46 protein-coding genes and 2 tRNA genes (1 of these 48 running past the window's edge) are annotated in these 57671 nt (G+C 41.6%); 16 read left to right on the top strand and 32 right to left on the bottom strand.

Going from position 1 to position 57671, the window contains the following annotated elements; all coding sequences use genetic code 11:
- Together WJR50_RS24635 and WJR50_RS24630 are read right to left on the bottom strand one after the other, a co-directional pair.
- Positions 1-723, bottom strand: the 5' end (the start) of a protein-coding gene (locus WJR50_RS24635; RefSeq protein ID WP_341295966.1) for an SLC13 family permease. Its footprint begins 1074 nt before the window's first position; the window shows 723 of its 1797 coding nt (coding positions 1-723); its start codon is at positions 721-723; its stop codon lies off the left edge, out of view.
- A 45-nt stretch (positions 724-768) separates the two neighbouring features.
- The gene (locus tag WJR50_RS24630) at positions 769-1539 is read right to left on the bottom strand and encodes an AMP nucleosidase (protein ID WP_341295965.1); all 771 of its coding nucleotides are present in this window, start codon (positions 1537-1539) and stop codon (positions 769-771) included.
- 42 nt (positions 1540-1581) lie between these two features.
- Here WJR50_RS24630 and WJR50_RS24625 point away from each other — a divergent pair, with 42 nt between their 5' ends.
- Positions 1582-2040: a type I restriction enzyme HsdR N-terminal domain-containing protein gene (locus tag WJR50_RS24625; RefSeq protein ID WP_341295964.1), complete on the top strand. Its 459-nt coding sequence runs from the start codon at positions 1582-1584 to the stop codon at positions 2038-2040.
- 56 nt (positions 2041-2096) lie between these two features.
- Here WJR50_RS24625 and ald read toward each other — a convergent pair whose 3' ends face one another.
- From ald to WJR50_RS24570, 11 genes are all read right to left on the bottom strand, one after another.
- The gene (gene ald, locus WJR50_RS24620) at positions 2097-3224 is read right to left on the bottom strand and encodes an alanine dehydrogenase (RefSeq protein ID WP_341295963.1); all 1128 of its coding nucleotides are present in this window, start codon (positions 3222-3224) and stop codon (positions 2097-2099) included.
- A gap of 168 nt (positions 3225-3392) precedes the next feature.
- Positions 3393-3851 (bottom strand): DUF4920 domain-containing protein, encoded by a 459-nt coding sequence (locus tag WJR50_RS24615; RefSeq protein WP_341295962.1) that lies wholly within the window; start codon positions 3849-3851, stop codon positions 3393-3395.
- A gap of 43 nt (positions 3852-3894) precedes the next feature.
- Positions 3895-4383, bottom strand: coding sequence for a DUF427 domain-containing protein (locus WJR50_RS24610; protein WP_341295961.1), 489 nt, complete (start codon positions 4381-4383; stop codon positions 3895-3897).
- A 92-nt stretch (positions 4384-4475) separates the two neighbouring features.
- Positions 4476-6230 (bottom strand): aspartate--tRNA ligase, encoded by a 1755-nt coding sequence (gene aspS, locus WJR50_RS24605; RefSeq protein WP_341295960.1) that lies wholly within the window; start codon positions 6228-6230, stop codon positions 4476-4478.
- Between the two features lie 83 nt (positions 6231-6313).
- A complete protein-coding gene (locus tag WJR50_RS24600; protein WP_341295959.1) occupies positions 6314-8140 on the bottom strand; it encodes a glycosyltransferase family protein in 1827 nt (608 codons plus the stop codon).
- Between the two features lie 41 nt (positions 8141-8181).
- Positions 8182-9984 (bottom strand): glycosyltransferase family protein, encoded by a 1803-nt coding sequence (locus WJR50_RS24595; protein WP_341295958.1) that lies wholly within the window; start codon positions 9982-9984, stop codon positions 8182-8184.
- A 9-nt stretch (positions 9985-9993) separates the two neighbouring features.
- Positions 9994-11382 carry an FAD-dependent oxidoreductase gene (locus WJR50_RS24590; protein WP_341295993.1) on the bottom strand — a complete coding sequence of 463 codons (1389 nt, stop codon included), beginning with the start codon at positions 11380-11382 and terminating at the stop codon, positions 9994-9996.
- 85 nt (positions 11383-11467) lie between these two features.
- Positions 11468-12439, bottom strand: coding sequence for a GNAT family N-acetyltransferase (locus tag WJR50_RS24585; RefSeq protein WP_341295957.1), 972 nt, complete (start codon positions 12437-12439; stop codon positions 11468-11470).
- 5 nt (positions 12440-12444) lie between these two features.
- Positions 12445-13422 carry a GNAT family N-acetyltransferase gene (locus tag WJR50_RS24580; protein ID WP_341295956.1) on the bottom strand — a complete coding sequence of 326 codons (978 nt, stop codon included), beginning with the start codon at positions 13420-13422 and terminating at the stop codon, positions 12445-12447.
- A gap of 84 nt (positions 13423-13506) precedes the next feature.
- Positions 13507-15384, bottom strand: coding sequence for a 4Fe-4S binding protein (locus WJR50_RS24575; protein WP_445223485.1), 1878 nt, complete (start codon positions 15382-15384; stop codon positions 13507-13509).
- Between the two features lie 10 nt (positions 15385-15394).
- Positions 15395-16738 carry an NAD(P)/FAD-dependent oxidoreductase gene (locus tag WJR50_RS24570; protein WP_341295954.1) on the bottom strand — a complete coding sequence of 448 codons (1344 nt, stop codon included), beginning with the start codon at positions 16736-16738 and terminating at the stop codon, positions 15395-15397.
- A gap of 130 nt (positions 16739-16868) precedes the next feature.
- On the opposite strand from WJR50_RS24570, the gene WJR50_RS24565 reads away from it, so the two are divergent.
- A complete protein-coding gene (locus WJR50_RS24565) occupies positions 16869-17582 on the top strand; it encodes a DUF547 domain-containing protein (protein ID WP_341295953.1) in 714 nt (237 codons plus the stop codon).
- An 8-nt stretch (positions 17583-17590) separates the two neighbouring features.
- Here the strand turns inward: WJR50_RS24565 and WJR50_RS24560 are convergent, their stop codons facing one another.
- Complete coding sequence (locus WJR50_RS24560; protein ID WP_341295952.1) at positions 17591-18133, bottom strand: 3-hydroxyanthranilate 3,4-dioxygenase; 543 nt, start codon at positions 18131-18133, stop codon at positions 17591-17593.
- A gap of 220 nt (positions 18134-18353) precedes the next feature.
- On the opposite strand from WJR50_RS24560, the gene WJR50_RS24555 reads away from it, so the two are divergent.
- On the top strand, positions 18354-19610 hold the full coding sequence (locus WJR50_RS24555; protein WP_341295951.1) for a sensor histidine kinase: 1257 nt from the start codon (positions 18354-18356) through the stop codon (positions 19608-19610).
- A gap of 11 nt (positions 19611-19621) precedes the next feature.
- The gene (locus WJR50_RS24550) at positions 19622-20011 is read left to right on the top strand and encodes a response regulator (RefSeq protein ID WP_341295950.1); all 390 of its coding nucleotides are present in this window, start codon (positions 19622-19624) and stop codon (positions 20009-20011) included.
- 1 nt (position 20012) lies between these two features.
- Here WJR50_RS24550 and WJR50_RS24545 read toward each other — a convergent pair whose 3' ends face one another.
- The gene (locus WJR50_RS24545) at positions 20013-21155 is read right to left on the bottom strand and encodes an FAD-dependent monooxygenase (RefSeq protein WP_341295949.1); all 1143 of its coding nucleotides are present in this window, start codon (positions 21153-21155) and stop codon (positions 20013-20015) included.
- A gap of 84 nt (positions 21156-21239) precedes the next feature.
- On the opposite strand from WJR50_RS24545, the gene WJR50_RS24540 reads away from it, so the two are divergent.
- Positions 21240-21860 (top strand): TetR/AcrR family transcriptional regulator, encoded by a 621-nt coding sequence (locus WJR50_RS24540; protein ID WP_341295948.1) that lies wholly within the window; start codon positions 21240-21242, stop codon positions 21858-21860.
- 18 nt (positions 21861-21878) lie between these two features.
- Here the strand turns inward: WJR50_RS24540 and WJR50_RS24535 are convergent, their stop codons facing one another.
- From WJR50_RS24535 to WJR50_RS24525, 3 genes are all read right to left on the bottom strand, one after another.
- The gene (locus WJR50_RS24535) at positions 21879-22520 is read right to left on the bottom strand and encodes a DsbA family protein (RefSeq protein ID WP_341295947.1); all 642 of its coding nucleotides are present in this window, start codon (positions 22518-22520) and stop codon (positions 21879-21881) included.
- A 91-nt stretch (positions 22521-22611) separates the two neighbouring features.
- Positions 22612-22686, bottom strand: a tRNA-Glu gene (locus WJR50_RS24530).
- Positions 22687-22758: 72 nt separating this feature from the next.
- Positions 22759-22830: transfer RNA gene (locus WJR50_RS24525), tRNA-Glu, on the bottom strand.
- Positions 22831-23100: 270 nt separating this feature from the next.
- On the opposite strand from WJR50_RS24525, the gene gap reads away from it, so the two are divergent.
- On the top strand, positions 23101-24090 hold the full coding sequence (gene gap / locus WJR50_RS24520) for a type I glyceraldehyde-3-phosphate dehydrogenase (protein ID WP_341295946.1): 990 nt from the start codon (positions 23101-23103) through the stop codon (positions 24088-24090).
- Between the two features lie 69 nt (positions 24091-24159).
- Here the strand turns inward: gap and pncA are convergent, their stop codons facing one another.
- Entirely contained in the window at positions 24160-24786 is a 627-nt protein-coding gene (gene pncA / locus WJR50_RS24515) for a bifunctional nicotinamidase/pyrazinamidase (protein WP_341295945.1), read from the bottom strand.
- Between the two features lie 206 nt (positions 24787-24992).
- Between pncA and WJR50_RS24510 the strand changes: the two genes are divergently transcribed.
- The 3 genes from WJR50_RS24510 to WJR50_RS24500 all read left to right on the top strand — a co-directional run bounded on the left by WJR50_RS24510 (position 24993) and on the right by WJR50_RS24500 (position 30093).
- On the top strand, positions 24993-28208 hold the full coding sequence (locus WJR50_RS24510; protein ID WP_341295944.1) for an FG-GAP-like repeat-containing protein: 3216 nt from the start codon (positions 24993-24995) through the stop codon (positions 28206-28208).
- Positions 28209-28317: 109 nt separating this feature from the next.
- The gene (locus tag WJR50_RS24505) at positions 28318-29220 is read left to right on the top strand and encodes a histone deacetylase family protein (RefSeq protein ID WP_341295943.1); all 903 of its coding nucleotides are present in this window, start codon (positions 28318-28320) and stop codon (positions 29218-29220) included.
- A 99-nt stretch (positions 29221-29319) separates the two neighbouring features.
- Positions 29320-30093 carry a rhomboid family intramembrane serine protease gene (locus WJR50_RS24500; RefSeq protein ID WP_341295942.1) on the top strand — a complete coding sequence of 258 codons (774 nt, stop codon included), beginning with the start codon at positions 29320-29322 and terminating at the stop codon, positions 30091-30093.
- Here WJR50_RS24500 and WJR50_RS24495 read toward each other — a convergent pair.
- From WJR50_RS24495 to WJR50_RS24465, 7 genes are all read right to left on the bottom strand, one after another.
- Entirely contained in the window at positions 30074-30481 is a 408-nt protein-coding gene (locus WJR50_RS24495; protein ID WP_341295941.1) for a T9SS type A sorting domain-containing protein, read from the bottom strand. The genes WJR50_RS24500 and WJR50_RS24495 overlap by 20 nt on opposite strands.
- A 208-nt stretch (positions 30482-30689) precedes the next feature.
- Positions 30690-31166: a DUF2852 domain-containing protein gene (locus WJR50_RS24490; protein WP_341295940.1), complete on the bottom strand. Its 477-nt coding sequence runs from the start codon at positions 31164-31166 to the stop codon at positions 30690-30692.
- A 119-nt stretch (positions 31167-31285) separates the two neighbouring features.
- Complete coding sequence (locus WJR50_RS24485; RefSeq protein WP_341295939.1) at positions 31286-32584, bottom strand: ADP-ribosylglycohydrolase family protein; 1299 nt, start codon at positions 32582-32584, stop codon at positions 31286-31288.
- A gap of 1 nt (position 32585) precedes the next feature.
- Positions 32586-33626 (bottom strand): phosphotransferase, encoded by a 1041-nt coding sequence (locus WJR50_RS24480; RefSeq protein WP_341295938.1) that lies wholly within the window; start codon positions 33624-33626, stop codon positions 32586-32588.
- A 204-nt stretch (positions 33627-33830) separates the two neighbouring features.
- Positions 33831-36083 (bottom strand): DUF748 domain-containing protein, encoded by a 2253-nt coding sequence (locus tag WJR50_RS24475; protein WP_341295937.1) that lies wholly within the window; start codon positions 36081-36083, stop codon positions 33831-33833.
- Between the two features lie 114 nt (positions 36084-36197).
- Positions 36198-37115 (bottom strand): DUF3078 domain-containing protein, encoded by a 918-nt coding sequence (locus tag WJR50_RS24470; protein WP_341295936.1) that lies wholly within the window; start codon positions 37113-37115, stop codon positions 36198-36200.
- A 57-nt stretch (positions 37116-37172) separates the two neighbouring features.
- The gene (locus WJR50_RS24465) at positions 37173-38015 is read right to left on the bottom strand and encodes a mechanosensitive ion channel family protein (protein WP_341295935.1); all 843 of its coding nucleotides are present in this window, start codon (positions 38013-38015) and stop codon (positions 37173-37175) included.
- A gap of 175 nt (positions 38016-38190) precedes the next feature.
- Here WJR50_RS24465 and WJR50_RS24460 point away from each other — a divergent pair, with 175 nt between their 5' ends.
- A complete protein-coding gene (locus tag WJR50_RS24460) occupies positions 38191-39678 on the top strand; it encodes an arylsulfatase (RefSeq protein ID WP_341295934.1) in 1488 nt (495 codons plus the stop codon).
- Positions 39679-39843: 165 nt separating this feature from the next.
- Entirely contained in the window at positions 39844-41010 is a 1167-nt protein-coding gene (locus tag WJR50_RS24455) for an aldose epimerase family protein (protein WP_445223486.1), read from the top strand.
- Between the two features lie 55 nt (positions 41011-41065).
- Here WJR50_RS24455 and araA read toward each other — a convergent pair whose 3' ends face one another.
- From araA to WJR50_RS24435, 4 genes are all read right to left on the bottom strand, one after another.
- Positions 41066-42559 carry an L-arabinose isomerase gene (araA, locus tag WJR50_RS24450; protein WP_341295932.1) on the bottom strand — a complete coding sequence of 498 codons (1494 nt, stop codon included), beginning with the start codon at positions 42557-42559 and terminating at the stop codon, positions 41066-41068.
- 6 nt (positions 42560-42565) lie between these two features.
- The gene (locus WJR50_RS24445; RefSeq protein WP_341295931.1) at positions 42566-44182 is read right to left on the bottom strand and encodes a sodium:solute symporter; all 1617 of its coding nucleotides are present in this window, start codon (positions 44180-44182) and stop codon (positions 42566-42568) included.
- Positions 44183-44380: 198 nt separating this feature from the next.
- Positions 44381-45082 (bottom strand): L-ribulose-5-phosphate 4-epimerase, encoded by a 702-nt coding sequence (locus tag WJR50_RS24440; RefSeq protein ID WP_341295930.1) that lies wholly within the window; start codon positions 45080-45082, stop codon positions 44381-44383.
- Entirely contained in the window at positions 45079-46743 is a 1665-nt protein-coding gene (locus tag WJR50_RS24435; protein ID WP_341295929.1) for a ribulokinase, read from the bottom strand. Before WJR50_RS24435 ends, WJR50_RS24440 begins: the two co-directional genes overlap by 4 nt.
- Positions 46744-46915: 172 nt before the next feature.
- Between WJR50_RS24435 and WJR50_RS24430 the strand changes: the two genes are divergently transcribed.
- Positions 46916-48112, top strand: a complete 1197-nt coding sequence (locus WJR50_RS24430; protein ID WP_341295928.1) for an alpha/beta hydrolase family protein — start codon at positions 46916-46918, stop codon at positions 48110-48112.
- A gap of 17 nt (positions 48113-48129) precedes the next feature.
- Here the strand turns inward: WJR50_RS24430 and WJR50_RS24425 are convergent, their stop codons facing one another.
- Positions 48130-52305, bottom strand: a complete 4176-nt coding sequence (locus tag WJR50_RS24425) for a two-component regulator propeller domain-containing protein (RefSeq protein ID WP_341295927.1) — start codon at positions 52303-52305, stop codon at positions 48130-48132.
- A 163-nt stretch (positions 52306-52468) separates the two neighbouring features.
- A complete protein-coding gene (locus tag WJR50_RS24420; RefSeq protein ID WP_341295926.1) occupies positions 52469-53902 on the bottom strand; it encodes a glycoside hydrolase family 28 protein in 1434 nt (477 codons plus the stop codon).
- A gap of 242 nt (positions 53903-54144) precedes the next feature.
- Between WJR50_RS24420 and kduI the strand changes: the two genes are divergently transcribed.
- The 4 genes from kduI to WJR50_RS24400 all read left to right on the top strand — a co-directional run.
- Positions 54145-54984 (top strand): 5-dehydro-4-deoxy-D-glucuronate isomerase, encoded by an 840-nt coding sequence (gene kduI, locus WJR50_RS24415; RefSeq protein ID WP_341295925.1) that lies wholly within the window; start codon positions 54145-54147, stop codon positions 54982-54984.
- 8 nt (positions 54985-54992) lie between these two features.
- Positions 54993-55781, top strand: coding sequence for a gluconate 5-dehydrogenase (locus WJR50_RS24410; RefSeq protein WP_341295924.1), 789 nt, complete (start codon positions 54993-54995; stop codon positions 55779-55781).
- A 46-nt stretch (positions 55782-55827) separates the two neighbouring features.
- Positions 55828-56859, top strand: a complete 1032-nt coding sequence (locus WJR50_RS24405; protein WP_341295923.1) for a LacI family DNA-binding transcriptional regulator — start codon at positions 55828-55830, stop codon at positions 56857-56859.
- Positions 56860-56979: 120 nt separating this feature from the next.
- Positions 56980-57671, top strand: a 692-nt coding sequence (locus tag WJR50_RS24400; RefSeq protein ID WP_341295922.1) for a PfkB family carbohydrate kinase, incomplete at its 3' end; no start/stop codon positions are given.

The following is a 57671-nucleotide window of genomic DNA, read 5'->3' as shown; positions in this document are numbered from 1 at the left end:
AGTTTTTCCACTGAGAGAAGAATTTTCCTCAAGAATTGTCTCTACCAAATACTCACGTTTGTTTTTACTAAAGCTCTCTAAAATATCTTTATTATCGGGCAATAGCCTGTAGCCAACTATTCCAATGAGCAAAATACCAGTGAAACAAACAGCGCCCCCAATGTAAAGCAGATCTACAGCATTTAAGGAGGCAATGTTATAATCCAGCATAAACCCGTTCAGCACAAGTGTAGTAGAGGTACCAATGATAGTAAGCATTCCCCCCATGATAGTAGCATATGATAGCGGAATGAGTAGTTTGGAAGGTGACACATTATTCCGTTTTCCCCAGTTGAACACATAAGGTGTCATAAGAGCGACGATAGGTGTATTATTGATAAAAGAGGAAAATATCGCTACCTGTATCATCATTCTAAAAAGAAAAGAGCGATAGCTAAGCACCACATGTCTTTTACCTAGTTTGTAAATACTCTCGATAACTGCTTCTATCTGAAAATTTTTACGCAGTGCTGCACTGATCAGTATCAATAATACAATACTACCAATAGACTGGTTGGAAAAGCCAGAGAGCATCTCTTCAGGAGAAATTATGCTAAGAATTACAAACCCCAGTACAGTCACCAGGAATCCCAGTGAGGGTCTAACCCATTCCCTGTAAATGCAGATAAATAAGGTGAGAATACTTGCTAAAACAATGAACTGCTGCCAGGCAATTGGTAACATAAATCTATAGCTAAACTAGACTAATGGGAAAATTATTATACTGAGTTATTCAAAACGAAGATGCTTGACAGATTCACCGGAATTAATAAGTTCCAGAAGTGCATCTATACCGATCTGCACATGTTTTGCAGCAAAACGACTGGTAACCTCAGCATCGCTTTTCTCCGTTTTTACTCCTTCCGCAATCATAGGTAAATCTGACACCAGGAGCAATGCTCCGTGCGGAATTTTATTAATAAATCCTACAATAAATATAGTTGCCGTCTCCATATCAATCCCCAGAGCTCGTATCTTCTTCAGGTATTTTTTAAAATCTTTATCATGCTCCCATACCCTACGGTTGGTTGTATAAATAGTGCCCGTCCAGTAATCCAGTTCATGTTTCTTAATCATGGAGGAAACAGCTCTTTGGAGGCGGAAGGACGGAAGAGCAGGAACCTCAGGAGGCATATAATCGTCGCTTGTCCCTTCCCCCCTGATTGCAGCAATAGGCAAAATCAGATCGCCAACCTGCGTCTTTTTGAGTCCTCCGCATTTGCCCAGAAAAAGTGCAGCTTTAGGTTTAATGGCTGACAATAAATCCATGACTGTGGCTGCATTGGCACTCCCCATTCCAAAATTAATCATAGTAATGTTATTAGCAGTAGCCGTTTGCATGGGTCTTCCTATACCTCTGATTTCTACGTCAAATTGGGTAGCAAACATCTCTACATAATTGAAGAAATTGGTAAGCAGGATATACTCCCCAAATGCGTCTAACGCGGTTCCGGTATACCGAGGAAGCCAGTCCTGGACAATTGATTTTTTATCTTTCATATCACACTTTTATGAAAAAAAATATATCCATAGATTTAGCCTATGGTGAACTTAAATTTACCTTCCTACGACTACAAAGTACAAAAAGTAGAAGGAAAAGCTGTAATCTACGATATTGTCAGGAGAAAATATGTGGCATTGACTCCCGAAGAGTGGGTACGACAACATCTTATCCATTTTTTAATTAGTCATTTATCTTTTCCCAAGGCTTTAATAAAAGTTGAGAGTGGGTTAAAGTACAATAAACTAGCCAAAAGAACGGACGTAGTTGTTTTTAACCGAAAAGGTGAGCCATTACTTATACTAGAATGTAAATCTTTCAAAGTACCAATTGACCAAAAGGTATTTGAACAGTCTTCTATATACAATGGTACATTGAAGGCTTCTTATTTGCTGGTATCCAATGGCTTAGAACATTATTGCTGCAAGATAAATCATCAGAGAAAATCTTTTACTTTTCTGGATACCCTTCCTGATTTTGAGGAAATCTGTGTGACATAAAAAAGGCAGAAAATTGAAAAATCTCCTGCCTCATTTTTTTCAAAATAAGCTTATCCTTAAGCTGTCACCTTATCAATATATTTTTCTACTGCTACAAAAGGCATATCAAAAGCTTCTGCTACGCTTTGGTATACCACATCTCCTTTTACGACATTCAGGCCTTTCTTAAGAGGCTCAATGGTAGCACAGGCTTTTTCCCAACCCAGATTAGCCAGTTGAATAGCGTAGGGAAGGGTAGCGTTGTTAAGTGCAATGGTAGAAGTATAGGGTACTGCTCCCGGCATGTTGGCTACACAATAATGAACGACATCATCAATGATAAAAGTCGGATTCTCGTGCGTAGTAGGCGTACAAGTTTCTATACATCCTCCTTGATCCACAGCCACATCAACCAACACAGCACCGGGCTGCATATCTTTAAGCATATCTCTGGTGATCAGTTTAGGTGCTTTAGCACCGGGGATGAGCACCGCTCCAACGATCAAATCTACCTGGCCAAGCATCGCTCTGATGTTGTATTCATTAGACATCATGGTAGAAACATTGGCAGGCAGAATATCAGAAAGATAGCGAAGGCGTGTCAGGTTGGTATCCATAATGGTAACATCTGCCCCCAGGCCAGCAGCCATCTTAGCGGCTTGTGTACCTACGATACCACCACCCAGAATAAGCACTTTGGCAGGCCTTACACCGGGTACGCCCCCTAGCAAAATACCACGACCTTTAAGGGGTTTCTCCAGATACTTAGCTCCCTGCTGAATGGCCATACGACCAGCTACTTCAGACATAGGAACCAACAGAGGCAAGCTACGGTCTGGTAACTCTACAGTTTCGTAAGCCAGGCAAATGGCTCCGGTCTCAATCATAGCTCGGGTCAGCTCCTCACTTGAAGCAAAGTGAAAATAAGTAAATACCAATTGATCTTGTTTGATCAATTGGTATTCCGGCTTGATAGGCTCCTTAACTTTGATGATCATTTCAGCCTCTGCATAAACCGCCTCAATATCCGGTAGCATACTTGCGCCAGCTTCTTCATAAAGGTCATCCGTAAAGCCACTACCCTCACCGGCAGTACGCTGTACTTTGACGGTATGCCCTAACTTTGTCAGTTCTTTCACGCCTGCAGGGGTTAAGCCCACACGGTTCTCATTATTTTTTATCTCCTTAGGAACTCCAACAATCATTACATTATAAGTTTAAGTATCTCACAAATACATTATAAATGACATCTTAAAATAAGGCTGCAAATATACGCTTTGCTTCGGTGTAAAGTATCATTACACTTGTAAAATCCTACCACTAAAAACGAAAAAGCCCGCACAGGGCGGGCTGGGAGATAATCTTTTTAATATTTATTCTTCTTTAATAATTACACCATCAGCCACAAAAGATAAGCGCATTTCCGGTTCAGTAATGGCATTGATCTCTTCCTGAGATTTGCCTGCATCTTCAGCGTAGTGACGCAAAGTTTCTACCGATACCTCATCATAATAAGCCCGACCTTCTACGATGGCTGTTTTACCGCCTGAATTTTTAGGAACAAAGAAAGCATAGTCTTTAAATCGGACCATCACTTCCTCACCATTCTCAAGGTCCAGGGTCATCCAGCAGCCTTTCATCGGACAAACCTCATTAACCTTTGCAGAAAGCTTGACTTCCTTTTCTATCTTGCCATCCATTTCCTGAATAAACTCAGTGGGTTGAAGGGCATTTTCGGCAGAAAACGCTTTACCAAAACTTTCGGCATCCTGGGCAGATGCTGTCCCTGCTGCCAACAGCCATAAGGTCAATGCAATCAGGTATCTGTGCATACTCATGAAATTTTTAATATGTAATCTGCTAATTTATAATTTATCACCACCCCCAGGTACCTGCTCCTCCTTTAAAAGGCCCTACGATCTCTTTCGTGATCCAACCTCCGTAGAAATCTCCTTCCTGCGCCTGTACTTTTTCATCTGCTACATAGCAGGCATCCATCTTAGAGGGATAAAAAGCCACATAATCCTTTAACGCTGCAAAGTGCTCAGTTGGTTCAGGATAAAACCAGGCAGCATTCTCTATTTTTTTATCATTCACCTCAAGCGAGTAGTACTTTGCCATACCTTTAAATTCACAAAAGCTGCTATGAGAGTTAGGCTTAAGAAATTCCATTTTGATATCCTGTGGCGGAATATAAAATACCGGAGGATGGCTGGTTTCCAGTACTCTTTTAGCCCGATTAGAATCCGCTATTACTTCTCCATTAAATACTACTCGCACATGCTTGTTGGTATCTTCCAGTCTCGGAGGGCGTGGGTAGTCCCAGACAGATTCCTGTCCGGGTTTGGGCTGTATTTTTTTCATGGCAGTTGACTTTATGCATCAACTGCCATTATAATCAATATGTTTATCTACTAATTAGATCACCTCACGATGACCGAGTCACGATGACCGGGTCACGATGACCGCTTCACCATGATTTCCAGCTCTCTTAACTGATCTTCGGAGATGGTAGAAGGCGTATCTATCATCACATCACGACCGGCATTATTTTTAGGGAAAGCGATATAATCACGAATAGAATCAGCTCCGTCAAAGAGGGCACACATACGGTCAAAGCCAAAGGCGATACCACCGTGAGGAGGCGCACCGTATTCAAAAGCGTCCATCAGAAAGCCAAACTGCTTCTGTGCTTCTTCCTGACTAAAGCCTAGTTTCCTAAACATAGTATTTTGTAGTTCCCGGTCGTGAATCCTGATAGAGCCACCACCAATTTCTACACCATTGATCACCAGGTCATAAGCGTTAGCCCTGACTGCCCCTGGATCACTATCTAGTTTTTCAATATCCTCAGGTTTGGGCGAAGTAAAAGGGTGGTGCATGGCATGGAAGCGCTCCAGTTCTTCATCCCACTCCAGCAATGGGAAGTCTACTACCCAAAGTGGCTTAAAAGTATTTTTATCTCTTAACCCAAGCTCACTACCCATATGCAGGCGCAATTCGTTGAGCGCTTTGCGGGTTTTATTGGCTTCGCCGGCAAGAATCAGCAATAAGTCACCGGGTTTACCTCCCATTTTTTCCATCCAGCCTTTGAGGTCATCGGCAGAGAAAAATTTATCTACTGAAGACTTAAAAGTACCATCCGCATTACACTTCACATACACTAGCCCTTTGGCACCAATTTGCGGACGAGTAACAAATTCAGTCAGCGCATCCAATTGTTTGCGGCTGTATTCGGCACAAGCTTCCGCACAGATACCCACTACCAGTTCGGCACTGTCAAACACTTTAAAACCTTTGTTCTGAGCTATTGCATTGAGTTCGGTAAACTTCATCTCAAAACGGGTATCCGGTTTGTCGGAGCCGTAGAGTTTCATGGCATCGGCATAGCTCATGCGCGGAAAATCGGTAATTTCCAGTCCCTTCACTTCTTTGAAAAGATATTTAGTCAGCCCTTCAAAGGTATTGAGAATGTCTTCCTGGGTAACAAAAGCCATTTCGCAATCAATTTGTGTAAACTCCGGCTGACGGTCGGCACGCAAATCTTCGTCGCGAAAACATTTCACAATCTGGAAGTAGCGATCAAAGCCGGAAACCATGAGCAACTGCTTGAAAGTCTGCGGAGACTGGGGCAGGGCATAAAACTCACCCGGATGCATACGGGAAGGCACCACAAAGTCGCGAGCCCCTTCCGGTGTAGACTTGATGAGCACCGGGGTTTCTACTTCTATAAAATGCTGCCCATCCAGATAGCGACGGGTATGCTGCATCATCTTATGACGCAATTGCAGTTTGCTACGCACTACACCACGACGTAAATCCAGATAACGGTACTTCATCCGCAGATCTTCTCCTCCGTCTGTATCGTCTTCAATAGTGAAGGGAGGCACTTTAGAGGAGTTAAGTATAGTCAGCGCATTTACTTCCAATTCCACATCGCCAGTAGCCATCTTAGGATTTTTGGATACTCTTTCTATCACCTTTCCTTTTGCCTGAAGGACAAATTCACGGCCCACCTCTCTGGCTTTAGCGATTAAAGTTTCGGCAGTCTCTCCTTCCTTAAAAATAAGCTGGGTAAGGCCGTAACGGTCACGCAGGTCAATCCAGATCACGCCTCCTTTATCTCTCACACGCTGGGTCCAGCCGGTAAGTGTCACTTCATTATTTACATCTTCAATCCGAAGTTCTCCGCAGGTATGCGTACGTAGCATATGTTAATATTTTATTTCCGGTAAAAAATTTGGGAGGCAATTTAGCCTATTTTTCATTGAGGGGAAAGTGGAGAATGTAGCTTCTACAATTTATCTTTTCTGTGAAAAACCATACGAGAAGTATTAGACCAAGCGGGGATGTTGGCAATACTATCAGTTCGAGTATAATTTTGCAAGTCGTATATCCCCCGTTCTACTCTAATTACATTTAGAATGAGTACGTCTGCTTCTTGATAATTATCTTGTTCTAAAGAAGGCAGACCAGATTTAGTAATCATATATTTATAATAAAGCATAGGGTAGGTTTGGAGAGAATCTCCATCCATAAATATTGTTTTGTGCTCTTTGACAACCTCATTAATGTTTTTATTGGTCTTAATGTAATACTCACATGGAAGCAAATGAGGCTCATATAAATTATACTGATATTGAAAGTAAGAACTATAAACAATCATAGCTGTCAGTATTGTCATTATACTCCAAATGAATCTTCTTGATTTGACCAAGCGCATTAGCCAGTATGCAATGGCTATGGCAAAAGAAGAGTAGATAAAAAAACTATTGTAGGAAGTACTTCTTTCCAGCACAAAACTTCTTCTGACGAGTGCATAAAAAAATAGTGCAGAAAGGATACTACCAGACAAATACCACCACAATTTGGTCTTAATATTTACCTTAAAAATGGCTAAGCCAATTAGTATTCCAAAAACCACAAAAAATATCCATCCTTTTGTTGAAGTTCCTACCAAGAAGCTTATTGTTTCTGCTGTAGCAATTGGAAAGTTATAAGTGTAAAAGTGAGGGACATGTAATGAAGCAACGGTTTCATTGGCAGCTACTGCTTTTATGCCATTGAATAAGAATATTGGTAAATAAGAAAGAAGCACACCCAGACCTACGCAAATTCCACTCATTATTATGCTGTTAAAAAGATTTTGTTTCCTTAACATTAGTGAATAAACAACACCAAAAATCATAAGCCCTAAAAATGGCACAAAGAATACCGGAATTGTAAATGCTGCAAGCACACTGGCTGGTATAAAAATATAGAAAGCTTCTTTTCTATTATTAAGTAAGGCAAGTAACAATGAAAATGCTGCTACCAATAAAAGTAAAGAGAGCAACATATATCCTCTGCCTTCAACTGCATATACACTAGAAGGTAAATAAAAAACGCAGATTATTAGGCTCAGAAAGGCGGCATAAACGTTTTTTGTGAGGCGCAAAATCCCTATAAATAATAACACAATCAATGCATGAAAAAATATCATGGAAGGGAGGCGTCCTGCTAAAATAGCATCATCTGTGAATAGGCTTGCAAGAAGGTAAACATGATTAAAAAAGACATGATTATTGGGATAAGGATAAAATACATTGATGAACAAAAAACCTTGATCTACAAATTGAAAATAAGTACCTAATTCATCAAAATGGGGAGGCAAGTAAAAGTACAAGTAGATACGCAAACCTACCGAAAAAAATAAGATAGATACTAATAAGGCTCTCTCATACTGCTGCAAGTTGCGATAGGCTTGCCTACTTTTCTTTATTTGTTCTATAATTAAAAGAAAGCACTTATGTAGTTCTATGAATACAGTCTTTTTACAGTAAAAAAATGCAACTGTTAAACTCAATACAATTCCCCACAGAATTATAGAGAGCAGACGAGCTAGCTGATAATTCTCATATCTGAACGGGATATCATATTTAATAGAATCACCTTGTAAAAAAGAACCTTTACTTACTTTCCAGTTTACAATCTCTTGAAAAGAGTATATCCAACTCAAGCTAACAATACTACTATAGGTAATTAACCAGATAAATACTCCTCCTAGCATGCAGTAAGCAAAAAGTTTTTCAGCAAAATTATGGGAGGGAAGAATGTTTTTTTTCAGGAAGTTAGTTTTCACCTTAATACTATTTTCAAAATTTCATAGAGGACAAATATTACTTACTTTCTTTCGTAAAATAGTAATGTGTTCAAAAAGGAAGCCAGTGAAGGAGAATAACCAGTTTGCCGAAAAGCAGATAATTCTTTTTTTGTAAACTTGCCAATTAAGCTTTCTTCAATAATAAGCATGTTCGCTTTATCTAAAGTATCTACAAACTGCATGTCTTTAGTTTCTTCTAGATATCTTCCATACAAATTAACGTAGCTATCTGACACAGCTAAGTATACCTTGTCTTCATTTTGGATGGCTTTACTAATGTGCTGCTCCAATACATTATAATATTTACTAGGCAAGAGATGTACTTCAAAAACATTAGCTTGATATTGTATATATGAAAGAAATGGAAGGCATATCAGTATGCATCCTACTATAACATTTCTAACAAGTTTTGACTTGATCGTGCTATTTGTAGCATATACCAAAATTGTTACTACAGCAGGATAAAGGAAATAAGTAGCATAAGTGACTGTTCGCTGAAACATAAATCTCCTGCCCACAAGTGCATAGAGAAATATCATTCCCAACATAAGCATAGAGAGCTGTATCCATCTTTGATATCTTTCTTCCCCCTTCCAATAAATTACTAAGGCCAAGGCTCCAAACAGTAAGAAAAAGACCCAGCCTTTAGTATCTATTCCGGCAAAAAAACTTAAGATTTCAGCTGAAGCTATAGGATATATATATGTAAAAAAATTTGAATCCTGAACTGGCACTACGGTCTTATTTGCTGCTACAGCACTTATACCGCTAAATAGAAATACAGGTAAATATGAGATAAATACACCAACTCCCACACAACATGTACTCACCATTATCCATTTGAAAAGAAGGCGGTTTCTATCAGTAATACTTCTCCACAACCCAAAAGACACAAGAGAAAGGAAAGGGATAAAAAAGACAGGGACAGTCCATGCTCCTATAACACAGGCAGGCACAAATAAAAATGTTGTTTCTTTCCGATTCTTTTCAATCATCAGCAGTAGAGAAAAGGCTGCCAATACCACCATCAAACTTAATACAGCATACCCTCGACCTTCTGCGGCATATACACTGGAAGGAAATAAGAAAACGCACATTGCTGTTGAAAGAAAAGCAATGCTATAATTTTTAAAATACCGAAGAAGGCCAAAAAATAACATCAACAACATTAAGTGAAAAGCAATGGCGGAAGGAATGCGTGCAGCCAGAATTGGATCATTGATAAACTTGCTGAATAAAATAAATATGTAATTAAAAAAAACATGGTTATTAGGAACAGGATAGTAAAGTGAAGTAAGTAAAAAACCTTCATTCACGAATGAATAATAAGTCATCAATTCATCCACATGAACCGGCAGATAAGAGAAATGATAAATGCGAAGCCCGATGGAGGTGATTAAGAGAAATATAAATGCTAATTTCTCTGACGTCTTTAACCTCAGAAACGCTCGTTTACAATCTAAGCGTTGTTCAATAGCAAAATCGTAAAATTGTTGCAAACAAAGCAATAGCTTCTTCCTTCTAAGGAAAATAAAGCAAGTAACACCTATAATTATACTCCACAACAAAATAGAAATGCTACGTGCTAGCAAGTAATTGTTATAAAGTAATGGTATATCGTGTTGTATTAATACATCCCGAAAATAGGGCGTTTTCTCAGCTTTCCAATTTACAATCTCTTCAAAAGAACAAAACCAACTCAAGCTAATAATACTACATATACTGAACACCCATGCAAAAAAGATAATACACACCACACATACGAAAAGGGGTAATCCTTTTTCCTTTTGGTTAGAGCTTGAATTACTTTTCAAATTAAGCATGTTGATCAACTAGCTTTTGCCAAAATCCTCTTCCTGATACTCCTGATCAGAATTAAGTTCCCATAAGCTTACATTTTGCTTACCCAATAAATTTTGTGCAGCCAATATTCCCATCAATATGGAGTGATCCTGATTATTGTATTTGAAAGCACCATACCTTCCTATTAAACTCAAACTTTCAAATTGATTCAAGTATGTTTTGATACGCTGTAAATGCTCCTTATAGCCTACTTCGTATACCGGGTAACATTTAGGAATTCTTAGAACTTCTGCCCCTAAAACATAAGTATCAGGCGGGAGTAACTTGGTTTGAAAAAGCTCTTTTTTAGCCAAGTTAATTAGGTTTTCTTCTTTTTCTTTCCACAACTCCTCTTCGGTAAATGTCCAAAACTCCATACATAGAATAGTAGTTTTTTTCTCACCATAGAGATAAGGGCTCCAGTTTCTGAAATTGGTAACTCTGCCATGTTTTACTTCAGGAGAGTGAACATATATCCAGTTATCTTCAAATAACTGATCACTATTTACTTCCAGATACACAAGAATAGTATTTCTGAAGAAGAGCTGATTAGCTGCATGCTTCACATTTTCAGGTAAACTCTCAATACTTTTAATGAGGGTAGTTAAAGGCATGGTAGATATTACATGTTCCGCACCAACTTCATTGCCATTTTTTAGCCTTACTCCTTTTATTGTATTTTCTTCAACCAGAAGAGAGTGTATGGGAGTATTCAGATGGATACGACCACCTCTTTTCAAAATCTCCTGTTTTGCCTTTTCATACAGCATACCACTTCCCAACTTAGGGTAATCAAACTGCTCAATCAAAGAGTGGTGTTTTTCATTTTTGTTTAAAGAAAGTACTTGTTTTGCTGCCTCCCAAAGTGATAATGACTTGATTCGTTGCGCTGCCCAATCAGCGTCTATACGGGAGCAGGGAATCCCCCATAATTTTTCAGAATAATTTTTGAAAAAGATGTTATAAAGTTCTTTCCCAAATTTGTTGGTCACCCAGGCTTCCAACGTATTGGGATTTTTTTGAGGAAATAGCTTTTGATAAGCATAAGCCCCAAGTATTTTGATTATCTCTGCTATACTGAGATGCTTAATGACATTGCTTAACTTCAATGGATAATCAAAAAACCTATCCCGATAATAGATACGGGTAAGCCTTCTTACTTTCACATAATCTTCTCCGATGATTTCTTCGAAATAGCCTTTTACCAAAGGATGCTTGGTAAAAAAACGATGAGGACCGCAGTCTACAATCTGCCCCAGTACTTCTATACTTCTGGCCATACCTCCTACATAAGCTGAAGCCTCATATATTTCTACCTGCACTCCATGCTTACTGAGTTCATAGCCAGCAGCCAAACCTGCAGGACCCGCACCTATAATGATTATCTTTTCGATAAAATGATATTTAGATTATGCTCAAAAACCATTTCTTTTTTTGAGGAAAAAGAATATTTAATAGCTAAAATCAACTTTTCAAATATTTTTTTCTGCTTTCCATCAGCCATCTTACTGGTAGTGGAAAGTTATTCTGCTGGTAAGTATAAATGACTTTTCTCTCTGCTCCAAAGCTACTGTAAAATTTACCTAATGAGGGTATACTACCTCCTTCAAAATCAAGTATGCATTCCGTTTCAGCATTTTCACGAATAACATGATCATGGAGAAACGTTGAACTTCCTATCCGAAAGCCTAACTTTGAATTTGCTCCAAAAAGAAAAGTTATTTTTTTGTTGAAGCAATTATAGAATGCCGCCGAAGTGATCTTATTCTGATAGAATACATAGTAAATTTTAAGCTCTCCCAACTTATGCAAGATGTCATAAAGATCTTTCATAAGATCTAACTGATACGCAAGTAATCCTTCAATTCTTGAGAAAGTAAAGTCCTTAAATAGCAAAAGTGCCTCATCCGGCTTTGAAGAAGACAGGATTTCAAGCCCTAATTTTTTTGCCTTTTTTAAATTTCTCTTTCTGTTCTGATTATAATGGCTATAAAGCTCACCATAAGGTCTATTTAAATCCAAATGGAATGTGGTGGTCTGAGAAAGTTTGTGCGATAAATGAAAATTACATGCATGTAGAAGCTTATAGTTATCAACATTAAAATGATAATTAGCTATATATCTGTATTTTTCAAAAGTAGTAGCTGCAAGGTTAACGCTATCTTCCTTACTGAATTTTTCAGTGGAAAAAATACCAAGTTCTCTCGCAAAGGGATCTTGATAAATATATTCAATACCATAAACTTTACGAATCTGAAAAGGCATAACAGCCCCATAGTTACCTTCCTCATCAAATAAAACGGCAGCCCTCCAAGCACGCTCACAATATTGCAAGTAGGTATAAGTAGCATAAATATTTCCCTCAAGCGACTGCTTAATAAAATTATCCCACTTTTCTTGCTTAATCTCCTCACTACGCAAGATTGAATACTTCATAGTGACTAGCGAACTAAATATTTTCTTATAAATTTCCTTCTTACAGCATTAGCTTCATTAATAAGCTTTGGAAACTTTGAAATCTGAACTTCATTAATAACCAATTCTTTAGCACCAAAGCCTTTCTTAAAATGAGCAACCCCTGGATGGTTGCCCCCTGTAAAATCAAGTATAGTATAGATTGAGTTTGCATACTTGTTTATGACATAATCCATAAGTAGAGTCCTACTGCTATATTTTTTGCCTTTGTCAGTAGTACTTCCATAAATTACTGTAATCCTATCCTTAAACTTAAGAAAGATTCCACCTGCCAATTTGTTACCTAAATTGTCTACCACTAGATACAATTCTGAAAAACCTAACTGGTCTGCTAACTCAAACAGCTTGAGATCAGTTTCAGGTAGAAACAATAAGTTGGATATTCTAGGAAGAGTATAAGTACCAAACATTTCTATAAGGGAAGTATAATCCTTGGAAGCGATGACGCGTTGCTCTTTCTTTTGGCTTCTCTTTAAATTTTTAACTCTGTCCTTAGAATACTCTTTTTTAAGTTCCTCATAAGGTTTATCAATGGCTAAGTGATGCGTCAAGCTTTTGGTTTGAAACTCGGACTCCAGAAAAAAACAATTGTTATCCGTATTGAAACGATACTTGGCAATGTAACGAAACTTACTAAAAGCAGTATTTACACATTGCCAAAAATCTTTTCTGCTAAAGCCCTCCTTCACTGAAAAGACTCCTAACACAAAAGTGTATAGATCTTGATGGATAAATGTAAAGTTGTATTTTTTCTTAAGCTGAATAGGCATTACAGTGAGATATTGCTCATCTTTTATTTCTACTACTGCTTCCCACTCACTATCACAAAAATCCAAATACCAGGATAAGGCATAAATTACTCCCTGTGGAGATTCCTCAATACACTTATCCCACTTTTCTCTATCAATTTCATGGTTTTTCAAATACAGTAATTGTCCCATCATTATCTAAAATAAACTCTGCACAAACGTAAAAAAGACTGCCTGAAAATCAGACAGACTTGGGAACACTTATCAAATATTATGTATTCAAGCTTCTACCCTTACACTATCATTTCCAATCAGGATAGGCTTGCCGAAGCGGCCTTCTTCTTTTCCATTCTCCAGTTTGAGTACGCCTCTCGGACATACAGAGGAGCAAACCCCGCAACCCACACAGGATGCCCGGATAATATTTTGCCCTCGTTGGGCATACCAGCGTACATCTATGCCCATCTCGCAATAGGTTGAGCAATTTCCGCAGGAGATGCACTGCCCTCCATTGGTCGTGATTCTGAAGCGTGACTTAAAACGCTGCACTATGCCCAGATAAGCTGCCAGCGGGCAACCGAAACGGCACCATACCCTATTGCCCATCAGCGGATAAAAGCCTGTTCCAATGACTCCGGCAAAGCCTGCTCCGATGAAAAAGCCATAAAATTCTGCCACCGAATAAGTCGGGATGCCGATCAGGCTGCCACTTCCGGTAAAGAAGGTATAAATCATACCGATGGTCATGAGGACGGCAAATACTAATACACCATGTACCATCCAGCGTTCAATCCGCCAGGCTTTGAGTGATTTGTCAGAGAGCTGGCGATAAGGGTCGCCCAGCGTTTCAGCCAGGCCACCACAGCCGCAAACCCAGGAGCAATACCAGCGCTTGCCGTAAAAATAGACGAGAACAGGTACGCCTACGACAATTAGAAGAATCCCCCAAAACAGCATAAAGGTACCTAAGCCACCTGCCTGTATCAGTTGGTCTAGGCTGCTGGGAAAGAAGAAATCATAGTCCAGCGGCCAGATGTTCTTGAAGTCGTAATAAGGATAATTGAGGCGAATCAAAATCTCAGGAATCAAAAAGGCGAAGGCCAGTTGGAAGAACATGACCGAAGCAGTCCTGATCAGGTGATAGTTGCTGTGGCGGTATTTCATAAACATACGCACACCCATCACCAGTATGGCTAAGGTGTACAAAAAACCGTACAGAAAAAACTCTCCTGCCGGGCTTCCTTTGAGCCAGTAACTGATCGGATCCGCTAAAATAATCCAGTTGGTCATGTAGTAGGGGTAAAAATACAGGACCACATAGAACAGGATGAGAAAAGTACCGAGCAGAATTCCTATCCAACCCCGGTTTTTCATTGCGCTAAAAAAAATACCATTATGCTTGATACCGGGCAGTTCTTTTGCCTGGGGCAAAATATACATCAATGCTCCTATTACTGACAAACCAATGGAAAGCAGCAGTACCCATACAGTATTTTCTTCAATAAAACCAACCGTAGAAGCTTTGACAACTGTGGTGTTCAGAGACTTTTTGCGGTAGCGACTGATTCCTTTTTGCCCGCTGATGTCGTTATTGACACTTGCTACAGTGGTTTGTAGTTGGGAACGAATCTCTTCCTCACTTCCATATTGCTTGCCTTCCATCCAGCCAGTGTAGGCCAAGAGCTTATCTCTCTTAAGGGTAGTAGCTTCATCTTCACCGCTCAGGGTGTTTTTCACCACTTCAGCAGAATACCTCAGCTCATTGGCTACTACTGCTGATACCAGCTGATCAACTTCTTCTTCGCTAATGCCATAAATTGCTTTGAGCCGGGCATTAGTTGCTGCCCAAACCTGGTTCAGATCATTGATGAAGGTAAAATTATATGCATACGTTTTGCCCAACATCTCATCAGCTTCCTGAAGCGCAATACGATAGACGCTACTTTCTGCCTCCGACATTTCTCCTTCCTTATCCTGTTGCTCAGTACTGGGTTGTGCTGCATTAGGAGTAGTAACCTCTTCATCGGTAGCCAGTTCCTGCCTCAGGGCTTCAGTATTTAGCTGGTAATCAGACATAAAGAAAATACCCACAAAGAAGCCGAAGCCGACTAAAAAAATGACAAGCCCTAGCAGGCGTATACTGTGTACTTTGTTCATAATTTGCATATTAAAAGCCAAAAAGTGAGGCGATCATTCCTTTCTTTTTCTTGCGAATAGCTCTATCCGGAAATTGCTGATTGAAGTGCTGTAAAATTTCTTCTTCGTAATGTTTGAAAAATTCAGGATCAAAATTGGCTTCTTCCAGATGCTGCATCACAAAACCGACATCCTGCTTTTCTTTGATCCAGCGGGCACAAACTTCATGGCGATAACGCATGCCCATCAGGTTAAAACCTTTGACTGCTCCGCTTTCTTTGTCAAAAGCTACTCTAAAGGCTACTTCTTTTTCTGGTTTTATCCAGTAAAACTGCTCTTCACTCTCTTTTGACTGGGCATTGATCTCTCCATACACCTGGTACTCAATGTCAAAAAACTTGGCCGAGTTGAAGAAAACGCCCGGCACGTATTTCATTTTCTTTCCACAAATGGTACTGGCTACGGTTTCGCCCTGCATGCGACCACTGTACCAGATTTGCTCTATATTTTTGCGCCCGGCAGGAGCTACCTTGTGCTGAGCACAATCTCCGGCAGCATATACGTCCGGCACATTGGTTTCCAAAAATTCATTGACTACTATGCCACGATCTGTCTCTATACCTGAACCTTGCAGAAAATCAATATTGGGCTTTACCCCTATGGTGACGCCTACAAACTGACAAGGAATATCTTCTTCATTCTCTAGCTCAACTGCTTTTACTCTTCCATTTTCATCTCCTTTAATTGCTTTAAAATTTACATTTTCTCTCAGCTCAACTCCATGTTTACGGATATGGCGGCTTACCATTTCTGCTTCCTGCTGCGGTAGCACATTGTTCCAGTAAGCACTTTCACGAATCAATAAGGTTACCGGAATGTGCCGCGAGTGCAGGCATTCGGCCATCTCAATGCCAATCAAGCCTCCACCAACAATCACCCCCCGTTCAATACCTTTGGTATTGATTTCCATCAGATCAATATCCTGCTTGCTGATCATCCCCTGCACGCCTTGCAGGTCTTCTCCCGGCCAGCCCGCCCTGTTGCCTTTGGAGCCGGTAGCTAATAAAAGTATGTCATAAGGCATATCGCCTCCTGACTTCAAACTCAGCTTTTTCTCTTTGGTATTTACCTGCTCCACATAGTCCTGTACCAATTGGATATCGTTTTTTCCCCAAAACCAATCCTCATAGGGTTTGGTATGTTCGTATAGCATATGTCCCATATAAATATACATGAGCGCGGTTCGGGAGAAAAAATATTGGGTCTCGGCAGAGATCACCGTGATGCTATATTCAGAGGCAGATTTCTGTTTGCGGATATGACGTGCGGCAGTAATACCTGCGATACCATTACCTACAATGCAAACTTTTTTCATGAAACAGAGGGTGAAAAATGAAAATAAAAAGCTAAAGCTAAGACGGTGGTAATATATAAAATGTCAAGCAGTTGACATCCCTTAAGCTTATCTAATCCGTTATTTACAAAAGCACTATAAATTCAAAAACATGAAATCCTTACTTATATTATTAATATACTTTGTCTCAACTGCTGCTCCTGCATTTACAATAACAGCCTTTACCCAGGAGGCAGATCAGTTTTTCGGCAGTTATGTAAAAGAGGGTCTAGTAGATTATCAGGCCGTAAAACAAAATATGAATGAGATAGAGGCACTATACCAACAAATTGGTGAGATGAAAGTGCAGGATTTGAACAATATGGAAAAGAAGGCTTTTTATATCAATGCTTATAACCTGATCGTCATTCGGCAGATTGCTAAAAACTATCCGGTAGAATCGCCCATGGATATTGCTGGCTTTTTTGATAAACAAAAGCATAAGGTTGCCGGAGAAATGCTTACCCTCAATGCGCTGGAAAAGCAAAAGTTGCTACAAACCTATCAGGATGCCCGTATCCATTTTGTGCTGGTATGCGCTGCCCAAAGCTGTCCCCCCCTTGCTTCTTATGCTTTTCAAGCCGATCAGTTAGATGAGCAGATGAACCAGCTTACCCGAGAAGCGCTGAATAATGATACCTTTATACAGTTAAAATCCAGTCAGAAGGAGGTAGCGATCTCCAAAATTTTTGAGTGGTACAATAACGATTTTACAAGAGAGGCAGCCTCCGCTTTGGCATACATCAACCAATATAGAGAGGAGAAAATCCCCTCTTCTTATAAAGTCAGCTATTATGCGTATGACTGGGCCCTAAATGAGCGGTAGTTTCACAATTATTCTACCTTCTCTGGCTTAGGTGCTGCCGGAATTTTCATATACGTGCCACACTGATTACAGGTACGCAACTCCTGCGAATTATGAAATTTGTTGATGATGGGCGGTAGCTGCTCCACAATATTTTTAAGTGGAAAATACTCCTCGTACATCTTATGCCCGCAATTTTCGCAATACCAGATCAGCCCGTCAGTATGGCTGGCATCGCGTTTTTTCTCTATCACCAGGCCGATAGTATTGGCAGGGCGCCGTGGACTGTGGTGCATTTTAGCAGGGCAGAGGAAAATATCTCCTTCCTTAATGACTACGTCTTTGATTTCGCCATCTTCACGTATTTTCACAGTGATTTCTCCTTCCAGTTGATAGAAAAACTCTTCCGTTTCATTGTAATGAAAGTCCTTGCGGGTATTAGGTCCTCCCACCACCATCACGATGAAGTCATCAGTATCTTCATAAACCTGAGCATTCCCGACCGGAGGTTTCAAAATATCACGGTGTTCATCTATCCATCTTCTCAGATTAAATGCTTTTTTAACAGCCATAGTTGCAATCAATTTTTGTAAGTCAAGTAATAATAATAAGGCTTTAGAGGAAAAGGGTAAAGTAAATCTGTACAAAAATCAGCTCATTTTGAAGTAAGGAAAAAACAAACCGCCTGATTTTTCATTATTCATTTAACGAGCTATTATTTTTTAGCGTTGCAAGCAGATTTTTTTACATTCCCGCTTGCCATTTTTTATACGATAGCCAATATTTTTTAGTATGAGTGATCCTTCCCCTCTACAAGGAAAGTCTTGGGAACAAGATAATCCCAGAGAAAAGCTTAGAAAAAAGATACTCAGCCTACGCAAAGACTTGCAGGAAGCAGAACAGGCATGGATAGCGGGTGGAGAAAAGGACGAAATCGCAGCTACTTCCGTAGCCAGACTTAGCATCACCTATATAGAAATGAGAAGGCTTAAGTTCATCACTGAACATATGGCACAGCTCATCTGGATTATTCGTTCCGACGGACAGCCGGAATATTTTAACAAACGTTTTTTTCGTTACACAGGCTATACCCTTAGAGAATTAAAAAGAAGTAAATGGCGGCAGACTATTCACCCGGATGACTTTGAAGAGAGCCTGAATTTGTGGCAGGAGGCCCTACATTCTGGAAAACCCTGTGAGATTGAATACAGATTAAAGAAAGCTACCGATCAGACCTACCGCTGGCATCTGGTCAGGAGTATACCTATGAAAAATGATGTAGGCGAAATCACCCATTGGGTTAGCTCTGCTACCGACATACATGAAAGGAAGCAGCAGTCCGAACAGATTGAAGAAAAAAACCACCAGCTCAGTCGTATTAACCAGTATCTGGACGATCTTGTACATGCTACTGCCCACGATCTACGGGTGCCAGTAGCCCGCTTACAGCTTTTGGTAGAGGCTTTCCAGGACCTTTCTTCAGAACAAAGAAAAAAGATACTCCCCAAAATTATCCGTAGTGTGCACAATCTTGATATCACTCTCAAGGGACTGATTCAGGTTATAGAGCTTCATAGCTATCCCGAAGAGTTGAAGCAAAATATTCCTCTTAAGGAAATCATAGAACATGTGCTGGAGCGTAAGCAGGATATCATCAGAGAAGCAGGGGCTATCATCCGAATAGAGGAAGAGGAAAGCTGCACCCTTAATTATGTAAAAAGCTATTTATACACTATTATTGACAATATGATCAGTAACGCGATTAAATACCGTAAGCCTGATCAGCCACTTGAATTAAACATTTGGCTAAAGCGGCAAAAAGAATATTGTCTCATAGCTTTTGAGGATAATGGTGTGGGCATCAATTTGATGAAATACCGCGAGCAGCTCTTCCTGCCTTTTCGCAGAATCAACAAACGTGTAGAAGGGATGGGCTTAGGGCTTTACATTATCCAAACAATTCTGGAAAAAAATGGTGGTTATATAGAAGTAAACAGCCAACCCGATAAAGGGTCGGTATTTAAAATATTCTTAAGAGAATATTCTTAAATTTGAGCAGTATGATATTCATGATTGATGATGATGATGATGCTCTGGAGATCTATGCTATGCTCATAGAGAAATCCGGCTATTCCGATCTTTTTGTTACCTATAATAGTGGCATAGAGGCACTGAAAACTTTACAGGAGCTTCATGCCAATGGACAGAAGTTTCCCCGCTATATTCTGCTTGATCTTAATATGCCAGAAATGGGTGGTGTTGATTTTGTAGAAAAATACGAGGAGCTTTACTACCCAAAGTATAAGCAGACTGAGATCATTATTCTCACCAGTTCTGTGCGGGAGAAAGACAATGAAGAAGCGCTACAGTACGACTCGGTCAGTCGCTTTATCAGTAAGCCCTTATCTAAAGAGAAACTTATAGGGATGCTTTCTGAAAGTGCCTCCTGAGCTACAGTTCTACATTATAAAGCTGCCTGATCTGCTTTTGATGTATTGATTCGGGGATCAAGCGAAAAGCCGTATTTCTTACTTTGGTGAGTACCTTATTTTCCCATTGCGCTACTCTTCCTAATTCATAAGATGACTTTACAATTGTATGTATCCTTTTTATACGTTGCTTTTCATATCCGCTGAAAGCTTCTTTTACTTCATATTTTTCCAGCAGATTGGCCAGCACAATCGCGTCTTCTATCGCCATACAGGCCCCTTGTCCCATATTGGGCGTAGTAGCATGTGCTGCATCTCCTGCCAATACTATATTTCCAAAAGCATATTGCTTAAGGGGTTCAAGGTCAACAATATCATTCCAGATCAATTGCTCATCCTGAGTACGACTCAATATTTCACCCACAGGAGCATGATAAGTTTTGAAATGCGCAGTTAATTCTTTTACTCCAAAAGTTTGCATTCTTCTATCTTGCTCAGGTGCATTGGCAGTAGCAAACCAGTACAGTTTTCCATTTCCAATGGGTACGATTCCAAACCTGCCATTTCTTCCCCATGTTTCTGTAGCCTGATGATCTTTCCATCCTTCAGGAATATAATCAATAATAGCTCTCCAGCAGGTATAACCCGCATATCTTGTCCTTGACTTTGGTAACAATTGCTTGCGTACTGCGGAATGAATACCATCAAAAGCAACAATGGCATCGGCCTCAACTTCTGTTCCGTCTTCAAAAATACAGCTAATACTTTTTTCATCCTGCTGAAAATTGCTCAACGTTTTCCCCAAATGCAGGCTACCAGGAGTTAAGTGTTCCATCAAAATTTCATGCAATACCGCTCTGTGGATGGAAAAGTTTAATGCTCCAAATTCACGCTCCACCGGTTCAAGATTGGTGTGAGCAATGTGTTTACCATTTTCATCCAGGATACGCATATGCCTAAGGACATGTCCTGCTTCAATCATTTCTTTATCCAGGCTTATCTTTCTCAAGGCCAGTACTGCATTTGCAGAAAGACTTATACCTGCCCCCACTGCCTTAAGCTGTAGCGCTTTTTCATACACCTGAGCATCAAAACCTTTTTGCTGTAGTGCGATGGCAGCACATAGACCACCTATGCCGCCACCAATGATGGCTATTTTTTTCATATTCTTAAGATTAGCTCCAAAGAGCTAAAACAAAGGTATAAATTAATTTTTATATATTAGCTCCCAAGAGCTAGAATAATTTTGATGGATACCAAAGAAAAAATACTTCATACCGCCAGAGATTTATTTAACGAGAGAGGGTTAGAAAGCACATCGGCCAAAAATATTGCCGCCACGCTGGAGATCAGTGATGGGAATCTACGTTACCATTTCCGCACCAAAGAAGGTCTGGTATATGCCTTATACATGCAGTTAGTAGAGGCTTTCAACCAACAGCTTATGCAATTTGAAGTACAAAAATTTACTTTAAAACAGGTTTATCAAAGCCTTACCTTTGTGTATAGCAGATTATATACTTACCGTTTTCTGATGGCAGATTTTGTGGCTATCATGCGTAAATATCCTAAAATACAGCAACATTATCGTGCGCTTACCCAGACACGAAAACAGCAGTTTGCGCAATTTGCCGAAGCTTTGACACAGGAAGGAATCTTCAAAAATGATATCCCTGCCAGCCAGTACGCCCACATGAGTGAGCAACTGAGCCTACTCTCAGATGCCTGGATAGGTCACGCCGAAGTACTTTACGAGGGAGATGAACAGCAAAAACTCAAGCATTACACTATGCTCGCCTTCAGCATGCTGGTGCCTTACCTTACTACCAAAGGCATGTACGAGTACATTGACATTGTAAGCAAACACTAGACTTTCTGCAAGCTGCTTTTAAACCACATATTCCTTGATTACCTGAGTCATGATTTCTTCAAGAGAGTCATAAGCCTGATAACCCCGGCTCAGTGCATACAATTTTTGACTGTCTCTAAACAATAGCGTAGGAAAACCTCTTACCCCAAGCCGCTGCACAAAGGCAAACTCTTCCTGAGTTTTCTGCTTATATTTTTCATCCTCAAAAAGCCTCAGAAAAAGTGCTCTGTCCAATTGATGCTGCTCCGCAATATCGGCCAGCTTATCAGGCTCATTCAGGCTTTCCCCCTCATAAAAAAGACTTTTCTGCAGGGCATGTGCAAAGGATATACTACTACCATTGGATATTGACTTAAAAATAGTCAGGGCACGGCAAGCTGGCTCCGAATCGTACAGGTAAGTTCCATCCTCAATGAGATCACGAAAGCCTTGTCCGAATTTTATTCCTGTACGTTTCTCCAGGTCTGGCAATGAGCCTTTGATATAACCAAAGCCTTCACCCACAGGGGCTACTCTACTACCGGTGACCATACCTCCGCTGTAAGCCGTAAATTTAATGTCTTTTCCGAAACGCTCTTCCAACTGGCTGATTACCGGGCTAAAGGCATAACACCATCCGCACAAAGGGTCATAACAGTATAATATTTCGTAAGCTTCCATGGCTAAAGATTTTGATCAACAACTTCTAGTACGGATAAAATTAGGGAAGGGTATAAAATAAAAAAGTCCTTGCCATAACTGACAAGGACTTTGGTAGTCCGTAGGGGAATCGAACCCCTGTTACCAGGATGAAAACCTGGCGTCCTAACCCCTAGACGAACGGACCGGTTCGTGACTCAGGGTCACGAAAACTATTCTCAAGTGCAAACAGTGAGAAAGTATATTAAACAAAATTTAGTAGTCCGTAGGGGAATCGAACCCCTGTTACCAGGATGAAAACCTGGCGTCCTAACCCCTAGACGAACGGACCATGCTAACCACTTTTGGTTTTGAGACCGCAAATATAAAGCGCTGTTTCAAAATTGCAAAACGATGGCGCTATTTTTCTTAAAATAGTGTCCAGATGTCAGCTTCTGGACCATTTCAGCCTTACTAACACCAATATTCTTAAACAAGTTTGATTAAAACTAGTATAATCGAAGTGTATATATTCTCTTAACTACGATCTAAAACTTGATTGTAACGTAGGGGATTGTATTTTTGTCGAACAATTACTTTTAACTTTAATAAAGACGCTAACATGAAAGTAGCTATTAACGGTTTTGGCAGAATTGGAAGGCTGACCTTCAGAAGACTGCTTACCAAAGAAAACATTGATGTCGTTGCCATCAATGACCTAACCGATACTAAAACACTTGCCCACCTGCTGAAATATGATTCAGCTCATGGAATTTTTCCTCACGAAGTCACCCACGACAGTGATTCTATAACGGTGAATGGCAAAAAAATTACTGTACTTGCCCAGAGAGATCCAGCAGCTCTTCCTTGGGGAGATATGGGTATCGAAGTAGTACTTGAGTCTACCGGAAGATTTGTAGATGAAGAAGGGTCAAAGAAGCATATTACTGCCGGTGCAAAAAAAGTAGTGATCTCTGCACCTGCTAAGGGTAATATTCCTACAGTTGTACTGGGTGTTAATGATGACACACTTACTGGCAGTGAAACTGTTCTTTCCAATGCATCTTGTACTACCAACTGCCTGGCCCCTATGGCTAAGGTAATCCACGATAAGTTTGGTATCCAGAAAGGCTTCATCACTACCATCCACGCCTATACTGCTGACCAAAATATACAGGACGCTCCTCATAAAGACCTGAGAAGAGCTCGTGCTGCTGCAGTTAATATTGTACCTACTACTACAGGAGCTGCCAAAGCAGTAGGTCTTGTGCTTCCTGACCTGAAAGGCAAACTGGATGGTAATGCCATTCGCGTCCCTACCATCACCGGTTCGTTGACTGATCTTACCTGCATGGTAGACAAAGATGTAACTGCTGAAGAGATCAATGCCGCTTTGAAAGAGGCTGCTGAAGGTCCGATGAAGGGAATTTTACAGTATAGTGAAGATCCTCTTGTATCTACTGATATTATCGGCAATCCTCACTCATCTATCTTTGATGCTCCTTTTACCAGTGTAAATGGTAATATGGTGAAATGCATGTCTTGGTATGATAATGAGGCAGGATACTCAGCCAGAACTGCTGACCTGATTGCTAAAATAGGCAGTATGTAATTACTTAAGAAAATTCTTTAATGCTAAAGCTCTGCCTTTCTTCGGCAGAGCTTTTCTTTTTTGTTCAATTCAGGTCTTCATCTTCACCACATCTTTGCTCTTCATCACTTTCGCTCCATTTTCTCTTAGTTCTTCCATAGTTTTCTCATAATCGCCTTCCTGTAAATTCACCGCCCGCGTAGCATCTTTAACTACTATTGTTTCAAAACCTTCCTTCAGCGCATCCAGCGCAGTAAATTTCACACAAACATCGGCTGCAAGACCTGTAATGAAAACTCGGTCAACACCTTTATCTTTCAGGTATTTGCTTAACCCGGTAGCCCGTTTATGGCCATTGTCATAGAAGCCACTATAGCTGTCAATATTTTTATCCAGACCTTTCTTGACCACATTTGCCACTTTATCCATATTCAGATTTTTGGCAAACTCGGCCCCTTCAGAACCCTGCACACAGTGTACCGGCCAGAGGATCTGATCCAAGCCGTCCAGGTCAATATGCTCTCCCGGCTTTTTGCCTTCATGATTGGCTGCGAAGCTACCATGATCTGCCGGGTGAAAATCCTGAGTAGCCACTACCAGGTCAAAATAAGGCTGGAGGTCATTTACGATAGGAATGATCTCGTCTCCTTCTTTTACCTCTAATGAGCCTCCCGGTAAAAAGTCATTCTGAATATCTACTAAGAGTAATGCATCCATAAAAAATAGTATTTAAAAAATCCTGATTCTATTGTCATAAATATAACCCATCTCTGCAAAAGAAAAATCCGCAGCAATGTCCTTTTTCAGTTTTGTTCATTCTATCACTAGATATTACAAAGGTTGGCTTCTCACCACTGTTTAAGGGCTTATAGATAGCATTGGCCTTATCTTGTCCGATTGAAAATGACTTACATAGGAATCATATGCAATCCTACCGATATATTTTTGCGTTCGCCTTCACACTCACAGCATTACAATATGTACATGCTCAGACTCCTGTCATCAATAGCATTGACAGAAACTATGGAACAGTAGAAGAAATTGTTACCATTAGTGGTCAAGATTTTGGCGCTGATCCCAACAACATTCTGGTACTCTTCGGAGCTGCTGCTGGAGAGGTTGTTTCCCTTACTGATGGTATCATCAAGGCCAAAGTTCCTGCCGGAGCTACTTACGGTAGCATTTCCGTAACTCGGCTGGACACGAAACTTACTGCTTACTCCACGCAAAATTTCACCCTGAGCTTTGATGGGCAGGGTTTTGAGACCAGTCAACTTGATGGCCCTTACTCATTCCCTTCATCTGGAAATGGTTTGTATAACCTTTGCATGTGTGACTTCAATCAGGATGGCAAAATGGATATCGCTACTTCTGATACTGATGATGATAAAATAACAATATTAGAAAATACTACCCCTGATCTCAACTCCGTCAGTTTTGTCCAAAGAGAACTTGATATCAATGCCAATACCCGTTGGGTTCGTTGCGGAGATATGAACGGCGATGGTTTGGCAGATTTAGTGTTTTCAGCATCTAATTCTAACACCAACAAAGAGCGTATCTATATTTACAAAAATATAAGTGTAGAGGGCGGTGCAGTTACTTTTGAACTTCCTAACCCACCTCTTTCTTACACGGCAGACGGTACTTTATCTGCCAGAATGGATATCAAAGACCTTGATGGCGATGGTAAACCAGAGATCGTAGTCACTTCTATTTCCAGTGGGGGAGGAGTTTCAGTTTTTAAAAATACCAGTAGTGGAGGAAGCATCAGCTTCAATCCTACTCCTATCCTTCCCTTTCAGCAATTTGGTATTAGTGATGAAAAGATAAGTGGTATTGACATTGAAGATTTAGATGGAGATGGCAAACCGGATGTAATGGTATCTGAAGATGAAAGTAGCGAGGTGTATATTTTCAAAAATAGTAGTACACCAGGTAGTATAAGTTTTAGCGAATCACTAACGCTATCTACTACCGGGCTTACTACCAACATGCGGGCAGGAGACTTAAATGATGATGGGCTACCTGAGATTATTATTGTCAACAAAACCTATGTAGGGATATTCAAGAATACCTCTGCCAACGAATATCTATCTTTTGCAGATGCGGTTCGCTTTGATCCGATCAGTATAGGTAGAGAAGGACTTGAACTGGCCGACATGGATGGTAATGGTAAACTGGATGTAATGTATTCTTCTGCAACTGGCAATCGGGTAGTGGTCTTACTCAATCAAAGCACCGAAAGCAGCCTGGACTTTAACACAAAAAAAATAATACCAAGCAGTGAGGGTGTACAAAGTGTACGTGCCGGAGACCTCAATGGTGATGGGAAGCCTGACCTTGCTTATGCTGAAATTACTACCGATGTAATCATCGTTCAGCTTAACCGTAACTGTATCAAACCAGTGCTGGAACCACAGAATGGCCTGGGTGTTTGTGATGAACTGCCTTACCAGCTTTCGGTCACTAAGGCCATTGACGTCACTTACCAATGGGAAAGCTCAGCAGATGGCAATAGCTTTGCACCGCTTGCTGTCGCCACTGATTCTACCTTCACTTTTACTACCGAAAATGAGGCCTACTATCGCGTAAAAGTTTCATCCTCTCACAATGGTTTTGACTGTAATGAGATAGTTTCCAATGTGGTACATGTAGTAAAGCCTGATGGTTTTGTACCGGATAAACCTACCATTATTGATAAGAATCCCGCAGACCCTTTCTGTTTTGGTGACAGGATTATACTGAGAGCCCAAAATGTAAATGCACGTTTCTTCTGGACAGGTCCTAATGGTTTTACATCTAACGAGCAGAACCCGGTGATTGATAATGCCAGTAAGGATAACGAAGGCTGGTATGTACTTTATGTAAAAGCAAGCGAACAAGATGGAGGTTGTGTAAGTGATACTACTAAAACATATATCAAGGTAAGTGAACCTGAGTCCATCAGCCTTAGTACAAATGATCCATTGGTACTTTTTGAAGGAGGGCAGGCTACGTTAAGAGTAGAAGATGTGGCGGGTAGTACTTATAGCTGGAAGAAAGATGGCCAGCTGATTAGTGGGGCTACTGCTACTACTCTGACTATAACAGAGCCGGGCAGCTATACCGCTACTATTCAAAATGAAACCGGCTGTACCAAAGAAAGCAGCCCGATGGAAGTAGCCAGGGCTCAGATAAGTATTCCTGAGCGCAAATGTCTCAATGAAGCTCTGGAAGTTGCTGTAAGTCCTTCTTCTATCAATAGTAAAGATGTTTTGTATCGCTGGAATTTTGGTGATGGAAGCGGCAATCAGAACGGAGCTTCGGTAAATCATTCATTTGCCGAAGCTGGCACTTATACTGTCAAGGTGGAAATTCTTAGTGCAGATAATAGTGTAAAAGATTCATATAGTCAGGAAATAACGATTATTGACATTCCTGAACTGACGATTGAAACCCCTGGCAGCCCAAATTTATGCCCGGATGAGCATGTTGAGCTGGTAGCCAATGAAGGTTTTGCCTCTTATTCCTGGGACAATGGTGAAAGCGGAAGTAGTATCACCGTTACCGAAGCAGGAACTTATACACTTACCGCGGTTACCGATGCCAACTGTACAGAAACTGCTAGTGTAGCGGTTGTACAAGCAGATAATCCTGCGGCAAATATAGATGCTTCATCTGACAGAATCTCTCTGGGAGATACTTTGCAGCTAAATGCGAGTGGGGGAATTTCCTACTTATGGTCACCAGGTGCTTCGCTTAGTGATAGTACTATTGCCAATCCTATTGCCCGCCCTCTCATTTCTACTACCTATACTTGTATAGTAACTAATGAAGAAGGCTGCCAGACTACAGTCAGCTATACCCTAAATGTAGATCGTTCGCTGGATGTAGCACCTGATAAGGCCTTTACACCCAATGGTGATGGCCGCCATGACACCTGGTATGTAGAGAGGATGGAGCTATTTCCAGATTGTAAGCTCACCATTTTTGACAGGCTGGGGGCTAAGCTGACTGAAATAGAAAATTATAGTAACGCCAACGGATGGGATGGTACCATTAACGGTCGTACTGTATCCGACGGGGTTTACTTTTACCTGATCAATTGTGGTGAGGAAGCCGGCAGTAAAACCGGTAGTATCACTATTATCCGGTAGAAATGTCTTTTGGGCTATATAAGTTGTTTATTTGAATATTTTTTGAGCCACTATACAAACTCTAGCGCACTATCTGTGTTGATTGCTATGAATCAAGACATTTTATTGCATGCTGAAAATTGCCTGGGATGAAATATATGCACATCCCTTACCGGAGAATCATCGTTTTCCTATGATCAAGTATAACCTCATTCCTGAGCAATTAATTTATGAGGGTACGATATCTGAAGAAAATTTATTCCAACCTCACCCGCTTGAAGAACAATACATTACCAATACCCATGATGCCACTTACTGGCATAGGCTCAAACATCAGGAGTTAAGCCGGTCGGAAATCAGAAAGACTGGCTTTCCTATGTCAGAACAATTGGTACAAAGAGAGATCACCATTATGCATGGCACCTTGCAGGCAGCACTTTTTGCTTCAGAATATGGTGTGGCCTTTAATATCGCTGGGGGTACGCATCATGCATTTACAGATAGAGGAGAGGGCTTCTGCCTTCTTAATGATATCGCTATTGCAGCAAACTATCTGCTGGAAAAGAAACTGGTGAAGCAAGTGCTGGTCGTAGACTTAGATGTTCACCAGGGCAATGGAACCGCCCAGATATTTCGCGATCAGCCTTCAGTATTTACTTTCAGCATGCATGGAGCCAAGAACTATCCGATACATAAAGAAAAATCTGACCTTGACATACCGCTAGCCGATGGTACTGATGATCAAACTTACCTCACACTGCTAAGAAACCATCTAAGTCAGCTAATTAGTGAAGTACAGCCAGATTTTATTTTTTTTCAGTCTGGTGTAGATGTGCTGGAATCTGACAAGCTCGGTAGATTAGGGTTGAGTATTGGAGGTTGTAGAGAAAGGGATAGAATAGTACTGAAAAGCTGTCAAGAAAACAAAATCCCAGTAGCCTTAAGCATGGGAGGCGGATACTCTTCCCAGATAGCCCACATTGTGGAAGCACATGCAAATACCTACCGCTTAGCACAGGAGATTTTTTTCTAAATGATACCACTTCCATGGTTTTTAAACTGACATTCATCAGAAAAATGATTATTTTACATCTGGTATGGCTTATAAATAATATAAGATAAAGAGTGTTAATTGATAGTTGCCGAAAAACATAGTGAAAAATTTATTTTCCGTAAGAGCATAGTCGTAGCCTTAGGTTTTGTTTTTTTTCTGTGGTTCATTAGAGCAGTGGAAGACAGCATGACGCTGGATTTTGGTGTGTGGGGTATATTGCCACGCTCTATCACTGGTCTGGTAGGAATATTTGCGGCTCCTCTTATTCATGGCAGTGCGCTTCATTTATTATCTAATACTTTTCCCCTCATATTACTCTTAATTGCGGTTTTTTACTTTTATGATAAAATAGCGACAGAAGTCTTTCTTTGGATCTACTTTGCTACAGGTTTCTGGGTTTGGGTAGTAGCTCGTCAGGCTTATCATATTGGTTCAAGTGGCCTAGTCTACGGATTAGCCGCCTTTCTGTTTTTCAGTGGTATTTTCAGACGCGACGTTCGTTCCACTGCAGTAGCCGTTGCTATTGCATTCATTCACGGGGGAATGGTTCAGGGGCTTGTTCCCGGAGACAATAGTGTATCCTGGGAATCACACTTACTGGGCTCTATGGCAGGAATTTTCTGTTCTTTTTACTATAGAAAGGCTCCTCATATTCCATCTCTTCAGGAAGGAAACACTTCTATTGAGCATGAAACAAATCAAATGAGCAGCACATTCAGAGGCTACTTATTTTCTGAACATAAGCAAAAAGTGTTGTATTGCTACAAACCCTCAGAAAATAAGAATACTCACTATTATTATGATTTGGAGAAAGATGAAGAAAGGAATACTTCTACTTTTTCAAGAATTTAAATACTTCTTTTGAAGGGTGTTCATTGTCACCATTACACTCCTTACACTGCACGATCAACAAATAATATCCGGCGGGAAAATCTGCAGTAAGAATGCGAAATCTGTTAGCATCAATACGCTCAGCCTCAACAGGCATAGGGGTACCTAATAAACTTCTTATCTCCAGATCTATTTCTGAACTATATGTAAAAGAAGGATCAATCAGATCAAGGCGTACAAATATATTTTCTTCTGCAGGATTAGGATAAACTACTACGTCTACTGCATCATTTATAGGCTCATAAATTACATCTGTTTTGGCACGGTCAGCAATTATATTAGCTGACGATACTAAGGCTGAAGTGCAAAACAAAGCTGAAAGTAATATGATGAGTAAAGTTTTTTGCATACAAGTAGTTTCCTATAAGTACATTATTATACTGTTTATTTCCCAATAGGTTCTAAAAAAATGATATCAATTTCAATAAAATAACATTAAAAACGTTACATGCTATCTCATTGAAGACGCAGCTCTGAGATTCTTAAAGAAAAAAAGGCTGTCCTGAATATTTACACAACAGCCTTCCTTTATCACAATTTGCAATCAGTCAAAAACTTTATCCTTCTTCTCTATCCAGACTGGCGGCCAATTGATCAATTTGGTTTTCAATTTTTGAGATAGCTTCATCAATCTCTTGGTATGCCTGTGACCAGTCTTCAGCTTCCATTTGCTCTATCTCTTCAATACGTTCATTAATATTTTCTCGCTCACCTTCAAGCTCATTAATCGCTGACTTTATATCAGCTTCTGCAGAAGCATTAGAATCATCAGCGGCATCTCGGAGATTTTTGATTTTACTATCAATATTTTTATTTCTATCCTCCAGCTTTTTGAGCTCTGTTTCCTTATAGTCTCCATAAAACGCTTCTCGCGTTTCTACAGCTTCTTTTACTTCTTCCTGAGCCTCCTCTACTTCTTCACGGGCTTCAGTAATTTCATCCTGTACGTCCTGCTGAGTAAGATTTTTATTACATCCTACAACTATTAGTAGACTCAGCATGAAAAAAGTAACCTTATAAAATATCTTTATCATAGTTAAAAAAATTTTGTTTTTAATATATATACCAATAACCAGCACATGTACGATTTGTTAGATATTTTTACATAATGAAAAGGATTAACCATAATTTTTCACTTATGAAATACCCTTTGTCATATACCTTCTATTTTTTCATAAAGCTGATTTGCCAGTGTTTCAATATCCGTTTTTAACAGTCCCTTGTTTGTTTCAAGTACCTGAGAAATCATTTCAGGAGGCAACTTTTTAGCTCCATAATATGCTCCCAAAATTGCTCCTGTCACCGCTGCTGTAGTATCATTATCGCGCCCGAAATTCACTACAAAAGCCAGACTTTTCTCAAAGTCAAACTCACAAAGCAAAAGGGCTGTCAGGTTGACCAAATGGATTTCTCCCGCATGAAAGGGTAAATCCTGATTTCTGGTATCCAATAGTTCATAAGCTTTCTGGGTTCTAGCTAGCCACAGCATATCTGCATTTTTTCCGGCAGGGACCTTAAGCTGATCAACATCTACATCTTCTACCTTGAGCTGGTTAACCTGATATACAATATTTCTCGCTTCCTTAAGAATACGATAAGCTGCCCTGCCTACGAGCCTGCTCTTAAAATAGCCCTGTGGATCTACGTCTCTAAGCGTATTGATGACTGAGGTAGGTGATGCTTCGGGATTCATAGCAGCAGCAACAAGTGCAGCTGTAATAGCACTGATATCTCTGGCGTAGCCAATATCAAACAGGGCTAGGCGATAAGCTTCATCATAGGCCATCTGAGGAGCCGCCGGATAAAAAGCCCCGATAGCAGGAGCGTAAAGCATACCCGCACAGGTCATTTCACCGCCGTAAAAACGACTTAGAGCAGAAGCATAGCCTTGCAGGTCATCTTCTACAAAAGGTTTGGCTACCATGGCCCATTCCTGAAGCCAGGCCAATCTACGGGCATTCACTTCAAAAGGTTCAGGATCAAAGCTTTCAGTATTCTTTAGCGACTGGATATCTTTTTCGTACTGCCGGACGATAAACTGAGCGAAATCATTAGGATCCAAAGGAGACCAGGCTTCCTGAGTAAGTAGGAACTCTGTCATCAATTTTTTCCAGCGAGTGTCGTCGGTTGTGCCTCCTGCCGGTAAGTTAAAATCCCAGGTACCTTCAGCTGACGGCTCTCTTACCATCGTATCCAGATCATCCACATAGCCATACTCTATTTTGATGTCTTCTCTGCTCCACATTTCAGTAGGCGCTCCCATAGCATCTCCTATAGCTGAACCCAGGAGCATGCCCAGCACCTTATCTTTAACAATCTCAGTGTCTAGTTTCGGTTTTGTGCCGCTTGTGGATTCTGCTTTTGAAGGAGATTCCTGCGGTACAGTCGTTTTCTTATCCGAAGTGCAGGCTATGGTAAACAACAGCAGGTATATGATCAATAAATTTCTCACTTTAAACCTTTTCGTAGTGATTGATCAGAGAAACAGCCTCTTCCAACAAACCTTCTTTTTCGGTTAGATCAAGGCTAAGGGGCAATTGTGCCAGACCGATGATTCTTCGCATCATTTCCACTCCGGAAAATGCCCACATCAAATCTTCGTCAAAATTACCAGGCTTCTCATAATTTTTGAGCACCAGTTCAATACTCTCTTCTGTCTGTTGAGCCATTTTCAGGTGAGCCAGCATTACCCCCAGATCAAATTCGGCTTTTCCGAAATACGAGAACTCAGGATCAATCAGCTTCAGCCCACTTTCTACTTTGAGCCAGCTACCGGGATAGTAATCTCCGTGAAGAAGGGTATTGTAGTTATCTAAATAAATCTTTCCCAGCTTGGTGATCTTCTTTTTCAGCCCTTCATTTCTTTTATAATGCATCGCTAGCTCCTGTAAACCTGGCTGTATGCTATCCAGGTCAAAACCATTGTCTACAGCGTAGGGAAAAACAAAAATATGCTCATGATTCAAGACTTTCATAGGCTGGTTGTCAAATTTGACCTTCTCCTTTTCGTCAACATTAACCTGATGCAAAACAGAGATCAACTTACTTAAAGCCTCAATTTCTTCCTGAGAGAGCTGCTTACCTTTCTGATACAAATAAGTATAATCTGCTCCGCTGCCCAAGTCCTCCAGTGCTAACATAAACTGCTCTGCATCAAAACCGATTACCGCAGGTGTATATTGATTCACTCCCTTATAGGGGGCTATGAAATGATAAAAATTGTATTCAACCTGAATACGCTCAATTGGGGCATCTACCTGCGGAAACTTCTCTACCCAGGGACGTGACTGTTTTAGTATGAAAGATTTTTGATCTGTAATGACTCTAAGTACAAAATTCATATTACCTTCTCCCGGCTTCTCTGTAGAGTGTATTTTTTCATCAGGAGCTACCCATCCTCTTCTTCTCAGAAAACTTTCCACTTCCTGACTAATTTCATGTTCTAAGAAAATAGCATGAGGGTATATGCTTTTGTACTTACTTTTTAGATCCATAGCAATGTAAAGGTGATAAGATTAAAGGATTGGTTGCCGAAAGTAATAAAGAAAAAATAAAGTCTAAAAAACTGTCAGAACGTAGACAGTTCATATACGGAGAAGTATGTGCACTTAGATTTTTAAAATAGAATAAGCTGATAAATGTTTAGGTTATTGTGAAATTCATCAATGAACTACCGGATATTAAAGCTGCACCCAATACTACTCTATCCGATACTCTATCTGGTAGTGGGGAGGATACTTGGTAGAGTCGGTGGTAGAGGACTTTGCACCTGCAAAAACCCATCTTTCTTCTGCTAAAGCCTCTATTTCCAGTAGATAATGATGCACGGAAGCTTCTCTCTTTTTCCAGAGCTGTTGATATAGGGTATCAACCTTTGCTTTTCCAGTGTATTCCAGACAGGCACTCAGCACATTTGTATTAGTAATAGTATCAAAAGCAGGTACAGCTTTCTGAACAAACTGATAAAAAGCTGAGTCCAGATCTTTTAAAGCAGGAAGCAAGCTTGAACTATCCTGACTGACTAAAGCGGCAGTAGCCTGATATGCTCTCCAGGTTTCGTTTAAAGCTAGTGCACTTTTTTCCTCCATACTGTCGGAGACACATACAAAATGGATGATGAACTCTGGCTTTTGTTTAAGCACTTTTGCGATACTTTTCAGAGACTTAGCCTGTTGCTGTTGCACATCATATTGTAGAGGTTCAAAGTTAACAGACTTCAAATCATTGGGGTCTCCACCTATAGCATTTGCAAGCAAACGATAAGGAGCAGTTACAACTTTTAGGATAATATTCCGCAATACCTGTAGAATGGTTCTCCATAGTTTATACTCCGGATCGTTTAACTGCCCCTCTACCGGAACGTCCAGGTTCACATTTCCCTGAAAATCCCTAAGCAGGGCTACGGCAAGTTTCATGGGTAGCTCATAGAGTGCATTAGCTGTATCTTTATCGCCCACTGCAATCTGCTCTACAAAGAGATTGTTACTGCTGGTCAGAAAATAGTTTTCAATTTTGTTCTTGCTGCTAAAGATCACCTTACCATCTGCGAATGGGTGTGCCATATAGTATTTTGAGTAGGGATTAAAGGTGCTGAGGTAAACGTTGTCCACCTTAAAATCAAAGATCATATTATCAATCCCCTTGCGGCTGACCTGAAGATCAGCTACCATATTGCCGATCTGATCAAGGCGTGAACGAATATTAAACTTCGTATACTCATCCTCTTCTTTGATATCAGTAGCAAGCGCACTCAGTTCACTTAATTCCATGTAGAAAGAGTCTTCCAGCGTATAATCGTAGTATTCCAGTACTCCACTCTGTATAGAAATGCTATCTGCCAGATAATTAACAGCCATATATTCCTGCGTCAGCTTGTATAAGCTTTCTGCTATATATTCAAAGGGGCTTACATAGTTGTCTTCACTCAAAGTATCCGTCTGTACCTGCATGGTCAGGCTATCGGCTTGATACAAAGTGTCTTGTGGCAAATCTGCCAGTGCAAAGGTGAAGTTATTTCCCTCCGGGGTCACTACTAACCTGATGTAAGGCTGATTCATGCTAATGTTACCAAAATCATAAATCTGCTGGCGGGTATCCAGAGAATCTATTTCTATAGCAAAATCTGACCAAGCTATCAGGCTGTCTTCCTGCTGGTCAATCATGATAAAATCACGAACATGCAGATTTCCTTTCAAGGCGAAGCTATCCGCCTCCACATAGTTTCCGCTCAGCAGAATATCTCCATCTAAGTGACTGTCAAAATCACTAAGCTTCATAAACTTGTTCAGATAAGGCTGCAATGAGGCAAATGGGAGCTGATCAATTTTGCTCTTCAGTACATAAAGAGACTGATCAGTATCCACATACAGATCGGCTGCAAGAGCACCTTGCTCCATCTTGAAGCGTGTATCAAATTGATATGAAGGGTTCTCATTGCTTAAACCACCAGAATGGATACTAATACTGTCCAGGTCAATTTTACTACCCACAATCAGATCCTGATAGCTAAGGGCTGAATTTGAAAGCAGCAGGCTATCCACTTGCCAGCGGTATGTTTTTGAGGGCTTTTCTTCTGTGGAATCTGCTACAATGGAAGAAAATAAATCTTCAAAGTTGAAATGCTTACCATTCTGAATAATACTGACTTCCAGTTCATCCACGGTGAACAGGCGAATGTGAATGTTATTGGAGAAAAGTTGCCACCAGGACAATCGTATTTCTGCATTCTGACAAGACAGAAACTGCTTTTGCATATCCTCTTCAAACACTTGCAGGCCTTCCAAGGCTAACTTTCCGGTAAAAATATTGAGGTCAATATCCTCTACTTCTACTTCTCTGCCCAGTATCTCCTGATCATTTTTTTCCAGATACCACTCTGCAACATATGGCAATGAGACCAGTAGAATGATGGGCAAACCGGCCAGAATAGCAAGGAGAAGTTTCCACCGCATAGCCCGGAAAGTTTAAGGTTTTAGTGGTTGGTTATAATATAAATTACCATTCCATAACTTATATTGAATATAATAAAAGCAGTGTATTAATTTCAATACACTGCCCTTCATTAATTATTCTACAACAGCACCTTCTGCCTGAAGCAGTATACCTATACCTAAGTTTTGGCTGAGCTGTATTTCATCTACCTGATCATAATCATATACCATAATGGCTGAAAGACTTAGATTGATGAAACTCGTAAGCTGGGCATTAAATACTACATCCAGCCGGTGATCTATCTCCTCTAGATTTAGCGTTTCATAATTAGCAAACATCATGTAGCGGGTGTAGAGGTTAATGTCATCCGTAAAGTCTTTACTCCATTCTGCTACCAACTGAGCTGCCAGCCACTCTTGCCTTAATGTTTCTCCTATCTCTACACCATAATTAGTATTTCCCTCTGTATTCAAATACAGATCCGTGTCTGTCACAAAAGTAAAGCGGGGAGAAAAAGGGCTCAAACGAAGTGTAAAGTTATCATTAGGAATATATTCAAATCCTAAAGAAAAAGTTAAGAAGCCGGGAGCCATAAAGTCTGAAATTTTCAAGGCATCTTCTTCGCCACTTGGCAATGTTACGTACCGATAACCAGGTGCAAACTGCGTTAGGAAAGTAGTAGAAAAATAAGCACCCCATACCTCAGAAATCTCATGACCTACCTTACTGTCTATAAAAAGCCTGTCCTGACTTTTTCGGTACCCTTGTCCATCATTATTAATCGTTCCCACAAGGAAATTTGCTCTATTGTCCCATGACCATTTGTCTTTCTTGTAGTTAGCTTTTGCATTGAAAAAGGTACTAAAAGCAAGAGAGTTTACTCCTCCTCCAAACCAGTTTTCGGTGAAGGAAGCCTGATTAAAGTTCAGTCCGAAGCTGACAGACTTTTTCCATACGGTATCGGCAGCAGGGGTTTCAATAGTAGTAACAATTTGTGCCCTAAGCATACATGGCAAAAAAAGTAGTGCCAAGAGTCCTATCTGTTTCTTCATAGTTAGGATAATTAAAAAAAGCAGCCCTTCAGCTGCCCGTTATTCAATAAGTAATGATTAAGCTTTTGGTTCTGCACCATTTTCTGAGTACAAGTGTGCGTCAACCTGAGGGAAAGGGATAGAAATACCATTAGCGTCAAAAGCTTTTTTGATCGCTTCCTGTTTTTCAAAAAATACATCCCAGTAGTCTGCCTGATTTACCAGCCCTCTAACTTTAAAATTGACTGAGCTATCTGCCATTTCAGCCAGCTTAAGATAGGGAGTATCACGATCCAGGATACGTTCATCAGTAAACACAACTTCTTCTATAACCTTTTTTACCTTGTCAATATCATCATCATAGCTGACGCCAAATACCCATTCAACTTTACGAGTAGGTTCGGTAGAATAGTTGATAATTGTATTGTTATACAGTGGTCCATTAGGAATGATAATTGTCTTATTGTCATAAGATTTAAGCACTGTATGAAAGATCTGAATCTCAGACACGCTGGCGATTACGCCCTGCGCCTCAATTACATCGCCTACTTTATAGGGCTTAAGGATCAGAATCAATACTCCACCAGCAAAGTTGGCTAAGCTACCTTGCAAAGCCAGCCCTATTGCAAGACCGGCAGCACCCAATACTGCTATAAATGAAGTAGTGGCAATTCCTATCATTCCTGCCACGCTGATAATCAACATGACCACCAGCACTGCTTTCAATAATCCTGCAAGAAAAGGAACGAGAGATGGATCTACATTTCGCTTACCGAGGGCATTTTTCATGCCGCCAATAACTTTGCCAATGATCCACATACCCACGATCAGGGTAAGGATAGCCAGGAGCAATTTAGGAACATATAAGATAGCTAATTCCCTGAGCGAACCTATTGCTCCCATCAAATCAAAATTTTCCATTGTTAGGTGTGGTTTGGTTAGTTTTGTTGGTCAAACGAAAATGAATAATATGCTTAACTTATGCAATCTTTAATATGTTTTGTTGATTCATCTGATGAAATGAATCAAAGAGCAGATAACGATTTGTATATTGTTTCTAACCCACTGGTAGCTATATGTGTGTTTATCCTGATATATGAAAAATTTTTTACCCATGCTAAATGTACTTTCTCAGTCTCTCGTCTTGGTTCTTTTGGGAGTCGTTATTTCTTTCACTCGCTGTACTTCTCCACAGGAAAATGAAACTTCTCTTTCTAAAACAAAACCCAATATCATTTACATACTAGCTGATGATCTGGGCTACGGGGACTTGAGCTGCTACGGTCAGGCTACATTATCTACTCCTCGTATTGACCAGCTAGCCAAAGAGGGTATGCGGCTAAATAATCATTATACGGGCGCTACCGTATGTGCCCCCTCTCGTGCCAGTTTACTTACCGGACTTCATACAGGACATGTATCAGTGAGAGCCAACCAATCAGGACAGTTGCTGGAAGAGCATGAGGTAACAGTAGCCGAAGGACTAAAGAGCACGGGCTACATTACGGGTGTCATTGGCAAATGGGGAGTAGGACATCCTCCACCACCTGATGACCCTCAGCGAAATGGATTTGATTTTGCCTACGGCTACCTCAATATGTGGCATGCACATAATTTCTACCCGGAGTTTTTGTACCGCAATGGTAAAAAAGAAATGCTGAAAGGCAACCAAACTATACTGGTAGATGGTAAAAACCCCTGGGCAGACCGGCCTGAAGGTACGGGTGTAGCAGAAACCAAAACTACTTATACCCACGACCTTTTTGAAAAAGAAGCTTTATCCTTCATTTCAGATCATCAGGATACTTCTTTTTTTCTCTATGTTGCCTTCAATATTCCTCATGCTAATAATGAGCATCCTACCAATGGTATGGAAGTGCCAGATTATGGTCAATTTGCCTCGCAGGACTGGCCGGAACCGGAGAAAGGTTTCGCCTCTATGATTCAAAGGCTGGATAATTCAGTGGGAGCAATAGTAGATAAAGTAGATCAGCTTGGGCTGAGCGAAAATACTTTAATCATCTTTTGTAGTGATAACGGCCCCCATCAGGAGGGTTTTCATAAGATGGAATTTTTCAACAGTAATGGCACACTCAGAGGTATGAAAAGAGATCTGTATGAAGGTGGTGTCAGAACTCCATTCATTGCCCGTTGGCCAGGACACATTGAAGCCAACACACAATCAGATCATCTGTCCGCATTCTGGGATTTTCTGCCTACAGTTTGCGAACTTATTGAAGCCCCCATACCTGAAGATATAGACGGTATTTCTTACTTACCTACTTTATTGGGTGATGAAAAATCACAGCAGCAACATAAATACCTTTATTGGGAGTTTTACGAGTTGGGAGGGCGCCAGTCAGTATTGAAAGATCAATGGAAAGCAGTACGCTACAATGTGCGTGATGATAACCCTCCGCCTACCGAGTTATACAACCTAAAGAATGATGACAGTGAGCAACAAAACGTAGCAGCAGATCATCCTGAGCTTGTCAGTGAAATGGAACTGTATATGGACGAAGCACACACTCCACTGGCTGGATTCCCTTTATTTCAAATGACAACAGAGGCTGCTACTCAATAGTTAAGCAATGCCCCTGAAGCATAAATTCTTTTAGAGTTCTCCTCTTTTGTTTAGATTTGGAAACAAGAAGTGCTTGTGAAATATTTTGAGCTTAAAAAGTATCTTTTTTTCAAAATTGTTGATTTCTATTCTCTTTCTAAAGCTACAATGACCTTTAACCAAATGATGTATAATACACGTATGAAACCTTACCTACTCATATTTAGTCTGTTTGTGGCTGCATGTCAATCACCTTCAACACAAGAAAACGAACAATCCACTATGCAAGAAATATCTAACCCTATACCCAAAGAAAGCTTCGGCACCGGTCCTAATGGTGAAGCTGTAGACATCTATACGCTAACTAACCAGGATGGTATGGAAGCCAAAATCACGAATTACGGAGGTATCGTTACTTCTTTAAAAGTAAAAGATGCCGACGGTAATCTTGATGATGTAGTATTAGGATTTGATAATTTGCAGGCTTATGTAGACAATAACCCATATTTTGGGGCGCTGGTCGGTCGCTATGGCAACCGTATTGCCAAAGGAAAATTTACCATTGATGGCACTACTTATCAGCTGGATACCAACAACATGGGCAACCATCTTCATGGCGGACTGAAGGGTTTTGATAAAGTGGTTTGGTCAGCAGAGTCGCAGCAATCGGAAGATGGCCAGCAGTTGGTACTCACCTACACCAGTCCTGATGGTGACCAGGGGTATCCAGGTAAGTTGGAAACCAAAGTAACCTATACCCTTACCAACGACAATGTACTGAGAATAGAGTATGAGGCTACTACTGATAAGAAAACGGTAGTTAATCTGACCAATCACTCTTATTTCAACCTGACCGGAGACCCTACTCAAACGGTGCTGAATCATGAAGTGATGATCAATGCTGATCAGTTTATACCGGTAGATGAAACCTTAATTCCTACCGGTGAACTGGCTGCGGTAGCAGGTACTCCTTTTGACTTTAGTGAGCTTAAGCCTATCGGTCAGCAGATTGATGAAGACAGCAATGAGCAGATCAAATATGGCATGGGTTATGACCACTGCTGGGTACTGGACAAAGAAGGTATGGGTCTGGCTGCCCGAGTGCATGAGCCTACCACTGGCCGTGTGATGGAAGTATACACCACCGAACCCGGTGTACAGTTTTATACCGGCAACTTTCTCAATGGTTCAGTTACTGGTAAAGAAGGAATTACCTATGCAAAGAGAACAGCTTTTTGCCTGGAAACCGAGCATTTTCCAGATTCACCTAATCAACCCAACTTTCCCTCAGTAGAACTTGCTCCTGGAGAGACTTACAGCACTACTACTGAGTATCGCTTCTCTACTGAATGACTTAGTGTTAAGGTGTTATGGTTCAATATATCAACTATAACACCTTAACACTCTCCTACCTTCCCCAATACATTGTGTTCCAGCGAAGCTCATTTTTGAAATGGTAAAGCTGAGTATCTTCATTGATCAGGAGGTACTCTATATTGGCCATTTCCGCAAAGTCCTGCATATATTCAGGAGTTAAGCACGCACTATAACCGGTATGATGCGCGCCTCCGGAGAGTATCCATGCGTTGGCAGCAATCTTTAGATTAGGTTTAGGTTTCCACAATACCCGGGCTACCGGTAGCTTGGGCATAGGCTCTTCCAAAGGCACAGCTTCCACCTCATTGACCAGCAGGCGGAAACGTCCACCCATATCAATGACTGAAGCGTTCAAAGCCGAACCGGCAGCTGTGTCAAATACCAGACGAACAGGATCAGCTTTGCCTCCGATGGAGAGCGGATGGATTTCACATCTGGGCTTGCCTGCTGCGATAGAAGGGCAGATTTCCAGCATGTGCGAACCCAGTACTTTTTGTCCGTCAGGATGGAAATGATAAGTGTAATCTTCCATAAAGGAAGTTCCTCCTTTCAGACCGGAACTCATGACTTTCATGGCACGTACCAAAGCAGCCGTTTTCCAGTCGCCTTCCGCCCCAAAACCGTAGCCATCCGCCATCAGCCGCTGCGAGGCGATTCCGGGTAGTTGGGCTAAGCCGTGCAGGTTTTCAAAGGTGTTGGTAAAGGCCTTGAAGTTACCCGCTTCCAGGAAAGCTCTCATGCCCAGTTCTATTCGGGCAGCTTCCTTTAAAGATGCCCGCTGAGCACCCTCTTTACGGAGAGCGTCTGCCAGTTCGTAACTCTCTTCATAGGTAGACGTCAGTTGGTCAATTTCCGCATCTGACACTTCATTGACATAAGCCACCAGATCGCCCAAACCATAACCATTGACAGAGTAACCAAATTGCATTTGCGCAGCTACTTTATCGCCTTCGGTTACGGCAACTTCACGCATATTGTCGCCAAAACGAGCTACTTTGGCACCTTGGGCATCGTACCAGGCAGCGGCTGCACGCGTCCAAACGTTCAACTGCTGATGCACCTCTGTGTCTTCCCAATGCCCCACAATGACTTTGCGATTGATACCCATACGGCTGGCCATGTAACCAAACTCTCTACCCCCGTGAGCCGATTGGTTGAGATTCATAAAATCCATATCAATCGTAGACCAGGGAATGTCACGGTTGAATTGGGTATGCAGATGAGCAAGTGGCCGCTGCAAGGCTTTCAGTCCGGCAATCCACATTTTGGCAGGCGAAAAAGTATGCATCCAGGCGACAAGCCCGATACAGTTCTCTGCACTGTTGGCTTCCTGACAAAGTCGATAAATGGCATCGGGTGTAGTCAGCACAGGCTTATAGACAATTCTTACCGGAAGTGCTTTCGTTGCATTCAATCCTTTGACGATCTGCTGCGAATGCTCCGCTACCTGTTTTAAAGTTTCTTCTCCATACAAATGCTGGCTGCCAGTAACAAACCAGGCTTCAAATTGATCAAGCTTAATCATATCCTATTATCCGTTAAAAGAAATCATAATAAAAATCACAATGGCCAGTACTGCCAGGGAGGCCAGAATATCCCAGATATTGTAGCTGGCTTTATTTTCGGCCTTCTGTTCTGCCGTAAGCGTACTATAGGTCAGTCCTGAAAGCTTTTCCTCTGATGGTGCAGGACTCATCAGGCTTACTACTACCGCGATCAGTACGGAGGCCAGGAACATCCAGGCAGCAAAACGCAAAAAGTTCATGTCACCGATCAGGAAGAAGATACTTTCCGGATCCAGATAATCTTTGCTCAGTTCAAGGGTTAAACGTATGACGGCAATGGCTAAGCCAATCACTAATGTAGCCATCGCTCCTTTGGCGTTGATCCGTTTAGAGAATACGCCCAATAAAAATACCGCCGTGATAGGAGGAGCTATATAAGATTGAACCGATTGCAGATATTCATACAAAACGCCGGAAATATTCTGCATCACCGGTATCCAGGCGATGCCGAGGAAAACAATAATTACCGTAGCGATTTTTCCAATGTTGAGCAGCTTTTTCTCAGGCGTACCGGGTCTCAACTTTTCATAAATATCTTTGGTGAATAGTGTCGCACAGGAGTTGAAAACCGAAGCCAGTGAACTCATCAGGGCAGCTAACAATCCGGCAGCCACCAATCCTCTCAGTCCATCAGGTAAGAGATTGCTCATTAGCACGGGAAAAGCCTGGTCGGCAGACTCCCATTCCAGTTTACCCTGCTGCTTCAAAGCCAATGCAATCACACCGGGGATCAGAAACAGGAAAACTGGTAAAAGTTTTAGAAAACCTCCCCAGATGGTTCCGCGTCTTCCTTCCTTGATATTTCTGGCAGTGAGTACCCGCTGCACGATGTACTGGTCGGTACACCAATACCAGATACCCACAATGGTGCTGGTAATCACCAGACTGGGCCAGGGAAAATCAGGATCAGAAGGTGGACGCCACATGTCAAAATAATCATCGCCTACGGTAGCTTTCAGTTCTCCCCATCCCCCTACAGCATCTAGTCCCATAAAGGTAAGGGTAGCGGCTCCTAAGATCAGAATCACTGTCTGCAATGCTTCGGTATACACTACCGCTTTCATTCCGCCCAAGACCGTGTAAATCCCGGTAAGAATCACCGTGGCCAAAGCGCCGGTAAGGAAGTCTATCTGTAGCAGGGAAGAAATGACTACACCTCCGGCATAGATCGTTACCGAAACCTTGGTTAAGATATAAGCCAAAAGAGAGAAAATAGAGAGAAACCAGCGGGCAGTTGAGTTGTAGCGTTTTTCCAAAAACTCAGGCATGGTAAAAACGCCACTGCGTGCGTAAAAAGGAAGAAAAACCCAGCCCAGCATCAGCACGATCCAAGCATGAAGTTCATAAATCAATAGAGGCAGTTTATCAGAAGCGCCTGTGCCGGCCAGCCCCACTACGTGCTCAGAACCGATATTGGAAGCAAAAATGGATGCTCCTACTACAAACCAGCCGATGTCACGTCCGGCCAGAAAATAGTCCGCTGTATCTTTTTGTTTTTGAAGAATGACCCATAAGGCTATACCCAAGAGCACCAGGAAATAGCCAGCGATGACAATCCAGTCCAGTGTTTCAAGTCCTTTCATGTATTAGTTTTGGTTAGTTTAGATAGTATATAGTTCTTGGTGTTATGGTGTTATGGTGTTATGGTGTTATGGTGTTATGGTGTTATGGTGTTATGGTGTTATGGTGTTATGGTGCGTACTGTCATTACATAAAAAGTGTTACAAATTAATGAGGCTAAAAAAGACTATAACACTCAGCACCATAACACTATCGCACATTTAAGACTGTCCGTAATAGGCGTCTTTTCCATGTTTACGTTCATAATGCTTTCGGATCAGGCTGTCTTTGAGGCGAGGGGCATCAGGACGAATTTGCAGGCTGAGGTAAGCCATACGTGCTATTTCTTCTAATACTGCACTGTTATACACAGCTTTCTCAGCAGTCTTTCCCCAGCTAAACGGCGCGTGATTGGCAACCAGTACCATCTCTACTTCCTCATAAGAGTATCCTCTTTCTTTAAACTCATCTATGATCTGAAAACCTGTTTCATGCTCATAATCACCTTCTATGCGAACATCATCCATCACTTTGGCGCAGGGTATATCCACTGTGAGATGATCAGCGTGGGTAGTGCCCATGATCGGAACATCCTGTTGAGCCTGTGCCCAGGCCGTGGCATGGGTAGAATGCGTATGCACGATGCCCCCAATCTTCTCCCAATGCTTATACAGCAAAGCATGCGTTTTGGTATCGGACGAAGGACGCATCTTACCTTCCACAATATTGTTCTCAAAATCAACAATAACCATATTTTCGGGAGCAAGTTGCTGGTAGGGGACTCCGCTGGGTTTGATGGCAAATACCCCTTTTGCCCTGTCTACTGCACTTACATTTCCAAAAGTAAAAAGTACCAACCCCAGTTCGGGCAGCTGCATATTGGCCTCATAGGCGGCCTGTTTGATATCGTTATACTGACTCATGTCTGACTTAATTTTTCTACTATCTCTCCAAATTGATTGTATTGTTCATAAAGCTCTTCATAAAGTTTGCTCTGCTCCGGGTTCGGATGATACTCTGCATCAAAGCCAGAGCCCATACCAGCGATAGCTCCCTCCACATGCTCATAGGCTCCTGCTGCTGTAGCGGCAAACATGGCTGCTCCCAGTGCACAGGTTTGTTCTGATTTGGCAATTTTAATGGGCATGTTCATCACATCAGCCATGATCTGCATGATGAAAGGAGATTTTTTGGCTACCCCACCCAAGCCAATCAGCCCTTTGACGGGAATCCCTTCCGCACGAAAACGATCTACAATTTTTTTGGCCCCAAAACAAGTGGCTTCTACCAGCGCCCGGAAGATTTTAGGCGCGTCACTGCCCAGATTAAGCCCGAAGATAGCACCTTTCAGCCTTTGGTTTGCATCAGGCGTACGACGACCGTTGAGCCAGTCCAGGGCAATTACTCCGGATTCGGCAGGTTTGATATCTGCCGCTGCTTCCGAAAGGGCAGGAATCATTTTATCCAGTGTTTCTTCTATCAGCTTTTCTTTGGTAGCTTCATCCAGAAGTTGGGATTCTTGGATGATATGGGTGAGCGGCCAGGAGAGTAATTTTCTAAACCATGCATACACATCGCCAAAAGCCGATTGTCCGGCTTCCAGCCCTTCCATACCTGGAATGACGGAGCCATTGACTTGTCCACAGATACCTTGCACCAGTTTACCTTCCACTTCTTCTCGTGGGGCCACCAGAATATCGCAGGTGGAGGTACCCATCACTTTGCTCAGGTAATAAGCCTCTATCTGTCCGCCTACGGCTCCCATGTGGGCATCAAAAGCTCCTACGGCTACCACTACATCTTCAGAAAGACCGAGTCGCTTAGCCCACTCCGCTGATAAAGTACCTGCTGACGCATCAGAAGTATAGGTTTTTTCAAATAGGCGCTCTCGCATGCCATCCAGCAGAGGGTCAAGCTGGGTAAAGAAATCATTAGGAGGTAAGCCATTCCACGACTCATGCCAGAGGGCTTTGTGCCCAGCAGCACAACGGCTACGCTTCATCTCATGCACATGGGTGCCACCGGTAAGCAAGAAGGGTATCCAGTCGCAATGCTCCACCCAGGAGTAGGCTGCCTTGCGTACACTTTCATCTACCCGATGCACGTGCAGCATTTTGGCCCAGAACCATTCCGAAGAATAGATTCCGCCTTCATATTGGGTATAATCTGTTTCACTTTGTCGCGCCAGTGTATTGATTTCCTGCGCTTCATTGACGGCCGTATGGTCTTTCCACAAGACAAACATGGCGTTGGGATTCTCCTCAAAACCAGGCAACAAAGCCAGAGGCGTTCCGGTCTTATCTACCGCACAGGGGCTGGAGCCTGTGGTATCTACCGCTATTCCTTTGATAGATTCCCGAACCGTAGGGGATACTTTTTTCAGGCAATTTTTTATGGTAGTTTCCAGGCCCTCTACATAATCCAGAGGGTGTTGGCGAAACTGATTTATGTTACTGTCACAATACTGGCCTTCTGCCCATCGGGGGTAGTAAAATACGTCAGTGGCGATTTCTTCTCCACTTGCAGCATCTACTATGAGAGCACGCACGCTATCTGTACCGTAGTCAATGCCAATTACATGCATAGTTATAGGGAGTTTTAGGTATTCCTTTAAATTAGATTGTCATGGTAAGATAAGCAATTCAACAGCTTTACGAATAACTTCACTCATAAAATCCATAAAAGTGTTACTACCTATTTTCTGAAAGACTAAAGACATTGCCATTCGGTATTTCAATTTTTTTTATATTGACTTTATGAAAAAATACACGACCTACCTATTACTACTTTCTGCATTAATGATGTTTGGCAGCAGACTATCAGCGCAATCTGAGAACACTTCAATGCTACGGCAAAGTAGTTTTTTTACCGAAGAAGAAGGAACTGCTGCTTTAGAAAAATATGCTGCTACTTACAACGACTTAGCTTCCTGGAAGCAGCGGGCAGCGCAAATACGAGAAGGCATCTGGAACGGGCTGGGGCTGTCACCGGATTTTGAAAGAACACCGCTAAAACCCATCATTCACAGCAAACGAACTTATGACGGTTATACAGTAGAGAACGTAGCATTTGAGAGCATGCCTGGTTATTTTGTTACTGGAAATTTATACCGGCCTACTCAACAGCAATCTTCATATCCTGCCATACTTTCCACTCATGGCCACTTTCAGGGGGATGAATATACGGCCAGAACGCGTGAAGAAATGCAGAGACGTTGTGCTTCCCTGGCACGCATGGGAGCCATTGTTTTTGCCTATGATATGGTGGGCTACGGCGATGCTGATCAGAACATGCATAAGCATCATCAGGCACTCGCCCTGCAAACCATCAACAGCATACGAGCAGTAGATTTTCTACATACCATACCTGAAGTAGATAGAGAACGTATTGCGATAACCGGTGCTTCTGGTGGAGGCACACAAACTTTTCTACTCACCGCCCTGGATGACAGGATTGCTGTTTCTTTGCCGGTAGTCATGGTTTCGGCACATTTCTTCGGAGGCTGTGTTTGTGAAAGTGGCCTACCCATCCATCAAAGTGAAACCCACGAAACCAGCAATGTTGAGATTGCTGCATTGGCTGCTCCACGCCCTATGCTACTGATTTCTGATGGTAAAGACTGGACATTGAACACCCCTGAAGTAGAATACCCTTATATCAAAAATATTTATGCGCTTTATGATAAAGCTGAAAATGTAGAGAATCTTCATCTTCCTGACGAAGGACATGACTATGGCATTAGCAAAAGGGAAGGAGCTTACCGTTTTCTGGCCAAACACCTGGGCTTATCACTGGAGGAAGTACTAAATGATGAGGGAGAAATTGACGAAAGTTTTGTCTCGGTAGAGCCTCATCAAAAGCTACAGGTATTTGATGCCCAGCACCCCAGACCTAAATATGCAGTGCAAGGTGATCAAGCAGTCAGTCAGTTGGTAGCTTCTTATAAAAAATAAGGATGTTAGGCTCAGGATTAAGTTATGCTTGTATGCATGTCATTATTGGTTCTTAGCTTTATTGCCCACTGCCTGAGTGTATCTGAAAGCTGAGCCAGTTGGAATGGTTTATGCAGATAGTCATGCATTTTGGCTTTCAGACAGCTCTCTTTATCGCCTTGCATGGCATTTGCGGTGAGGGCAATAATTACAGGCTGGTAACTAGCGTTTTTGCGTATTTGCCGGGTCGCCTCTATACCGTCCAGCTCAGGCATCTGTACATCCATCAAGATGATATCGTAATGTTTATTTTGTACAGCTGCTACTGCTTCTTTACCATTTTTGGCAAGATCAGGCTGATACCCCAACTTCTCTAAAACTCTTATCGCCAGCTTTTGGTTGACCAGATTATCTTCCGCAATGAGAATACTTAGAGGATATTCCTGTGCTAAACTGACTGATAATATTTTAGCGTTGTTCTCATTCTTTATCTGTTCATGATTGGGCTTAAATATATTGAGCAGATGATCATACAATAGCTGCTGGCGTACAGGCTTAAAAATCACTGATGCCGGACATTTATCCAGCAGCCATTGATGATTTGCTCCTGCCACATTCATGAAAATGACAGGAATACTATAAGTATCATTCAGTTGAACAATAAGCTCATCTCTATGCATTTCAGCCATCTGCGTGTCAATCATCAGCAGATCAAAAGAACCAACTCCTGATAATGTATTGAGCGCCTGCTCTATGGAGCTCACTGTCTCGGGGATAAGTTTCCAGTCCATTAATTGCCTGCTTAATACCTCCCTGACAGTAGCATTATCATCTGCAATAAGCACTCGTTTGCCCTGTACACTGCAAAGCTCCCTGAAGACATTCGGTTGGTTTTGCAGGCTTTTGTTTAAGCATATGTTAAATGCAAAAGCGGAGCCCACTCCTTCTTTACTTTGTACCTGAATTTTCCCTCCCATCATCTCAATCAGCTTTTTGCAAATCACCAGACCTAAGCCCGAGCCTCCATATTTGCGGGTAGTAGAAGAATCTACCTGAGAGAATGATTTGAAAAGTCTTTCAATTTTCTCTGTAGGAATACCAATTCCAGTATCCCTTACTTCAATCTTCAGTTCCAGAGCTTCTTCTTTTTGATTTAAAAGCTGTACAAACACAAATATTTCTCCTTCATCCGTAAACTTTACTGCGTTTCCTACCAGATTCATGAGTATCTGACGCAAACGAAGTGCATCCCCATTAACCAAAACAGGAATAGTATTTTCCATTTGTAATACTAAGTCTATTCCGTATTCATTCGCTTTAGTGGCAAACAGGTCTAAAACATCTTCTATACAATTTCTCAGGTGAAAGTCGTTGGCTTCCAACTCCATCTTTCCCGACTCTATTTTGGAGAAATCCAGAATATCATTGATTACTCCCAGCAAACTTTCACCACTGCTACGAATGGTAGCGGTATATTCCTTTTGTTCCTGGCTAAGCTCTGTTTCTTCCAAAAGTGCAGTCATTCCCATTACACCATTCATAGGGGTGCGAATTTCGTGGCTCATGGTCGCAAGGAATACACTTTTGGCACGATTTGCTCTCTCCGCTTCTACTCTTGCCTTTTCTGCTTCCAGACGAGCTTGCCTTTCTTCTTTAGTAAGGCTTTCCAATTGTTCAGTTCTTTCTTTTACCTGTCGTTCAAGTACCTCTTTTTGATTGCGAATTACGCGTAACCGAACATGGAAGAACAGCACAAAACTGCCCAATACAAATAAAGCAGATCCTAGCCTAAACCACCATGTTTGCCAGTAGGGGGGAGTAATCGTCAGCTTTAGTGAAGCAGTATCTTTGGACCAGTTACCCTGATTGTCAAGCCCTTTTACTTTAAAAGTATATGTACCAGGGTCCAGGTTGGTGTAGGTAGCCATATGCTTGGTACCTACATAGTTCCAACTTTTGTCAAAGCCTTCCAGTTGGTAAGCATACTGCTTTTTTTCAGGAAGAGTATAGTTGAGAGAGGCAAATTCAAAGGAAAATACCGAATGCTCATAGGAAAGGGTTAGGGCTTCGGTTTCAGAGATATGTTTTTTAAGTATAGCTTCATCGTCTTGTGCAATAGGCACAACACTATTGAAAATCTCAAACTTGGTAATGACCAGAGGAGGCGTAAACTCTTTTTCTCTGATGCTATCCGGATGAAACTCATTAAAACCATTGATACCTCCAAAGTACATTTTCCCGGAACGACTCTTACAGTAAGCCTCCCGATATTCGTCTGCCTGCAGCCCATCTGCTACCCCAAAGTTTTCAAAAGTATCATTGAGAGGATTATACTTGGATAAACCTTTTTTGGTACTTATCCATAAGTTACCGTGATCATCTTCAAGTATGCCATAAATAAAGTCGTTGGGCAAACCATCTACCTGATAGTAATTGGTAAATTTATTTGTATCACTATCCAGACGATTTAAGCCTTCTTCTGTACCTATCCATAGGTCACCTCGTCTATCCTCAAAAATGCAGCTGGTGAAATTGTTACTGATACTATTTTCTTGTTTTTTATGCACAAAACGAGTGAAAGTCTGCGTCTTTCTGTCCATAAGGTTGAGACCTCCTCCTTTGGTGCTTACCCACAAACGACCGCGACTATCCTCAAAAATATTATTTACCGTGTTATGGCTTATACTAGCTTTATCTTCCGGCTTGGAGATAAAGTGATTGAAGGATTCTTTTTCACGATTATATAAGTCCAGACCATTGCTATAGGTAGCTAACCAGATATTCTTCTGGGAGTCTTCGTAGATATTCCAGATATTATTGCTATTTATACTTTGAGGGTCGTCCGGGTCATGTTTAAAATGCCGATAAGTGTTTTTTTCTTTGTTATAAATCGTTATTCCATTTCCCCAGGTACCTATCCACAAGTTTCCTTCACTGTCCTCAGTTATTCTCAATACATGGTTCCCTGCGATACTATTTTCATTTCCTAATTCATGTTTGTAATGATGAAAGAGACTTTTTTCTCTATCAAATAGGTTAAGACCTCCTCCATCCGTGCCCACCCACATATTATCTTTTGAGTCCTCGTAAATACAAAGGACATTGTTATTGTTCAGGCTGTAAGGGGAAGAATTGTGCTTATAGTGGGTAAATTGCTTATAATCAATATTTACCATGTAGAGACCACTACTGAAGGTGCCTACCCAAATGTTGTCTTTATTGTCTCTGTAGATATCGTAGATAGAATTGTTGCCCAGACTGGTATCATCTCCACCATCTTCTTTATAATTTCGGAAAGTTTTTGTTTTCGGGTCAAAAATGCTTATTCCTCCATTTTCGGTACCTACCCATAATACTCCCTGCTCATCTTCCTCAATGGATAAAATCACATCACTTGCCAGGCTGGTCTGGTCATAAGGGGAATGCCTGAAATGGCTAAACTTCAGTGTTTTTCTATCCAGCAGATTGAGGCCACCACCTCTGGTACACACCCATAAGCGGTTTTGGCTGTCTTCATAGACTTCTGAAATATAGTTATGACTCAGGGAATGTTTGTCGCTTTTATCGTACTGAAATCTGGTAAATGTCTGGCTTTCTCTATTGAAGAGATTTAAGCCCCCATCGTACGTGCCCACCCATAAATTCTGCTGACTATCTTCATATACTTCTGTCACTATATCACTACTTATGCTGCCTGTATCATCATGTTGATACCTGTAATGAGTAAACGTACCATCTTCCCTATGAAAAAGATCAAGCCCCCCACCTTTGGTACCTACCCAGAAATTATCCTCCCTATCAATGAGAACACTATTCACCAGATTAGACGAAATCGTCTTAGGGTCCTTTTCATCAGTCTGGTAGCTTACAAAAAAATCTTTGTTGCGATCGTACATGTTCAGTCCCCCATCCCAGGTAGCCATCCACAGATTACCCTGCTCATCTTCTATGAGATCCATCACAGCATTATGACTAATACTCCTGGTATCTCTGGCATTATGGGTATATACTGTCAGATTGTAGCCATCATACTTGTTCAACCCATCACGTGTGCCAAACCACATAAAGCCCCGACTATCCTGTAAGATACAGATGACATTACTTGATATCTCCTGATTAGCCTGGACCTGCTCAAATTTTATATTCTTATACTGAGCATACGATACCAGTGTGAAATGCAGAAGGGAAAACAGGAGACATATCAGAAACTTCATTTATTCGGGCAATTATTTAATAAATAAAAATAATCACACAAATTATTAAGTTGATACTACCTTATTTTCAATACTTACTCAGGTAAGCTTTGTTTTACTAAAGCAGTCATTCTCCATAAATAGTTGGGGCGGGAAAATCACTTTATGACCCGGCGAACGCCTTTTACGGAGTGATACTTTCTCCATTGATGGTTACATCTTCAAATACGACGTCCTTTACGTTGGAGAACTTATAAGGATCTTCCACTTCTTTTATAGTTACATTAAGCAAACGGATATTTTCTACCGGCGACTGCTTGTAGCCTTCCAACAATATACCTACTTCACCACCCTTCTCTACTGTCATGTTTTGTACCTCAATATTTCTGACAGTAGGCAAAAACGAACCGGAATCTTCATAAAACATATTGACGCGAATTACCTGCTCTGCTACCTGACCTACTTCTATGTTTCTCATGTATATATTTTCTACCACACCTCCCCGCATAGAGCTGGTCTTGATTCTTAAAGCCCTGTCCAGTAAGGGGCTGTTCATAGTGCAGTTTTCAGCAAAAATATTTCTGGCACCTCCTGAAATCTCACTGCCAATGACTACCCCTCCATGCCCATTGGCCATGTTACAGTTCTGAATAACGATATTCTCGCTGGGTACATCAATTCGGCGACCATCAGCATTCCTTCCTGATTTGATGGCGATACAGTCATCTCCGGTATTGAAGAAACAATCTTTGATCAGCACATTTTTACAGGACTCGGGGTCACAACCGTCCGAGTTGGGCCCCTGACTTTCTACCGTTACCCCCTGGATGGTGACATTGGTACAAAGAACGGGATTGAGTATCCACATGGGAGAGTTGACAAAGGTCACGCCTTCAATCAATACATTTTCGCAACGATAAGGCTGCACAAACTGGGGGCGCAGATAGTGCCCCGGTCCAAATTTTCGTTCACTCACCGGCACGCCTTCTTCCGCCATAGCAAATAAGGCCGGACGATTACCTTCATCTTCCTGTTGCGGCATACCCTCCTGCCAGCCGTAATTCTCTCGCCCCTTCCAGGGCCACCAGTTGGTTTCGTTAGCCTGACCATCTAACGTTCCACTTCCGGTAATAGCGATATTGCTTTCTTCAAAGGCGTAGATCAGAGGAGAATAATTCATCAGTTCTACCCCTTCCCAGCGGGTATATACCAAAGGAAGATAGTCATCCGGATTGGTTGAAAAAGAAATTTTTGCTCCCTCCTCCAAATGTAGGTTCACATTACTTTTCAGGTGGATAGGTCCGGTAAAAAAATTACCTTCAGGTACTACTACTCTTCCGCCCCCTTGCTGATTGCAGGCTGCTATGGCTTCCTGAAAGGGCTGGGTATTATCCTGAGAACCATCTCCTACCGCTCCATAATCAGTAATCAGGAAGTCTCGGTCAGGAAACGCAGGAGCCTTGATTTCCGCTAAAATCGCGCTCACATTTTCCCAGGCCCCACTGCTTTTGACCTCAGCTTTTTCTTGTTCGTTTTGTTTGGGAGTGCTGCAAGAACATATGACTGTTAGCAGAACCGTAAAAGAAAGGTAAAGTGATTGAGTGGCATTGAGTTTCATCCAATATTTTAGGTTAAAGGTTTTTAAATATAATGCTAAGCAGCATGTATTAGTAGAAATGCAATCGTTTGCATAATAATGAATATTCTCTTGATGGACAAAATTTTTACTGTTTTTCATTCTCTTATTCCAGCATCAGGATAATATGAAAAGCTCTCTTCTATGGAAAATTTGATTTGATCAAAATGATACTTATTTTGCGCAAACGATTACACATAAATATTAATTTTCCAATCCAGCCCATGCATACCTATTATTCTACCCGTCATGCGATTCATCCCAATAACAGCATGACTTACAATACCGCCAAACTCAGAGAGGCTTATCTGCTTGATACGCTTTTCCATAAAGACACGATTCAGCTTACTTATACTTTATATGACCGCTATATTGTTGGAGGTGCCCATCCGGTAGAGAAGTCTCTGGCATTAGAAACTATTCCTACTTTGAGAGCTGAGCACTTTCTGGACAGAAGAGAAATGGGTATCATCAATGTAGGTGCAGAGAGTAAGGTGAGCGTAGACGGAAAAGATTTTGTGCTGGCTACCAAAGAAGCACTGTATGTAGGCAAAGGAGTGAAGGAAGTTATTTTTCATCCGGCCAAATCAGGAGACACTCATTTTTATTTCAATTCGGCACCGGCACATCAGGCTTACCCTACCACCAAAGTCACCTTAGATAAGGCTGAAACCGTGGAGCTTGGTGCTCCTGAAAACTCCAACCATCGTATTCTCAGAAAGATGCTGGTAAGTCCTATCATCCAGACCTGCCAACTGCAGATGGGAATCACTGAACTTCAGACCGGCAGTGTGTGGAACACCATGCCTGCCCATACCCATGACAGGAGAATGGAAGCTTACTTTTACTTCAATCTTCCTGAAGACCAGGCAGTATGCCACTTTATGGGAGAAGCAAAGGAAACCCGACACATATTTGTACATAACAAACAGGCTGTAGTGTCTCCTCCCTGGTCTATTCACAGTGGAGCGGGCACCAGTAATTACTCTTTTATCTGGGGAATGGCCGGAGAGAACCTGGATTATGGCGATATGGATAAAATTTCACCTACAGAACTTAAATAAACCTAGATATGCATAAGCTTTTTGACCTTAGCGGAAAAGTAGCGTTGCTCACAGGTGCCACCCACGGATTGGGTATGGCGATGGCCAAAGCGGTAGCAAAAGCCGGAGCTACTGTCGTCATCAACGGACATACACCTGCCAAGATGGAAGCTGCCCTGGCCCATTATCGTGAGGAAGGTTATGACGTGAAAGGGTATCTGTTTGATGTATCCAATGAGCAGGAGGCAAAAGAAAATGTAAGCAAAATAGAAAAAGAAGTTGGCCCCATTGATATCTTATTCAACAATGCTGCTATCATGAAGCGTGTTCCTGCTTTGGAAATGGAAGTGGAAGACTTTCGTCGCGTTATGGATATTGACCTCACTGCTGCTTTTATCATGAGCAAGCTGGTAGCAAAATCCATGGTGCAGCGTAATGGTGGAAAAATTATCAATATCTGCTCTATGATGAGTGAACTGGGCAGGGATAGCATTACCGCCTACGCTGCGGCTAAGGGAGGTCTGAAGATGCTTACCCGTAATCTTGCCACCGAATGGGCAAAGTATAATATACAGGTCAATGGTATTGGTCCCGGATATTTTGCTACCGAGCAGACCGCTCCTATTCGTTTGGACGGCCACCCACTTCACGATTTTATCATCAATCGTACTCCGGCAGGCCGCTGGGGTGATCCTCAAGATCTGGAGGGGGCAGCAATCTTCTTATCCAGCAAAGCCAGTGATTTTGTCAACGGACAAATCCTGTATGTAGATGGAGGTATTTTGGCTACCATTGGTAAACCCATAAGCAAGGAATAAATTTTTATAAAAATGTTCTTATTTTGTATAGCTTTTTCTTTCGGTCATGTCAAAAAATAGTAGAGCAACCATACACGATATTGCCAAGAAGCTGAACATCACCGCTTCTACCGTATCTCGTGCCCTGAATAATAAACCGAGGATTAGCGAGAATACACGTAAGGCAGTACTCAAAGCCGCTAAGCAACTCAATTATCAGCCTAATAATATTGCGGCTGCGCTCCGTAATGGTAAAAGTCACCTCATCGGTATTGTCGTACCCACTGCCGACCGAAGTTTTTTTGCCTCAGTCGTCAGAGGTATTGAAGAAATCGCCAACAAGGTCCATTATAAAGTAATCATCTGCCAGTCGTACGACAATTATGGAAAAGAGGTTCAGACGGTGGATGCACTGATCAGTGCAAGAGTAGATGGTATTATTGCCTCTATCGGAAAAAACACAGAAGACTTCAGCCATTTTAAAAGAGCACAGGACAGAGATATTCCGCTTATCCTTTTTGACAGAGTTACGAATGAACTGGATGTGAGCCAGGTCATGATAGATGATTATCTGGGAGCTTATAAAACTGTAGAGCACCTGATAGAACAAGGCTGCACACGTATCGCCCATTTTACCAGTCCTAAAAAGGTAAGTATATATATTGAACGCTTAAGAGGCTACAAAGCAGCTCTTCTGGATTATGGGCTTCCTTATGATGAGTCCTTGGTGGTAGAAAGCAATCTTCAGTTGGAGGATGGAAGAAGCAGTATGGAACAACTTTTAAAACTCCCTGTCCTTCCTGATGCAGTATTTTCTGCCAGCGATTATGGCGCTATGGGTGCTATGCAGGTTTTAAAAGAACGGCAGATCAAGATTCCTCAGCAGATAGCATTAGCCGGTTTTAGCAATGAACCTTTTACCTCCTTTACTTCTCCTCCCCTTACTACGGTAGACCAGTTGAGTATTACGATGGGGAGTTTTACCGCCGAACTTTTCTTTGATCAGCTTAAATCTGACAAAAAACCTATCAGTCAGAAGACTGTGCTTACGCCTAAGCTCATTGTAAGGGGATCTTCTCTTAGAAAAACTCTGGAGTAGTTTACAGTTTAAGCCAAAATCTCATTCACTTTAGCTTCTAAAAATTATTTGTTCATATAATCGCTTATCTAGCGTCTATTAAATTTTTTATTTCAAACCTCTAAACTTTCAAATCAACCTATGAGTAAAAAAGTAGTCACTTTTGGAGAAATCATGTTGCGACTGGCAACGCCCAGCTATCAACGCTTTATCCAGGCCACTGAGTTTGAAGCTACCTACGGTGGCGGTGAAGCCAATGTCGCTGTTTCACTGGCCAACTATGGCCTTTCACCTCAGTTTATCACCCGCTTACCTAATAATGATATTGGTGCTGCCGCGCTTTCTACTCTTAGAAAATACAATGTCGGCACTGACCACATTGCCTTTGGTGGCGACCGCCTGGGTATCTACTTCCTGGAGTCTGGTGCAGTTACCCGTGGTAGCAAGGTCGTCTATGACCGAGCCAACTCTGCCCTTTCTGAAATCCAGCCCGGTATGATTGACTGGGACAAATCCCTGGAAGGTGCTGAATGGTTTCACTGGACAGGCATCACTCCTGCTGTCTCTCAAGGGGCTGCTGATGTCTGCCTGGAAGGGGTCAAAGCTGCCAATGCTAAAGGGATCACCGTTTCTACCGACCTCAACTACCGCAAAAACCTCTGGAAATATGGCAAGAAAGCTTCTGAAGTGATGCCTGAGCTGGTGGAAGGCTGTGACGTCATCCTGGGCAATGAAGAAGATGCTGAGAAGGTATTCGGCATTCATCCTGAAGGGGTAGATGTGACCAAAGGTCATGTGGAAGCAGCCGCTTATGAGTCGGTATGTACCCAGCT

Origin of the sequence: Catalinimonas locisalis, from assembly GCF_038039535.1 — a bacterium.
Classification (GTDB): domain Bacteria; phylum Bacteroidota; class Bacteroidia; order Cytophagales; family Cyclobacteriaceae; genus Catalinimonas.
Note: the sequence above shows the minus strand (reverse complement) of the source record. Positions and strands in the feature narration are given on the sequence as shown.

Excerpts from the sequence above, each read along its gene's own strand:
- WJR50_RS24610 (WP_341295961.1), bottom strand. The coding sequence starts at position 4,383 with ATGAAAAAAATACAGCCCAAACCCGGACAGGAATCTGTCTGGGACTAC.
- WJR50_RS24410 (WP_341295924.1), top strand. The coding sequence starts at position 54,993 with ATGCATAAGCTTTTTGACCTTAGCGGAAAAGTAGCGTTGCTCACAGGT.
- WJR50_RS24465 (WP_341295935.1), bottom strand. The coding sequence starts at position 38,015 with ATGGAAAATTTTGATTTGATGGGAGCAATAGGTTCGCTCAGGGAATTA.
- WJR50_RS24625 (WP_341295964.1), top strand. The coding sequence starts at position 1,582 with ATGGTGAACTTAAATTTACCTTCCTACGACTACAAAGTACAAAAAGTA.
- WJR50_RS24540 (WP_341295948.1), top strand. The coding sequence starts at position 21,240 with ATGGATACCAAAGAAAAAATACTTCATACCGCCAGAGATTTATTTAAC.
- WJR50_RS24615 (WP_341295962.1), bottom strand. The coding sequence starts at position 3,851 with ATGCACAGATACCTGATTGCATTGACCTTATGGCTGTTGGCAGCAGGG.
- WJR50_RS24570 (WP_341295954.1), bottom strand. The coding sequence starts at position 16,738 with ATGAAAAAAGTTTGCATTGTAGGTAATGGTATCGCAGGTATTACTGCC.
- WJR50_RS24630 (WP_341295965.1), bottom strand. The coding sequence starts at position 1,539 with ATGAAAGATAAAAAATCAATTGTCCAGGACTGGCTTCCTCGGTATACC.
- WJR50_RS24470 (WP_341295936.1), bottom strand. The coding sequence starts at position 37,115 with ATGAAGAAACAGATAGGACTCTTGGCACTACTTTTTTTGCCATGTATG.
- WJR50_RS24430 (WP_341295928.1), top strand. The coding sequence starts at position 46,916 with ATGAAAAAATACACGACCTACCTATTACTACTTTCTGCATTAATGATG.
- WJR50_RS24475 (WP_341295937.1), bottom strand. The coding sequence starts at position 36,083 with ATGCGGTGGAAACTTCTCCTTGCTATTCTGGCCGGTTTGCCCATCATT.
- WJR50_RS24440 (WP_341295930.1), bottom strand. The coding sequence starts at position 45,082 with ATGAGTCAGTATAACGATATCAAACAGGCCGCCTATGAGGCCAATATG.
- WJR50_RS24490 (WP_341295940.1), bottom strand. The coding sequence starts at position 31,166 with ATGATAAAGATATTTTATAAGGTTACTTTTTTCATGCTGAGTCTACTA.
- WJR50_RS24405 (WP_341295923.1), top strand. The coding sequence starts at position 55,828 with ATGTCAAAAAATAGTAGAGCAACCATACACGATATTGCCAAGAAGCTG.
- WJR50_RS24495 (WP_341295941.1), bottom strand. The coding sequence starts at position 30,481 with ATGCAAAAAACTTTACTCATCATATTACTTTCAGCTTTGTTTTGCACT.
- WJR50_RS24560 (WP_341295952.1), bottom strand. The coding sequence starts at position 18,133 with ATGGCTGTTAAAAAAGCATTTAATCTGAGAAGATGGATAGATGAACAC.
- WJR50_RS24480 (WP_341295938.1), bottom strand. The coding sequence starts at position 33,626 with ATGGATCTAAAAAGTAAGTACAAAAGCATATACCCTCATGCTATTTTC.
- WJR50_RS24460 (WP_341295934.1), top strand. The coding sequence starts at position 38,191 with ATGAAAAATTTTTTACCCATGCTAAATGTACTTTCTCAGTCTCTCGTC.
- gap (WP_341295946.1), top strand. The coding sequence starts at position 23,101 with ATGAAAGTAGCTATTAACGGTTTTGGCAGAATTGGAAGGCTGACCTTC.
- WJR50_RS24575 (WP_445223485.1), bottom strand. The coding sequence starts at position 15,384 with ATGAACAAAGTACACAGTATACGCCTGCTAGGGCTTGTCATTTTTTTA.
- ald (WP_341295963.1), bottom strand. The coding sequence starts at position 3,224 with ATGATTGTTGGAGTTCCTAAGGAGATAAAAAATAATGAGAACCGTGTG.
- WJR50_RS24565 (WP_341295953.1), top strand. The coding sequence starts at position 16,869 with ATGAAATCCTTACTTATATTATTAATATACTTTGTCTCAACTGCTGCT.
- WJR50_RS24505 (WP_341295943.1), top strand. The coding sequence starts at position 28,318 with ATGCTGAAAATTGCCTGGGATGAAATATATGCACATCCCTTACCGGAG.
- WJR50_RS24535 (WP_341295947.1), bottom strand. The coding sequence starts at position 22,520 with ATGGAAGCTTACGAAATATTATACTGTTATGACCCTTTGTGCGGATGG.
- WJR50_RS24545 (WP_341295949.1), bottom strand. The coding sequence starts at position 21,155 with ATGAAAAAAATAGCCATCATTGGTGGCGGCATAGGTGGTCTATGTGCT.
- WJR50_RS24595 (WP_341295958.1), bottom strand. The coding sequence starts at position 9,984 with ATGCTTAATTTGAAAAGTAATTCAAGCTCTAACCAAAAGGAAAAAGGA.
- araA (WP_341295932.1), bottom strand. The coding sequence starts at position 42,559 with ATGATTAAGCTTGATCAATTTGAAGCCTGGTTTGTTACTGGCAGCCAG.
- WJR50_RS24455 (WP_445223486.1), top strand. The coding sequence starts at position 39,844 with ATGTATAATACACGTATGAAACCTTACCTACTCATATTTAGTCTGTTT.
- WJR50_RS24555 (WP_341295951.1), top strand. The coding sequence starts at position 18,354 with ATGAGTGATCCTTCCCCTCTACAAGGAAAGTCTTGGGAACAAGATAAT.
- aspS (WP_341295960.1), bottom strand. The coding sequence starts at position 6,230 with ATGCTACGTACGCATACCTGCGGAGAACTTCGGATTGAAGATGTAAAT.
- WJR50_RS24425 (WP_341295927.1), bottom strand. The coding sequence starts at position 52,305 with ATGAAGTTTCTGATATGTCTCCTGTTTTCCCTTCTGCATTTCACACTG.
- WJR50_RS24435 (WP_341295929.1), bottom strand. The coding sequence starts at position 46,743 with ATGCATGTAATTGGCATTGACTACGGTACAGATAGCGTGCGTGCTCTC.
- WJR50_RS24445 (WP_341295931.1), bottom strand. The coding sequence starts at position 44,182 with ATGAAAGGACTTGAAACACTGGACTGGATTGTCATCGCTGGCTATTTC.
- pncA (WP_341295945.1), bottom strand. The coding sequence starts at position 24,786 with ATGGATGCATTACTCTTAGTAGATATTCAGAATGACTTTTTACCGGGA.
- WJR50_RS24420 (WP_341295926.1), bottom strand. The coding sequence starts at position 53,902 with ATGAAACTCAATGCCACTCAATCACTTTACCTTTCTTTTACGGTTCTG.
- WJR50_RS24585 (WP_341295957.1), bottom strand. The coding sequence starts at position 12,439 with ATGAAGTATTCAATCTTGCGTAGTGAGGAGATTAAGCAAGAAAAGTGG.
- WJR50_RS24580 (WP_341295956.1), bottom strand. The coding sequence starts at position 13,422 with ATGATGGGACAATTACTGTATTTGAAAAACCATGAAATTGATAGAGAA.
- WJR50_RS24510 (WP_341295944.1), top strand. The coding sequence starts at position 24,993 with ATGCAATCCTACCGATATATTTTTGCGTTCGCCTTCACACTCACAGCA.
- kduI (WP_341295925.1), top strand. The coding sequence starts at position 54,145 with ATGCATACCTATTATTCTACCCGTCATGCGATTCATCCCAATAACAGC.
- WJR50_RS24550 (WP_341295950.1), top strand. The coding sequence starts at position 19,622 with ATGATATTCATGATTGATGATGATGATGATGCTCTGGAGATCTATGCT.